General features: G+C 34.3%; 52 protein-coding genes (2 of these 52 running past the window's edge). 11 read left to right on the top strand and 41 right to left on the bottom strand.

All coding sequences use genetic code 11. From position 1 onward, the window contains the following. Positions 1-895: the 5' portion of an iron-hydroxamate ABC transporter substrate-binding protein gene (locus MKX66_RS01085; RefSeq protein WP_341085313.1), read on the bottom strand. 71 nt of this gene lie to the left of the window's left edge; only the first 895 of its 966 coding nucleotides appear in the window; it begins with the start codon at positions 893-895; the stop codon falls past the left edge of the window. A gap of 303 nt (positions 896-1,198) precedes the next feature. Further along, positions 1,199-1,957 (bottom strand): exodeoxyribonuclease III, encoded by a 759-nt coding sequence (locus tag MKX66_RS01080; protein WP_341085312.1) that lies wholly within the window; start codon positions 1,955-1,957, stop codon positions 1,199-1,201. 154 nt (positions 1,958-2,111) lie between these two features. Between MKX66_RS01080 and MKX66_RS01075 the strand changes: the two genes are divergently transcribed. Genes MKX66_RS01075 through MKX66_RS01065 form a run of 3 tightly spaced genes read left to right on the top strand, consistent with a single transcriptional unit; the run spans position 2,112 to position 4,127 of the window. Further along, on the top strand, positions 2,112-2,684 hold the full coding sequence (locus MKX66_RS01075) for a bifunctional transcriptional activator/DNA repair enzyme AdaA (protein ID WP_215590094.1): 573 nt from the start codon (positions 2,112-2,114) through the stop codon (positions 2,682-2,684). A 4-nt stretch (positions 2,685-2,688) separates the two neighbouring features. Further along, the gene (locus tag MKX66_RS01070; protein WP_215590095.1) at positions 2,689-3,213 is read left to right on the top strand and encodes a methylated-DNA--[protein]-cysteine S-methyltransferase; all 525 of its coding nucleotides are present in this window, start codon (positions 2,689-2,691) and stop codon (positions 3,211-3,213) included. A gap of 2 nt (positions 3,214-3,215) precedes the next feature. Continuing rightward, positions 3,216-4,127: a DNA-3-methyladenine glycosylase 2 gene (locus tag MKX66_RS01065; RefSeq protein WP_113769727.1), complete on the top strand. Its 912-nt coding sequence runs from the start codon at positions 3,216-3,218 to the stop codon at positions 4,125-4,127. A gap of 34 nt (positions 4,128-4,161) precedes the next feature. On the opposite strand, the gene MKX66_RS01060 is transcribed toward MKX66_RS01065, so the two are convergent. After that, positions 4,162-5,226, bottom strand: coding sequence for a lactonase family protein (locus MKX66_RS01060; protein ID WP_215590097.1), 1,065 nt, complete (start codon positions 5,224-5,226; stop codon positions 4,162-4,164). 101 nt (positions 5,227-5,327) lie between these two features. Next, positions 5,328-6,560, bottom strand: a complete 1,233-nt coding sequence (gene pepT / locus MKX66_RS01055; RefSeq protein ID WP_002128664.1) for a peptidase T — start codon at positions 6,558-6,560, stop codon at positions 5,328-5,330. 182 nt (positions 6,561-6,742) lie between these two features. Here pepT and MKX66_RS01050 point away from each other — a divergent pair, with 182 nt between their 5' ends. Then, positions 6,743-7,387 (top strand): YczE/YyaS/YitT family protein, encoded by a 645-nt coding sequence (locus tag MKX66_RS01050; RefSeq protein ID WP_002190457.1) that lies wholly within the window; start codon positions 6,743-6,745, stop codon positions 7,385-7,387. A 67-nt stretch (positions 7,388-7,454) separates the two neighbouring features. Here the strand turns inward: MKX66_RS01050 and MKX66_RS01045 are convergent, their stop codons facing one another. Together MKX66_RS01045 and MKX66_RS01040 are read right to left on the bottom strand one after the other, a co-directional pair. Continuing rightward, positions 7,455-8,030, bottom strand: a complete 576-nt coding sequence (locus MKX66_RS01045) for a histidine phosphatase family protein (protein WP_341085311.1) — start codon at positions 8,028-8,030, stop codon at positions 7,455-7,457. A 224-nt stretch (positions 8,031-8,254) separates the two neighbouring features. Continuing rightward, positions 8,255-8,644, bottom strand: coding sequence for a VOC family protein (locus MKX66_RS01040; RefSeq protein WP_341085310.1), 390 nt, complete (start codon positions 8,642-8,644; stop codon positions 8,255-8,257). A gap of 425 nt (positions 8,645-9,069) precedes the next feature. Between MKX66_RS01040 and MKX66_RS01035 the strand changes: the two genes are divergently transcribed. Beyond that, complete coding sequence (locus tag MKX66_RS01035) at positions 9,070-11,790, top strand: putative bifunctional diguanylate cyclase/phosphodiesterase (RefSeq protein WP_131246444.1); 2,721 nt, start codon at positions 9,070-9,072, stop codon at positions 11,788-11,790. 107 nt (positions 11,791-11,897) lie between these two features. On the opposite strand, the gene MKX66_RS01030 is transcribed toward MKX66_RS01035, so the two are convergent. From MKX66_RS01030 to MKX66_RS01015, 4 genes are read right to left on the bottom strand one after another with little or no spacing between them, the layout of a single operon-like run. Beyond that, entirely contained in the window at positions 11,898-12,962 is a 1,065-nt protein-coding gene (locus MKX66_RS01030; RefSeq protein ID WP_061674386.1) for an undecaprenyldiphospho-muramoylpentapeptide beta-N-acetylglucosaminyltransferase, read from the bottom strand. Positions 12,963-13,010: 48 nt separating this feature from the next. Then, entirely contained in the window at positions 13,011-13,325 is a 315-nt protein-coding gene (locus tag MKX66_RS01025) for a DUF6572 domain-containing protein (RefSeq protein WP_341085309.1), read from the bottom strand. A gap of 29 nt (positions 13,326-13,354) precedes the next feature. Beyond that, positions 13,355-14,263 (bottom strand): NAD-dependent epimerase/dehydratase family protein, encoded by a 909-nt coding sequence (locus tag MKX66_RS01020; protein WP_341085306.1) that lies wholly within the window; start codon positions 14,261-14,263, stop codon positions 13,355-13,357. After that, the gene (locus MKX66_RS01015) at positions 14,260-15,246 is read right to left on the bottom strand and encodes a UDP-N-acetylglucosamine 4,6-dehydratase family protein (RefSeq protein ID WP_088039991.1); all 987 of its coding nucleotides are present in this window, start codon (positions 15,244-15,246) and stop codon (positions 14,260-14,262) included. Before MKX66_RS01015 ends, MKX66_RS01020 begins: the two co-directional genes overlap by 4 nt. Before the next feature lie 467 nt (positions 15,247-15,713). On the opposite strand from MKX66_RS01015, the gene MKX66_RS01010 reads away from it, so the two are divergent. Together MKX66_RS01010 and MKX66_RS01005 are read left to right on the top strand one after the other, a co-directional pair. Continuing rightward, entirely contained in the window at positions 15,714-16,892 is a 1,179-nt protein-coding gene (locus MKX66_RS01010; RefSeq protein ID WP_215590101.1) for a DUF2515 domain-containing protein, read from the top strand. Beyond that, positions 16,867-17,268 carry a CBO0543 family protein gene (locus MKX66_RS01005; protein WP_044442960.1) on the top strand — a complete coding sequence of 134 codons (402 nt, stop codon included), beginning with the start codon at positions 16,867-16,869 and terminating at the stop codon, positions 17,266-17,268. The genes MKX66_RS01010 and MKX66_RS01005 overlap by 26 nt, the downstream gene beginning before the upstream one ends. Positions 17,269-17,295: 27 nt before the next feature. Here the strand turns inward: MKX66_RS01005 and MKX66_RS01000 are convergent, their stop codons facing one another. From MKX66_RS01000 to MKX66_RS00955, 10 genes are all read right to left on the bottom strand, one after another. Then, a complete protein-coding gene (locus MKX66_RS01000; protein ID WP_002088014.1) occupies positions 17,296-17,718 on the bottom strand; it encodes a YfmQ family protein in 423 nt (140 codons plus the stop codon). A gap of 65 nt (positions 17,719-17,783) precedes the next feature. Then, the gene (locus tag MKX66_RS00995) at positions 17,784-18,455 is read right to left on the bottom strand and encodes an LrgB family protein (protein ID WP_341085302.1); all 672 of its coding nucleotides are present in this window, start codon (positions 18,453-18,455) and stop codon (positions 17,784-17,786) included. A 23-nt stretch (positions 18,456-18,478) separates the two neighbouring features. After that, positions 18,479-18,835, bottom strand: a complete 357-nt coding sequence (locus MKX66_RS00990; RefSeq protein WP_002190466.1) for a CidA/LrgA family holin-like protein — start codon at positions 18,833-18,835, stop codon at positions 18,479-18,481. Between the two features lie 33 nt (positions 18,836-18,868). Next, complete coding sequence (gene pdxR / locus MKX66_RS00985) at positions 18,869-20,302, bottom strand: MocR-like pyridoxine biosynthesis transcription factor PdxR (protein ID WP_215590102.1); 1,434 nt, start codon at positions 20,300-20,302, stop codon at positions 18,869-18,871. Between the two features lie 67 nt (positions 20,303-20,369). Continuing rightward, a complete protein-coding gene (locus MKX66_RS00980) occupies positions 20,370-21,167 on the bottom strand; it encodes an alpha/beta fold hydrolase (protein WP_002142829.1) in 798 nt (265 codons plus the stop codon). Next, positions 21,167-21,847 carry a bacillithiol biosynthesis deacetylase BshB2 gene (gene bshB2 / locus MKX66_RS00975; RefSeq protein WP_002033712.1) on the bottom strand — a complete coding sequence of 227 codons (681 nt, stop codon included), beginning with the start codon at positions 21,845-21,847 and terminating at the stop codon, positions 21,167-21,169. Before bshB2 ends, MKX66_RS00980 begins: the two co-directional genes overlap by 1 nt. A 32-nt stretch (positions 21,848-21,879) precedes the next feature. Then, positions 21,880-22,074 (bottom strand): hypothetical protein, encoded by a 195-nt coding sequence (locus MKX66_RS00970; protein ID WP_002033711.1) that lies wholly within the window; start codon positions 22,072-22,074, stop codon positions 21,880-21,882. Positions 22,075-22,267: 193 nt separating this feature from the next. Beyond that, on the bottom strand, positions 22,268-22,975 hold the full coding sequence (locus MKX66_RS00965) for a GntR family transcriptional regulator (protein WP_113769736.1): 708 nt from the start codon (positions 22,973-22,975) through the stop codon (positions 22,268-22,270). A 30-nt stretch (positions 22,976-23,005) separates the two neighbouring features. Further along, positions 23,006-24,415, bottom strand: a complete 1,410-nt coding sequence (locus MKX66_RS00960; RefSeq protein WP_002142831.1) for a glycoside hydrolase family 1 protein — start codon at positions 24,413-24,415, stop codon at positions 23,006-23,008. 205 nt (positions 24,416-24,620) lie between these two features. Further along, positions 24,621-25,610 (bottom strand): phosphatidylinositol-specific phospholipase C, encoded by a 990-nt coding sequence (locus MKX66_RS00955; protein WP_113769738.1) that lies wholly within the window; start codon positions 25,608-25,610, stop codon positions 24,621-24,623. A 381-nt stretch (positions 25,611-25,991) separates the two neighbouring features. Between MKX66_RS00955 and MKX66_RS00950 the strand changes: the two genes are divergently transcribed. The 3 genes from MKX66_RS00950 (at position 25,992) to MKX66_RS00940 (ending at position 30,898) form a co-directional block, all read left to right on the top strand. Beyond that, positions 25,992-26,789 (top strand): cell wall hydrolase, encoded by a 798-nt coding sequence (locus MKX66_RS00950; protein WP_341085297.1) that lies wholly within the window; start codon positions 25,992-25,994, stop codon positions 26,787-26,789. A 301-nt stretch (positions 26,790-27,090) separates the two neighbouring features. Beyond that, the gene (locus MKX66_RS00945) at positions 27,091-28,428 is read left to right on the top strand and encodes an NAD(P)/FAD-dependent oxidoreductase (protein WP_215590104.1); all 1,338 of its coding nucleotides are present in this window, start codon (positions 27,091-27,093) and stop codon (positions 28,426-28,428) included. 550 nt (positions 28,429-28,978) lie between these two features. Next, positions 28,979-30,898 carry an LTA synthase family protein gene (locus MKX66_RS00940; RefSeq protein ID WP_113710417.1) on the top strand — a complete coding sequence of 640 codons (1,920 nt, stop codon included), beginning with the start codon at positions 28,979-28,981 and terminating at the stop codon, positions 30,896-30,898. Positions 30,899-30,997: 99 nt separating this feature from the next. Here MKX66_RS00940 and MKX66_RS00935 read toward each other — a convergent pair whose 3' ends face one another. Further along, positions 30,998-33,781: a dynamin family protein gene (locus MKX66_RS00935; protein WP_002142837.1), complete on the bottom strand. Its 2,784-nt coding sequence runs from the start codon at positions 33,779-33,781 to the stop codon at positions 30,998-31,000. A 485-nt stretch (positions 33,782-34,266) separates the two neighbouring features. Here MKX66_RS00935 and MKX66_RS00930 point away from each other — a divergent pair, with 485 nt between their 5' ends. After that, a complete protein-coding gene (locus MKX66_RS00930) occupies positions 34,267-34,452 on the top strand; it encodes a hypothetical protein (protein WP_000461142.1) in 186 nt (61 codons plus the stop codon). 492 nt (positions 34,453-34,944) lie between these two features. Here the strand turns inward: MKX66_RS00930 and MKX66_RS00925 are convergent, their stop codons facing one another. The 20 genes from MKX66_RS00925 to yfmH all read right to left on the bottom strand — a co-directional run. Then, the gene (locus tag MKX66_RS00925) at positions 34,945-35,931 is read right to left on the bottom strand and encodes a choloylglycine hydrolase family protein (RefSeq protein ID WP_002185086.1); all 987 of its coding nucleotides are present in this window, start codon (positions 35,929-35,931) and stop codon (positions 34,945-34,947) included. A gap of 342 nt (positions 35,932-36,273) precedes the next feature. Beyond that, the gene (gene mutL, locus MKX66_RS00920) at positions 36,274-38,208 is read right to left on the bottom strand and encodes a DNA mismatch repair endonuclease MutL (protein ID WP_340777249.1); all 1,935 of its coding nucleotides are present in this window, start codon (positions 38,206-38,208) and stop codon (positions 36,274-36,276) included. Positions 38,209-38,216: 8 nt separating this feature from the next. After that, a complete protein-coding gene (gene mutS / locus MKX66_RS00915) occupies positions 38,217-40,889 on the bottom strand; it encodes a DNA mismatch repair protein MutS (protein WP_016100771.1) in 2,673 nt (890 codons plus the stop codon). Positions 40,890-41,069: 180 nt separating this feature from the next. Continuing rightward, positions 41,070-41,612, bottom strand: coding sequence for an outer spore coat protein CotE (gene cotE / locus MKX66_RS00910; protein ID WP_002014610.1), 543 nt, complete (start codon positions 41,610-41,612; stop codon positions 41,070-41,072). A 128-nt stretch (positions 41,613-41,740) separates the two neighbouring features. Then, entirely contained in the window at positions 41,741-42,172 is a 432-nt protein-coding gene (locus tag MKX66_RS00905; protein WP_002033698.1) for a RicAFT regulatory complex protein RicA family protein, read from the bottom strand. A gap of 3 nt (positions 42,173-42,175) precedes the next feature. Further along, the gene (gene miaB / locus MKX66_RS00900; protein ID WP_002014605.1) at positions 42,176-43,705 is read right to left on the bottom strand and encodes a tRNA (N6-isopentenyl adenosine(37)-C2)-methylthiotransferase MiaB; all 1,530 of its coding nucleotides are present in this window, start codon (positions 43,703-43,705) and stop codon (positions 42,176-42,178) included. 432 nt (positions 43,706-44,137) lie between these two features. Beyond that, a complete protein-coding gene (locus MKX66_RS00895) occupies positions 44,138-45,004 on the bottom strand; it encodes a 2-oxoacid:ferredoxin oxidoreductase subunit beta (RefSeq protein ID WP_002088040.1) in 867 nt (288 codons plus the stop codon). Then, positions 44,991-46,748 carry a 2-oxoacid:acceptor oxidoreductase subunit alpha gene (locus MKX66_RS00890; protein WP_002014603.1) on the bottom strand — a complete coding sequence of 586 codons (1,758 nt, stop codon included), beginning with the start codon at positions 46,746-46,748 and terminating at the stop codon, positions 44,991-44,993. Before MKX66_RS00890 ends, MKX66_RS00895 begins: the two co-directional genes overlap by 14 nt. Positions 46,749-46,975: 227 nt before the next feature. Then, positions 46,976-47,899, bottom strand: a complete 924-nt coding sequence (locus tag MKX66_RS00885) for a dipeptidase (RefSeq protein WP_341085295.1) — start codon at positions 47,897-47,899, stop codon at positions 46,976-46,978. 59 nt (positions 47,900-47,958) lie between these two features. Then, positions 47,959-48,219, bottom strand: a complete 261-nt coding sequence (spoVS, locus tag MKX66_RS00880; RefSeq protein WP_000404341.1) for a stage V sporulation protein SpoVS — start codon at positions 48,217-48,219, stop codon at positions 47,959-47,961. Positions 48,220-48,368: 149 nt separating this feature from the next. After that, positions 48,369-49,163, bottom strand: a complete 795-nt coding sequence (locus tag MKX66_RS00875) for a TIGR00282 family metallophosphoesterase (protein WP_002014601.1) — start codon at positions 49,161-49,163, stop codon at positions 48,369-48,371. A gap of 179 nt (positions 49,164-49,342) precedes the next feature. Continuing rightward, positions 49,343-50,908 (bottom strand): ribonuclease Y, encoded by a 1,566-nt coding sequence (gene rny / locus MKX66_RS00870; RefSeq protein ID WP_002014600.1) that lies wholly within the window; start codon positions 50,906-50,908, stop codon positions 49,343-49,345. 483 nt (positions 50,909-51,391) lie between these two features. Next, positions 51,392-52,423 (bottom strand): recombinase RecA, encoded by a 1,032-nt coding sequence (gene recA / locus MKX66_RS00865; RefSeq protein WP_341085294.1) that lies wholly within the window; start codon positions 52,421-52,423, stop codon positions 51,392-51,394. A 143-nt stretch (positions 52,424-52,566) separates the two neighbouring features. Next, the gene (locus tag MKX66_RS00860; protein WP_002014598.1) at positions 52,567-53,805 is read right to left on the bottom strand and encodes a competence/damage-inducible protein A; all 1,239 of its coding nucleotides are present in this window, start codon (positions 53,803-53,805) and stop codon (positions 52,567-52,569) included. A gap of 20 nt (positions 53,806-53,825) precedes the next feature. Then, a complete protein-coding gene (pgsA, locus tag MKX66_RS00855; protein ID WP_002014596.1) occupies positions 53,826-54,404 on the bottom strand; it encodes a CDP-diacylglycerol--glycerol-3-phosphate 3-phosphatidyltransferase in 579 nt (192 codons plus the stop codon). A gap of 63 nt (positions 54,405-54,467) precedes the next feature. Further along, on the bottom strand, positions 54,468-55,379 hold the full coding sequence (locus MKX66_RS00850) for a helix-turn-helix domain-containing protein (RefSeq protein WP_002142844.1): 912 nt from the start codon (positions 55,377-55,379) through the stop codon (positions 54,468-54,470). Positions 55,380-55,400: 21 nt separating this feature from the next. Beyond that, positions 55,401-56,186, bottom strand: a complete 786-nt coding sequence (locus MKX66_RS00845; RefSeq protein ID WP_000574107.1) for a DUF3388 domain-containing protein — start codon at positions 56,184-56,186, stop codon at positions 55,401-55,403. A 139-nt stretch (positions 56,187-56,325) separates the two neighbouring features. Beyond that, positions 56,326-56,574, bottom strand: coding sequence for a DUF3243 domain-containing protein (locus MKX66_RS00840; RefSeq protein WP_000114449.1), 249 nt, complete (start codon positions 56,572-56,574; stop codon positions 56,326-56,328). Positions 56,575-56,650: 76 nt separating this feature from the next. After that, the gene (gene ymfI / locus MKX66_RS00835; RefSeq protein ID WP_341085292.1) at positions 56,651-57,364 is read right to left on the bottom strand and encodes an elongation factor P 5-aminopentanone reductase; all 714 of its coding nucleotides are present in this window, start codon (positions 57,362-57,364) and stop codon (positions 56,651-56,653) included. A gap of 117 nt (positions 57,365-57,481) precedes the next feature. After that, positions 57,482-57,671: the 3' portion of an EF-P 5-aminopentanol modification-associated protein YfmH gene (yfmH, locus tag MKX66_RS00830; RefSeq protein WP_002014592.1), read on the bottom strand. The gene runs 1,097 nt beyond the window's last position; 190 of the gene's 1,287 nt are visible here — the last part of the coding sequence; the start codon falls outside the window, past its right edge; the stop codon is at positions 57,482-57,484.

The raw sequence follows: 57,671 nt of genomic DNA, 5'->3' as shown, positions 1-57,671 counted from the left end.
TTGGATCTACAACGTTTACAAATACTTTCTTTTCTTTCGCAGCATTCATACTTTGCCAAATTGGATTGCTTTCAATTTCTTCTAGCACTTTCGGGTTTTTATTTTCACTTGCCTCATATTGTAAGAAAACATAATCTGGGTTAAGTTCAGCAAGTTTTTCAAATGAAATTTTCTCTTGTGCTTTTACAGTTTTAAGTTGTTCTGGAGCAGTTAGTCCAAGATCTTTATAAATTACAGGGTTGAAGTATACTCCTTCTGGATATAGGAATAATTCATTTGCTCTTAGTCTAATTACAAGTACTTTTTTGTCTTTTAACTTATCTCCTAATTTTGCTTTTGCTTTTTCAGCGTCCGCATTGTAATCTTTAATAATTTTTTCTGCTTTATCTTTTTTACCAGTTAATTCTCCCATTAACTTTAAGTTATCTTCCCAATCTGTTGAAACGTGTGATACCGGGAACGTCGGAGCTACTTTCGTAAACTTTTCAGCTGTTTCTGCTGGGAATTTCGTACTAGATGTAATAACATCCGGTTTTAATTGAAGTAATGTTTCAAAATTAGGTTGCATTTTTTCACCCACAGATTTTGCACCCTCTAATTCTTTTTCAAGATACTTTGGTAATTTACCACCTACAGTAATTGCACCGACTGGTTTAATTCCAAGTACTGCTGCATCTTCCATTGACTCTAAACTAGCTGTTGCAATTTTATCTACTTTTGCTGGTACTGTGTATTCTTTACCTACATATGTAATTTTTCGTTTTTCATCTTTTTTTGTTTCCGTAGCTTTTGTCTGTTGCTTTTGTTCCCCTGAAGTTTTATCCGTACTATTACATGCTGCTAAACCTACACTTAAAACTGTAACCATCCCTAATGTAAATAACTTCTTGTTCATCTTTATATATCTCCTCTCAAAACTTGTAAATAGATTATTTTTATATGAAAACTTAACTACATGAAACTTGTCCCAAACATATATTTCATTAGATTAATAATTTTATCCGGAACTCATTCTCATTCACTTCCCCTAAACTATAATTCTTTTACACTTCATCCATCGATAACCTTTTTCAGTGATAATGATTATCGTTACTAAGTATATATTTAATATGCAATTATTTCAAGAATGATTTGAAAAATTTTAACAAACTGAATTAAAAAGAAGTATCCGCCTATTATTAGCGAGATACTTCCTTTTTTAGAAATTTATATGTAATTCAACTGGACAATGGTCTGATCCCATTATTTCACTGTTAATTTTCGCCTCTGTTATTTTGTCTTTCATTCTTTCCGAGACAACAAAATAATCTAAACGCCATCCAATATTTTTTGCTCTCGCTCCCATACGATACGACCACCACGAATATGCTCCTTCCTGATCAGGATAAAGGTAGCGATACGTATCAACAAATCCTTCTTCTAAAGTACGTGTAAACTTCTCCCTCTCCTCATCAGAGAATCCAGGGTTTTTACGGTTACTTTTTGGATTTTTTAAATCTATTTCTTTATGTGCGACGTTTAAATCTCCGCAAAAAACAACTGGTTTCTTTTCATTTAATCGCTTAATATAGGCCCTGAAATCATCTTCCCATTCCATTCTGTAATCTAAACGTTCTAATCCTCGTTTAGAATTTGGTGTATACAGCGTTATCATATAAAAATCATCAAATTCTAACGTAATAACTCGTCCTTCTTGATCATGCTCTTCAATCCCTAAACCATATGTAACAGAAATCGGTTCTTTTTTCGTGAAAATAGCCGTTCCTGAGTAGCCTTTTTTCACAGCATAATTCCAATATGTATAATATCCCTCGGGATTTAAATCAATTTGTCCACTTTGTAATTTAATTTCCTGTAAACAAAATATATCTGCATTAGATTCTTCTAGATATTCTAGAAATCCACCTTTTGCAATAACTGCTCGCAAACCATTTACATTCCATGAAATCAACTTCATCTATGTTCCTCCTCTTGATGTGCATTTTCAATTTTCATGCTAACACAAAATAGATACCCTATCATAGTTTCATCTTTGTAATCTTGCTCTTACATTCGTAAATACGTACATACGTACTTTATTCAGGTTATACTAATGCCAGAGGTGATGTTCTGTGCATAATGAAGAGTTCACAGTAACAAATGAGTATTGGCAAGCAATTATTCATAATGACTCCACATATGATGACAAATTCTTTTACGCTGTAAAATCAACCGGTATTTTTTGCCGACCATCATGTAAATCGAGAATACCGAATAAAAACAATGTACGTATTTTTCTTAAGGCAGAGCAAGCATTACATGAAAATTTTCGTCCGTGTAAACGTTGTAAACCAAACGGGCTAACTTTACCTAATGAAGAATGGGTAGAGCAAATTAAAGAATATATCCAAAAACATTATTGTGACGTGCTAACCCTCGACTTACTCGCAGAAATATGCCATGGTAGCCCTTATCATCTACAACGCACTTTCAAGAAAATTGTAGGGATTAGTCCAATAGAATATATACAGCAATTCAGAATTAAAAAAGCGGCAGAATACCTTTCACATACAAATCAATCCATTATGGAAATTAGTACTGATGTCGGGATAGAAAATCCGGAGTATTTCGCGACTTTATTTAAAAAGAAGACAGGATTTACCCCTACTGAATATCGAAAAAAGAACGGAATAAAAGAGGTATGAAATAATGAAACCACATGAAAATAAAACTATATATTGGACATTGCTTATTCATAAACATTGGCGTATGCATACTGCAGCTACTTCAAATGGATTATGCTTCATCGGATCGCAAAATGAAACTTTTGAAGAACTAAATACGTGGGCTAGCAAAAAACTGCCACAACATACATTCATCCAAAATCCAGATTATCTGCAAACATATACAAAAGAACTTATCGAGTATTTGGAAACCAAACTAGAAACCTTTACAATTCCTATCGATGTTTACGGAACTGCATTTCAATTAGCTGTTTGGAATACGGTACGTGAAATTCCTTATGGGGAGACACATTCTTATTCAGAGATTGCGGAAAGAATTCAAAAACCTAACGCTGTACGTGCAGTTGGGACTGCCGTTGGGGCAAATCCTCTGCTTATCACTATTCCTTGTCACCGCGTTATTGGGAAAAATGGTAAACTTACCGGTTTTAGAGGTGGTTTAGAAATGAAAAAAGAATTGCTCAAATTAGAAGCGCTTCGGGAGGAGTAAATATGACAGAGGATTGTAATGAAATATTGTCTTTAGTCGTTCCAAAAGAATTTAGTTTTCAAGAAAACTTACGCTATCTATCGCGTTCTAAAAATGAATGTATGTTTCATATTGAAAATAATAAAATCTATAAAGTCATTCCTGTTCAAAACATAAATCCATTAGTTGAAATTGGTTTTAATGCCGATAGTAATATTCAAATACGTTTTTTAGGAGAATCATATGTCTCTGAAAAATGGGCACACGATGCCGTATCTAACTATGTAAAAGAGTGGTTTGATTTAACTACTGATTTAGCTCCCTTCTATAAATTAGCTAAACACGACCCACTCCTTCAAAAACCCATTAAAGAATTTTACGGTCTTCGTACTTTGGGAATTCCGGATTTATTTGAAGCACTATGCTGGGGGATTCTAGGTCAACAAATCAACCTCACATATGCCTATACTCTAAAAAGAAGATTAGTCGAAAATTTTGGCGATTATGTAGATTGGAACGGTAGAAAACATTGGATATTCCCATCACCTGAAGTAATAGCAAATTTAGATGTAGAAGATCTCGCAACATTAAAAATGACTACAAGAAAGTGCGAATACTTAATTGACGTCGCGCAGCTCATTACAGAAGGTAAATTATCAAAAGAATCTCTATTACAAATACAAGATGTGAAGCAAGCTGAAAAACAATTAACTAGCATTCGCGGTATAGGGCCATGGACAGCTCACTATGTTTTGATGCGTTGTTTACGATTCCCTTCAGCTTTTCCAATTGATGATGTTGGTTTGCATAATGCAATTAAATTTATAGCAGGTTCCGAAAAGAAACCGACTAAAAATGAAATAAAAGAATTTGCATCAAATTGGACAAATTGGGAGTCTTACGCGACTTTTTATTTGTGGCGGGTGCTATATTAAAATTTCCTAATAAAAAATAGATAGGGAAACCTATCTATTTTTTCACATGTAAAAACTTCACACATACTGGCTCTGGAACATTTACGTCCGTCTGTACAAGCGTTAGCTCCCCTGTCATTTCATCCCTAGCAAATAAAGTCAAAGTATTAGATCTTTCATTCGCTGCAATTAAAAATTTTTCATCAGGATCTAAAGAAAAATCACGTGGCCAATCACCTTCTGTCGATACTGTTTCAATAAAAGCGAGCTCTCCATTGTGCTCATTCACTCGGAAAACCGCGATACTATTATGTCCCCTATTTGCTGCGTAAACAAACTTGCCATCAGAAGAAATGTGAATTGCACTTCCGTAACTATCTTTTCTAAAATCTTCAGGTAATGTAGAAATGTATTGTTTTTCTTTAAAACTGCCACTCTTTGCATCATATTGAAGTACAATAATCTCTGAACTTAATTCTGTCATAACATATGCATACTGCGCACTTGGATGAAATATAAGATGCCTTGGACCACTACCATGTTTTACAGATAACCGTGTAACTTCTATTAGTTCTCCATCACTTTCTTTATATGTAATCACCTTGTCTATTCCTAAATCAACTGCTACTACATATTTTTCATCAGGAGTAAAATCTATATAATGAGCATGTGCCTTTTCTTGCCTTTCCTTATTTGGTCCTGACCCTTTATGTTCTACAATTACCGTAGCAGCATTTAAACTTCCATTATCCTTTTTCACTAAATAGGACTCTACTGTTCCTTTATGATAATTAGCTGCTACTACTATACTATTCTCCCGATTCACACTTACATAGCACGGCGATGCCCCTTCTAAAACTTGCATGCTAATCGAATTTAGATTACCGGATTTATTATGAATAGAAAAACTAGCAATTCCACCTAACCCATTATCTTTCGCAACAGAATAAAGGTACTCGTTGTTATGACTAATCGTTACATATGTCGGACTTCCTATATGAGTTGCTAATTCAATCCCTTTAAGTTCTCCGATGTTCGTATCAAGTATAAATTTATAAATCCCCTTACTCTCTGCTTTGGTATATGTCCCTATATAACCATGAAACTGATTTTCACTCATAACATTTCCCCCTTTTACAAACGTCTTGTAACAAGTTTCACTTTGTATTTTTTACTATAGAAAAGAACCAAGTAGCACTTCATTACTACTTGGTTCTCTTTTTAAGCTTGTTCTTCAAATCGTCTTGCGATTTCTACAATTACTTGAACAGCTTTTTCCATAGTATCTACCGAAACATACTCAAATTTACCGTGATAGTTTTCACCACCAGTGAAAATATTTGGCGTTGGTAATCCCATATATGATAATTGCGATCCATCTGTTCCACCGCGAATTGGATGAATATTCGGTTCAATATTTAAACTTTTCATTGCCTCATACGCAATATCAACAATTTCTCTCACCGGTTCAATTTTTTCAAGCATATTATAATACTGATCATTCATCTCTAAAACGATTGCATCTTCGCCGTACTTCTCTTGCATGTTTTTCACAATATCTTTAATGTTATTTTTACGCGCTTCAAAATGATTACGATCAAAATCTCGAATAATATAGTAAGCTTTACTTTGCTCGACATCACCATTTAAAGAGAGTAAATGATAAAAACCTTCATATCCCTCTGTATATTCTGGCGCCTCTTCTACTGGCAACTGTCTATCGAATTCCATAGCGAGTTTACTTGCGTTACGCATTTTGTTTTTCGCTGTTCCAGGATGGGTATTTGTCCCTCTAAAAGTTAATTTGGCACTTGCAGCGTTAAAACTCTCATATTCTAAACCACCTAATGGACCTCCGTCCATTGTATAAGCAAACGATGCACCAAACGCTTCTACATCAAAATGCGATGGTCCACGGCCAATTTCTTCATCCGGTGTGAACGCTACTCTTATTTTCCCATGCTTAATTTGCGGATTATGTATTAAATAATTCATTGCGACCATGATTTCTGTAAGACCAGCTTTATCATCTGCTCCAAGAAGTGTTGTACCATCAGTTGTAATAATTGTATGTCCTTTATATGATGGTAATTCCGGGAACTGTTCAGGTGTTAACACAACATTTAATTCTTCATTTAACGTAATCGCATTACCATCAAAATTTTCATGAATTTGTGGTTTTACGTTTTCCCCTGTAAAATCTGTTGCTGTGTCTAAATGAGCTAAAAAGCCGATTACAGGAACATCCTTATCTGTATTAGCAGGCAGTGTTGCCATTACGTAACCATTTTCATCCATCGTCACTTCTGATAACCCAATCTCTTTCAACTCTTCCACTAATAACTTACCAAACTCAATTTGCCCTGGTGTTGTAGGCACTGTATGACTTTCTTCATTTGATTGTGTATCAATCTTTACATATCTCGTAAATCTTTCAATAAGTTCTTGTTTCAAATTCGTTCACTCCTTTTATAGTTCTCTCTCTATTATAATCCTTATAACGAAATATTTTAACTTTTTTGACTGTGGAAATATATATCCATTTACATTTTTAATAAATCATAAAAAGACATAATATTTGTACATTGAAATTCAAACATGTAATATACATCATTATATATTGGGAGGTTTTAAAGATGAGGCTAACTCTCTTTCGCTATTTTCTTTTTTTCCTAGGATTAATTTTTTTTGGACTTGGAAATGCTCTCGCAGTCAAAGTTAAATTCCTCGGTTTACATCCTTGGGAAGTTTTAAATATGGCTCTCTACCAACGGTTTGGGTGGACAATTGGTACTTGGAGTGTCATATGTGGATTATGTCTCGTTCTTATCTCTTTACTAGTAGATCGAAAATATATAAACGTGGGCACATTTTTAAATGCACTACTTATCGGTCCTATTATGGACTTTTTCTTACAATCAAAAATCCTTCCAAACGCTAGTGATTATTTATGGATAAACTTACTCATTTTATTTTTTGGTATTGCAATTACAGGAATTGGGGGCGGCATGTACGTCGCGGCTGGCATTGGTGCTGGACCCCGCGATGGATTCATGCTTACCATTTCTGACAAAACTGGGTTATCTATTAGCCGTGCTCGAATCATTGTAGAATGCTTTGTACTAGTCATTGGATTCATGCTAGGAGGTCCTGTTTTTATCGTAACTTTTCTATACACTTTTATTCAAAGTCCAATATTCCAGCATTCATTTAAGGTATTTCAAAAACTCTTACATACTTTAAATAACAAAAACAAAGAACGTATTAGTGAAAATATTTAAAACTCAACTTAATGCAAAAGAGTGTGTTTTAAAAGTAATTTTTAAAACACACTCCATATATCCCATTTCATTCTTCTCTCCATAATCTCTCTACATTCATTAATTGCTCTTCTTTAAATTCTAGCTTATATATATCCGGTTTGGATATATTCATTAAAAATTCAAGTCCATATTGATTATCAAAATAGTTCATCATTAGTGTCATTACAAGCCCATGTGTACCAATTACAATTTTATGTCCTTGAAAATTCATTAATATTTCTTTTAACACTCTCACTACTCTTCGCTGACAATCCGCATATGACTCGCCATCTGTCAGTGCATATTCTGGATTAAAAAACATCTCCTTTACAAGTGGGTACACTTCCTTATCCGATATAATTTTATTTTCATTTGAAAACTTACACTCTTTAAGATCTTCATATACTAACATTTCTTTTTCATGGAGATTCGCTGACTCTTCTATCGTTAACATAGCTCTCTTATACGGACTTGAAATGAAAGTATTAATTCCCTCTGTTTCTAATATCTCAGTTATTCTTTGAGCATCTAAAATTCCCTTCTCAGTTAATCCACGTGTTCTTTCATTTCCTTCTAATTTTGGCGATTCACCATGCCTAACCATATAGATATATGTATTCATAATTCCTCCCTTTTCTATATCCCTCTTTAAAGACATGACTATCAACTCATAAGAATATACGTTCTTATTTCATATCTTTCCAGAACAAATTATCAAATGTTAATCTTCAGATAAATTCACAAAAAAGCTTCCCCTTGATTTTATCCCATTCAAGGAAGCTTATATATATTTTCTTTTACACTATCAAAACTCGAAACGTCTTTCTCCTCTAGTTTCGCCACACCTCATTCTTCTATTTTCATCAATACAATTCTCCAACCATCCGGATCTTCTATCGTTATCCCCTTTTCTTTCCAATACGGATTTTCTGGTTCTACTTCACCATACCCCATTGTATGCAGCCTTTTACTCACTTTTTTCATTTCACTATCTTCTCGCATGTAAAATACAAGTAAGTTATCTTTTGTTGGAGCTGAACATGGGCTCCCATCTATATATCTTGTAAATTCTAAATGATATTCTTCATCTGGTAGTCCAAACATGACGCCATCGTAACCTTCATGACCGTAAAATTCACCTATACGCTTTAAACCTAATCCTTTTTCATAGAATGCTATAACCTCTTCAAACTTATCTGTTGGACGTGCTATTCGAAACTTCACCCAATTTTTCATGCTTTTCCTCCCATACTAAAAACGTAATGAATGACTATATTTTATTGTATATACTTAAAACATTTTTGAAATCCCTCATTAGTATGAAAATAGATACATACAAAGGTGTTACTTACTAGCCTATAACAATCAAAAACTCACCTAGAAAGAAAATCCCATCATTTTATATGCAAATTTGCATCTCCACTTGCAAAGCACTAAAAAACCTTTAAAATATACTGGATGACTAAATATACAATTCCCATCTAAAATCTTGATACACTAAAAATCATTAAATGTAGTGTTTTTTCATTTTCAAGAATTATTGCACTCTTATTTTTTCCTTATAAGCATGCTTTTTATAAGGAAATCTGATACAATCCTTAAGTGATATTATTATGTACAGATATTACGAATATAGTACATACTTAAAGAAGGTGATTTTTTTGAAATTAAATAAAAATTTACAGCTATGTATATTAATCACAACATTAATATGCTATTCAATCTATTTTATGTTTTTCTTTCTGTTCCCTACTAATTTTTCAAATTTCAATGTACGCTTCGCTTCACTCATCGTTGAAGTCATTACATTTATATCGCTAATTTACTCTATATACTCTAAAAAAGTTAGTTCAAATCCTTTTTGGATATGTATTACAATTGCAATTGGTAGTTTTTTATTAGGAAAAGTAGTATATACGTATCAAGATACCTTTTTCGAACTTCCAATACATCATTTTACTATTTCTGATGTATTTTACATGTTTTTTCTATTCTTCTGCCTTATCGCTTTTTGCTATAAGATTTTAAAAGAATGCAATAAATGGGAAAAAGCTTTCTTTATTTGTGATATATGTATAGTACTTACTTCCATATTCACATTAGAATGGTATTTATTTAATCAGCCAAATTTAAATATATTTTCACTTTCACTCGGAGATATTTTCCTTTCATTTCTATATCCAATTGCAGATCTATTATTTCTTCTACTAGGTGTTAGTCTCTTTTTCCGCCCAACAATTTTTAAGTCCAAGCGGAAAATTTATATCTTTATTTTTGTATTGATTAGTTCTGCAACTTTTAACTATATTTATTTTTACTTAAATACCCATTTATCAACTGACACTATAACATTTTTACGTCTTTTATATAGAATACCTATATTGCTTATCGCAATAGCTGGGTCTATTTCAGAAGATGATAATAGCCATAAAAATTATTTCATTGTAAACCCTATACTAGGAAAAAAAGTATTAGTCGTATTTCCCTATCTTGCTGTTGCAATACTAATCGGGTTTACATTAAAAGAACAAACATCGTCTTCAACTCTCATTACAGGAAATTGTATCGCTTTTGTTTTCGTACTTATTCGCCATTCTATTGTGCGTATGCAAAACGACACCCTAACAAAACGTTTACAAGTATTTAATGCTCAACTAGAAGAAAAAGTTACTTTAAGAACTTCTGATTTAGTCCATAAATCAGAGGCCCTATCTCAGAAACAACAAAAATTCAAATCATTATATGAATATCATCCTGATCCCATTTTTACGATTGATTTAAATGGAATATTCTTAAATGTAAATAAAGCAGGAAGCATACTACTTGGAGCACCAACGAACGAGTTACTTGGTGAGACATGTTTTTCTATTATTTTAGATGCAGATAAACATAAACTGATATCTGCATTAGAAAAAGTTAAACAACAAGAATCAGCATCCTTACAACTTAGTTCTCAATATAAAGATGGCTTTACTTATTTTTTATACGTTACCATCGTTCCTATTATGATAGATGGACAAATTTCAGGAAGCTATATTATGGTAAAGGATATTACCGCACTAAAAAAACAACAAGAAGAAATAAAATATTTAGCATTCCACGATACTGTAACGAAAATTGGGAACCGATCCTTTTTCCATAGGAAGTTAAGAAAATTTATAAAAAATGCTCAAACAACACAAAGTGAGTTTGCATTATTATATTTAGATTTAGATCGCTTTAAAGTAATTAACGATACACTTGGACATTCGTCAGGTGATTACATACTAGAAGAAGTAGCAAAACGTTTCCAATCATGTCTTCCATCACATACTCATCTGTCAAGAATCGGTGGTGATGAGTTTACAATTTTAATTGAAAACTATACTGACGAAGATTCCTTATTCGAGTTATGTAACCAATTATTTGAAAGCATGGAAAAGCCGTTTGTCATACATGAGCATAAATTAACTTTATCACTGAGTATCGGTATCTCCATTTATCCACATTCCGGAATCGATACCGCTACACTTCTGAAAAACGCTAATGTTGCAATGTATGATGCAAAGGCAAAAGAGCTTAACTCTGTCTCTATTTATGACGATGTAATCGCTAAAAAAATCGAAAGACGATTACGATTAGAAAAAGATTTACCAAACGCAATACAAAATGAAGAATTGTTCCTTTTGTATCAACCTCAAGTTGATAGTGAATCTAATAAAATTATCGGTGCAGAAGCTTTAATCAGGTGGAATCATCCTGAATTAGGTGTTATTTCTCCATACGAGTTTATTCCGATTGCAGAAGAAACACTACAAATTATTCCAATAGGAAAATGGACATTACAGCAGGCTTGTGAGCAAATGAAACGTTGGCACGCACTCGGATATTCGCATTTAAAAATAGGGGTAAATTTATCTGCTAAAGAATTTGAACAAGAAGGCTTTGTAAAATCTATTTCTTCTACTTTAGCAACTACAGGCTTACCAGCAAGTTCCCTTGATCTAGAATTAACAGAACGAATTGCAATGATGGATGAGAGAGAAACATTGATAAAACTGCGTACACTAAAAAGTTTAGGGATTCACATTTCAATCGACGACTTTGGTACAGGCTATTCTTCCCTAGCCTACTTACCTTTATATCCAATCGATACGTTAAAAATCCCAAGAGAATTTATTACAATGTCTGAAACGTGTGAAGATGGAATGGAAATCATTAAAACAATCATCACATTAGCAAATACATTAGGAATGTCTGTCATTGCTGAAGGCGTAGAAACGAAAGAACACGTAAATTTCCTTCAAAAAAATAAATGTCAGTTTATTCAAGGTTACTATTACAGTAAACCTATTTATGCCAATGCATTTACTAAGCTGTTAGAAAACGGTATTCGTCCATAGTAAATCAAAATGCATATAACTCTATACGGAATGTAATCGTTATAGGTAATAATGAATTTGAACAACTATAGTAAAAAGGAAAGAAAATAATTTCTTTCCTTTTTTTATTATTTAACTACTTCATTTATTAAATCTATTAATTGATGAATTCCCTCCTCATTTGTTTTCTTAAATCCATTCATGTTTTGAATATATCTCTCCTTATTTACATACAACTTATTTACCACATCTGTAAATGTACTGGTGCTTATTCTATCTTGAAGTAATACTTCCGCATATCCTTGCCTAGAAAAATAGTCAGCATTTAAAACTTGATCCCCTCTACTGGAACCATTAGTTAACGGAATAAGCAACATCGGTTTCTTCAAAAATAACAATTCAGAAATAGCAGTAGAACCAGCCCTGGAAACTACAACACTTGCCATATTCAGTATATGTGGCAACTCTTCCCCTATATATTCAAATTGCATATAACCTTCCATTCCGATAGAAGGATCCACCTTCCCTTTACCACACATATGAACAATATTAAAACTTAATAATAATGTATCTAAACTTTTCCTTACCATATCATTTATCCACTTAGCACCTTGACTCCCACCCATTATTAACAATACCGGTTTATCTTGCTGAAATTCACAATACCTTCTTCCTCGTAATACGTTACCTCTCTCAATTTCTTCCCTTACAATTGGTCCTACATAAACCTTTTTCTCATTACTTACATTCTTCCCTGTATGAGGGAATGTTGTGCATAGTTTTGTAGCAAAAGGTAATGCTATTTTATTTGCAAGTCCTAAGGTGCTATCTGGTTCACGTATTACGATAGGTACACTATTTAACCATGCCCCTATTACTACAGGAACTGAAACAAATCCTCCTGCCGAAAAGATAACGTCAGGCTTTATTTTCTTAATTAATTTATAACTTTGTAAGCAGCCTTTTATAATTTTAAAAGGATCTTTAAAGTTCTCCCAATCCCAATATCTCCGGAGCTTCCCCGTTGAAATACTATTGTACTTAACATTTTGAACTAATAATTTTTCAATTCCATTTTGAGATCCAATATACTCAACTCCCCATCCTTTTTCCATAAATTTAGGAATCAATACCATATTAATCATTACGTGTCCGGCTGTACCGCCCCCAGTAAAGAGAATCTTTTTATTCATAACTTATATCCACCTTTATCATTTAAAGTCTAGCTTTATAGTAATCTTTCAAATGTACATTAACTTACTATGATTTATATAAATCTTTAACTCCAGACCTATGTCTTGCAAAAGATCTTTGATGAGTTCATAAAAATCATTTCCATACTCACTACATTCATACTGAGTAAAGACTTGGATTACAGGCCTAGTTCCTGTATATATTGTTTTGGGTTTTCGATTAACCTTTTCCACATATGCTCGACATGTATTTATCGCCTCATAGATGCGCAAAACATGTCCTTCTTCATCTTTCCAATCCAGCGTATCAACAATCGAAAGCGATAGCATATTTTGATTATTTATAGTCTCATAACAATTCATATATTTCTTACATCCTTTTATATTTTTCATTAAATGCAGATGTCACTACACTTCGCATACTCAAGTACATCTTTTAATGATTGCTGAAATGGGATTTCTGGAACCCAACCTAACTTTTTTATATCCTCTAATACTAAACTTTCATTTGAGCCGCTCTCACTATTCTCTGTTTCTTTTATAGTAAAATTCAACTGTGTTAATCCTTTATATTGTTCCAATACATCTAATAAAGAGCGTTTTACTCCTGATCCAATATTATATTGTTTTCCATTTATACCATCATGTAATAACACATGATACGCTTTAACTGCATCACGTACATCTAGAAAGTCTCTACTATCTTTCAAACTGTTTACTTCAATAATCGCTTTACTTCTACCCGATTCTATATCTATCATTTTTTTTGCGAGAATTGAACAAACACCATTCGATACTCCTGGACCAATTAAATTTGAGGGCTTTGCAATGATAATATTTGAATCCATTAATCCGCCCCAAGCCTCCGCAATAATGACTTGCATAGTTTTACTTAAACTATATGGATTTGAAACTTTTATGTTTTTCATACTATCTGCTTGCAATGCAGATCCTATAACTAATGTTTTACAATGCGAGGCTTCCTGCTTAATGGCTTCTAATAAATATAAAGTCCCTATTACGTTAATCTCTATATATTCCAAAGAAGCTGTCCAAGACTCATTAACTGAGTTTCTTCCTGCTAAATGCAATACATAGTCTGGTTTTATTTGTTTAATTACCTTCATTACTTCACTCTTATTTGTTAAATCACAAGTAATACCATTTTCGATTTTTTCTCTATGTGAACGATTTTGAAACATAGGAATTACATGAAAGCCCTGCTCTAAAAAATATTGGCAAGCATGACGTCCTGTGAAGCCATTTGCACCAGTTATTAAAAGGCTCGCATTTCTTTTCATCGTAAAAACCCTCCTTTTTCTAACATTTGTTTCACCTCATGTTTTGTAAGTAAGTCTTGTTGAGAACTAAAACTCTTCACATCCACAAGCGGATAACTAGCATAATATTCTTGAAGTCCTTCTATAGGAATAGTCGGTAGTACCACAAAATAATTTTGATCAAAACTAATACTTGTTTTACTCTCTACCTCAGATAAAAGCATTTCACTTAATTTTTCACCAGGTCTTATCCCTACCTCTTTTATCTTCACGCTTTCTTTTTTCGAATCTTCAATCAATATTCTTGCTAAATCCGTTATTTTACATGCTGGCATTTTCATAACAAAGATTTCTCCTCCTCTTCCTTCAGATGCTGCTTTAAATAACAATCCAACAGCATCTTCAATGGTTAAGAAAAATCTAGTCATATTTGCATCGGTAATCCCTACTTTTGAAGATTGCTTAATTTGCTTTTTAAAAAGCGGTACCACACTTCCACTCGTTCCTAGAACATTTCCGCCACGAACACAAATGAATTTTGTTTTCTTCGTTTGCACATTCGCATGAACCATTAATTTTTCACCAATTGCTTTTGTCATCCCATACGTATTTGATGGATCCGCCGCTTTATCAGTTGAAACATATATAACTTTCTCAACTTGATTCTGGATAGATGCTTCAATTACATTTTGCGTACCATGTATATTTGTTTTTATAGCTTCATAAGGATAATATTCACATACTGGAACATGCTTTAAAGCTGCAAGATGAAATACATAATGTACACCTTGGCAAGCATATACTAGTTGCTCTTTATCACGAATATCTCCAATAATAAATTTCAATCTCTCTTCATTTATAAACTGTTGCTGCATTTCAAACTGAACCGTTTCATTCCTTGAAAAAACTCTAATTTCTTTCGGTGATTTTTCTAATAGTTGTTTTATAAGTTCGTGTCCCCACGAACCTGTACCACCAGTAATTAAAATTATTTTATTAAGCATTCCTTTTCCTCCTACCATACATTTCAATTCAAATTGTATTTATTAAGGTTATTGAATTATTTTCAATTGATTCAAATCATAATCGTCGTTTGTTACATTTAATTGACAAAATAAAAAAACAGAAACTATTTTTTAATAGTTTCTGTTTTTCATTTCACTTCTTAGCAATTAGATTTTCTTTATACTGTTTGAATGATAACTATATTACTGGTTTAAAAAACACCGCTCATTTATTTCTTATACTCGTAATAAAATAAAGTGAAACTTTAATTAGTGGGGATTTTGTCCATCCCCCACTGATTATTAGTTGAATCAATCGGGCTTTTACGAGCAGCCCCACCCTCACCTAACTTCTTTGCTTTAGCCGACTTTTGAGATGGGAGTCTTACTGCTCGTTAATAGCGAGATAAATGGAATGATTCATAACCAATACCACATTTAAACTCATAGAAAAGGGAGGTAATGGAATGTACCAAAGCAATTCAAACAATACATCTAAAGAATTCTCAAAAGCACTCCCTCTCTCCCTATTCGACGTGAAAAACGAGTTACAACAAAAAAGCGATCTCATCTCTTCTGTTACCATATATAAATTAACGAAAGAAGAGCAACTTATCATCGATAAAATTAAAGCTCAGACAAAAGAACTAAATAAAAATAACGTCACAAGAACACGTGCATACTACCAATTTTACATTCAATATCCAGAAATACATTGGGCACTACTTGGGCATATCGTATCACGTAACGGTGGCTGGAATATGACAGATTTAAAGGGAGATTTATATACGAGGCTTTTATCCGAGAAAGATCAAATTACATTTTTCTCTTTTTTAGAAAGAGGAAATTGGCTCATTTTTCAAGATGTATATCCTCAATTTTTACTATATGAGCAAAGTGTAAAAAAATCAAAAAAGCTATTTCACCTTCTCACTCACTTAAATGTTTCTACATTTATGGAAACAATGTGGAACGATTTTTGGAAAACAGGTAACAAAAAAACATTAGCGATCGCAACTATTGTTAATGAACAAAACTACTTAGAAAAAAGAGTTATTCAAAATGCACACTTTAAAAAGACTGTATTAAATAGTATTGGATTTAAACTCTTTGATTTTTTTCAGTTTAATCATATCCTTTTCCCATTTTACGAAAATGATAAAAAGCAAAAAGTATTACTATTTGGTGATACAATGAAACATTTCACTTCTTTGCATGAACGAATTTCACTTGGAAAACGGTTGTATTCATTGTTATTTCGGGATACACATATTTTATCTCAAATAATAAACTGGGTCCATCACCATCCACATACAGGCTCAAGAAAAGATTACTGGCCTCATTTATTTTCTAGTGTAAATGAATCTTTTTCGCGTGAGTTTTATAAACGCCGAATAAAGAAATGCCAGCTACGTAGTGACGCGTATCGTATATACAGCCCTGCACTCATCTATGCATGGCGGGATATGAAACATGAAGAAGTTGAAAATGAAGATTGGTTTAACGATTGGCAAGTTGTAAATTATTTAGTTGATAAGGAGGAAAATATAAATGGACAAATTACAGAAGACTACTGCAAAACACTCGAAAAAATTGAACTCGCAATTCTCGCAAAGAAAAATGTCCTCCTTCGAGAAGAAGAATGATTTTTTAGCATTATTAGTTACAGTCTTACTTTCTTCTATTATTGGAACTTGCTTAGATGCTTTCTTTGTGCATACACAAATATATTCCTTTCCAGTTAGACCTTTCTCATCTATATTTTCAGTTAACATAGGCTTTACGTTGTTTGTGCTACCAATTTTAACAATCATTTTCATACAAATTTCAAAAACATTATCTGCAGTTTCTAGAACTCTATTTATTATTTTAATAGGGCTTTGTGCTAGTATTTTTGAACAAGTTGCTGAGAGGTTAGGTTTATTTGTACATAACGGGAATTGGCATCATGCTTATTCTTTATTTGGATATATCATTTTCTTTTCTCTTATTTGGAAATTATATACTTGGATGCAAAAATAAAGAGACCGTTATAATAACGGTCTCTCCTTAAGCATAATCTTCAGTCACTGCTACTGAACGACTTTGAAGGCTTTTTGATCGCAAACGATATGCAACTACTTTCTTCTTATATTGCTTTACTACATCAACGTGTTCCTCGTAGCTATATATAGAAAATCTAATCTCTCTTTTTCCTTTCTTCGTCTCCATGACTATCGGTGTACCATTCCCTTGCGGCGGAAAATAATGTTTATCTAAAAATAAAGCCTCGTTAAATTCATGAATAACTTGCAGTTTCATTTCTCCTTCTATACTTTCCCCATCTACCGTTACAGTAGTATTTTCCTCATCAAGTTTTTGGTGTAACTCAAATCTACTAATAATTGATTCTACAACAGAAGTTGGCATACTAGAAACTAGTACTTTAAGAGCACCAAAAATAAATAATGTAACTATAAACCATGTTGTCATTTTAATCATCTCCATTACGCTCTAAAATGAGTAGTGTTATGCTCCTTATTACGATTCATTAATTTTCAAAATAAAAATTTCACTCCATAAGGTACTAATATACTAATAAGTATCCCTGTTACAATCATCGTTACCGAACCGATAGTTGCCTCTTTCTCTCCTTCTTTCACTAGACGGCTCACACCAATAATATGTGATGCACAGCCCATCCCCACTCCTTTTCCAATCGTACTTGTTATTCGGAAAAACTTAAGTACTGTCGGTCCGATAATAGCACCTGTTATTCCTGCAACAACTACAAAACTAGAAGTCATAGATGGAATGCCACCAATTTGATCCGCTAATGAAATGGCAATAGGCATTGTCGCTAATTGTGGTAAAGTTGTTAATATAAGTTCCTTATCTATATTTAAAATTCCACCAATCACTATATTCATACTCGTTAAAGCCACTATACCTATCACTACGCCGATTAGTATCGCTAAAAAGTTTTTCATAAGTATCTTTCGCTCTTTAAATAGAGGTATGGCTAACGCTACAATTGCAGGACTCAAAAAACCTGAAAGAATGTCTCCCCCATTTTCCTTATACTCATGATGAGAAATACCAAATATCAAAAATAAGCAAATCATAATTGCTGTAACTGTTAATACCGGTAACGTAAATGGAAACGTAAATTTTTCATATAACTTTGTCGCCAATAAATAAATTACTACAGTAATAATAATTAAGACCATTTGAATCGTGCACCTTGTCGATTTTATTTTTTTGATGTTACTAATAATTGACTTACATACCCTGAAACAATCAATGTTACTACCGTACTTGCAATTACTAAAAGGAATATAACACTCCCCTTACTTAAAAGAAAAGATCCATATTCCATTAATCCTGTTGTCGAAGGAATTAGAAATAACGGTAAAAATACTATTAACTTTTCTGCCCCTACCTCAAACCACTTTAATGGAAAAATACGAGTAGAAAGGAGTAGAAACAATATTAACATCCCTATTAAACTTCCTGGCATCGACAGATGGAATACTCCTTGAATCCACGTACCAGCTAAGCTAAACACATATAGCACGCCTACTTGAAGTAAAAGCGTCACGTACTTCATTTCTTTCCCTCATTTCCATATTACGCTTCGCTATTATGAAATCTCATTTAATGTTTCCGCAAACCTTGTAACTCCAAGCTGAATTTGTTCTACATTCGCTCTGCCAAAAGTAAATCGGATATATTCACTTTTCGAACCTAGGACGCTTCCTGGGACAAATGCTACACCATTTTGTATAGATTCACCTAGTAAATGATATTCATCAAACGTTCCTTGCACTTTGCACCATAAATGTATTCCGCCCTCAGGAACAAAAAATTCAATCTGATCCCCTAATATTTCTTCAAGCTTTCTAATTAACTCATCTCTTCTTTGTTTCAGTTGTCCACGGAGCATCGTAATATGCGTATGAAAATCCTCAGATTCTAAAAATTGGTTCGCTACCCACTGTGTAAATACACTATGACCGAAATCAACTTGCTGCTTCGCATCTGCCAATCTCTCAATTACGCGCGTGGGGCCAATTACCCAACCAATACGTAATCCTGATGCAACAATTTTTGATAATGAGCTCACATAAAGAACATTCCCATTTTGATCCATCGATTTCAATGTTGGATTCACTTCTCCAGTAAAAGAAGTCAAACTATACGGATCATCTTCTACAATCGGTATACCAAATTCAGAAGATAGTTCTAAAACCTTTTTACGTCTTGCCAATGAAAGTACCGTTCCAGTTGGATTTTGATAATCCGGATTTAAAAACACCATACGAATGCGATGCTTTTTGTGCAAATCGATTAAGTCATCTGGATTCATACCATGCTGATCAACTGGTAAACGGAATATTTTTAAACCTGCTGATTTAAACATCGGAAGTGAATAACAATAGGAGGGATCCTCAATTGCAATCGCATCTCCAGGCTTTAACAAACATTGAACGATAAGATTAAGTGCTTGCTGAGCTCCAGATGTAATAAGAATAGAGCTTGAATCTGCTTCTATTTGTTTATATTGCTCGACATGTGCCGCAATGGTTTTTCGCAACATTTCATTTCCAAGCGGATGGTCATAACCGAGATTTCCCATAAATGTTTTCTCCGACAAAATTGTTCGAAATCTATCACTCGGAATTAAATCTGATGACAATTCACCACTCGCTAAATTGATTAAATCATCTTTTTGTGTTTCCGTTCGAATTTGTTGAACAAGTGGTACATTAGGTAAGAACGATCCATCCTCAACGTACCTACCCCAGTTCGGTATTCGTTTATGTGACACACCCCATATATCTGTATTCACCCGAGTGCCGCTTCCTTTTTTCCGTTCTACTACCCCAAGTGATTTCAATTCCTCATAAGCAGCTACGACCGTACTCCGGTTCACTTGTAAATTCTGTGCTAACATACGCTCGGAAGGTAATTTTCTATCAGAAGGGAATTCACCGGTAGAAATGCCTCTTTCAATGTAATCAGCAATTTGTTTATAAACTGGTATCTTATCTTCACGATTCGGTTGCCATTCCATTTAGTTCCCTCCTCTCCAAGCTGGTGTCCTGAACTCATTAATAACAGTATTCACTGCAAAAATGGTATTAATCAAGCGCATGATTTAAAAATGCCTCTACCGTCACATTAAAGCTAGTAGGCTGTTCTAAATAAGGCAAGTGCCCACTATTTTTCAACTCAACGAAAGTCACGTTTCTCAGGTGTTTTTCAAATTCTCTCACATACTTTTCCGGAACAAAATAATCATTCTCTCCTCGTATTATTAATGCAGGACATGCAATGTTAGAGAGGTATGGTCTTTGATCGTAATCAACTAATTCAGCGAATAGCCTTTGAATATGCGTCGGATGAATCGTTTGTAGGGATTGATGAAATCCTCGGACAATTGCATCATTATCTTCTACTCCCATTGCTCTCAATAACGTATCAGCCCAAGTTTTCCCTTTATCCTGCAAGCTAAGTAAATCATATACTTCAAGTCGTTCTTTACGATCTGCCGGTTCTAAATAGGGAAATGCATTTACAACAATTAAGCTAGAAACAAAACGTGGATATTGAATAGCAAAATCGATACCCACTCTAGCTCCTTTTGAAAGACCACAAATTGTTACTGATTTTAGCTTTAAATGATTACATAACTCATATAAAACATTTGAATATTCTTTAAAACTAATTTCCATCCCTTCGGATTTCCCATGCCCAGGTAAATCGAGTGAGATTACGGTCCATGTCTTCTTGAAGTATTTTCTTTGATATAACCAATTATTCGAATTTCCTCCAAGACCGTGTAAAAACAATATGACAGGACCCGATCCTTCTATATTGTAAAAAATCTTTCGATTCTTATATTCAAAATACATATTCATCACCTTCAGATGTAGCATCACATATTTTTATCTTTGAATGAATATATCCAAAACGGTTCTCTTTCTAACCACTCAACTGTGCCTGAAATACCGTCTTCATACTCCCTTTCCAGCTCATCCACTTTAGTTGTAAATTGTGATGCATGTGCTCGTAATGCTTCCAATTTTTTCGGAACATATTTTTTCACTTCATTTTTAAAATCTGGAGGTCCTATTTCGTCTTCATGATTTTTCGAAAAAGCTACAGCATAAAAGGCTGGTCGTTTACTTTCCGAAATATTAGCTAAGGCCTCTACTACTGCTTCCCCAGTTGCATCGTGATCCGGATGAACTGCATACCCAGGATAGAAAGAAATAACTACAGAAGGATCCAATTCTTCAATACAGTTTTGAATCAAGCTTCTTAATTTTCCAGGCTCTTCAAATTCAAGAGTTTTATCACGATATCCCATCATACGTAAATCTTCAATCCCTAAAATATTTGTAGCTCGCTTTAACTCTTTCTCTCTAATTGTATATAAAGATTCACGAGTTGCAAAAGGTGGATTCCCCATCGCTCTCCCCATTTCACCAAGTGTTAAGCAAACATAAGTAAGAGGGACTTTCTGCTCAGTATAAGCCAAAATTGTTCCAGCCACGCAATACGACTCATCATCCGGATGCGGGAAAACAACTAAAACGTGGCGCTCATTTTTCATCAATATATTAACTCCTTCATCATATACAAACTTTATAAAATAACGACCGCATACCAAGTAACTCCTACAAGAAGCACTAAAAGAAGAATGACATAGATAGCGGATAAGTTTTTCACATTCCTCTTTGTAGACTTACCGTAATTCTCCTCTACATTTCGTGCGACTAGTACGGTCCCAAACAGTGATACAACTACAATAATAACAACTAGTGAAATCGCAAAACTCATTGTCTTCCACCTCTCTAAGGCCAGTCTATTTTAAAGCATGAATAAAATACTACCTTTCTTCTCTTATCATAATAGAAGTTTGTAAAAAACGGACCAACCACTTTTGTGTTTTTTTGCTCATCCACTTTAAAAATAAAAAGCAACTGCTCACTTAGGACCAGTTGCTTTTTTACAAGGCTACTTATATTCATTTTCAATTAAAATTAATTCGATTTAAAAGTTTGGTCTTTTCATAATGAAACATTGATTGAGATAGCTCGAAAATTGTTCCATTTACAAGATAAACTGTATTTTCAATAAGAAGCGCTGGATCACCTACATTTAGTTCTAAAAGCTTTGCATTTTCTTTATTTATTTTTTCACAACTAATAACTTTATCGGCAAAGCCAATATTTAATCGTAAATCCTCAATGAAATAACTGTATACAGAACTTAATGCTATTTCTTCATTCAAATAAGGAATGATATCTTTTTTGAAATAACTTACTTCAATAGAGAATGGTTTACCGTCTACAATTCTTAAACGCTTCAAAAAATATAGTCTAGTTCCAATCTCACATTGCATCCGTTCTACTATCTCTTCATTTGCCTCTATTACTTCAATCTCTAGCACTTTCGTTTCAATATTTTGTGAAACGAGATTTTTCGTTAATCCACGTAAACTTCCTAAATTAATGTAATCTGTTACAGAAGTTTCACGTAAAAACATACCACTACCTTGCACTTGAAAAATATAACCTCTATTCACAAGTTGACTAATTACTTTACGTATCGTATTACGGCTTACTTCAAATCGATTCATCAACGCTTCTTCTGTAGGTAATTTTTTCGTTTCATTAAAAAGCCCATCTCGAATGTTTTGCTCTAACACATCTGCAATTTGTTTATACTTTGCACTCATACACTTTCTCCTAAAATACTCTTTTATCTGTTATAACTCTTCTCCTCTCGTTTCGATCACATGTTTATACCAATGAAACGAAAGTTTCTTCTTACGTTTTAAGTTATCATTATGATCGACAAAAATAAAGCCATATTGCTTTTTATATCCATTTAACCAACTTAACAAATCAATAACTGACCATGCATAATAACCTTTTAAATTAATTCCCTCTTGAATTGCACACTTCATTACTTTTAAATGCTCTTCAATAAATTTAATTCGCGGAACATCTACAATTTCTCCGTCAATGATTGGATCTTCATCACCAAGTCCATTTTCCGTTACATACATCTTTATGTCACCGTAACGCGCTTTCAACATATGCAATCCATCTAAGAAACCTTCGGGAGATATTTCCCAACCCCATTTGGTATATGTTTTATCATCCATTTTTACTGTTCGATAAAAACCATCAAAAGAAGGATTACCTGGAGCAAGTGTTGAGTTTTCTCGAGAATGCTCCTCGCTCTTTATATCCATATCATATCTTTCTACTCGTATTGGCTGATAATAATTCAAGCCGATAAAATCATTTTTTTCGGCATTTTGTTTAATGATTTCTAATTCTTCAACCGTCCAATTAGGAGTCCACCCATTTTCCTTTAATTGTTGTACAACATAAGACGGATACTCACCTTTTAAAACTGGATCGTAGTACCAATACGTTTCATATTCATTCGCATGATTTGCTGCTAGTATATTTTCTTTTTGATCATCCACACTATAAGCAGGTAAGAAAACATGTGTAATCCCTATCTCCCCATACTGTTTCAGCTGCTTGTACACCGCAACTGTTTTCGCATGCGCATAAAATACATAATGAGTCGCTTGAAAATACTTTGGAACATCATTTTGTATTCCTGGTGGATGTGCACCTTTTAAATAGCCTAATCCACAAAACATCACTGTTTCATTAAAAGTAATCCAATGTTTCACTCTATCACCAAATGCCTTAAAGCAAATTTCTGCATACTTTACAAAAGCCTCTGCTGTTCGTTTATTCGTCCACCCACCATCTTTTTCTAACGGTAATGGTAGATCCCAATGATATAAAGTGGCAAACGGTACAATCCCGTACTTTAAACATTCATCAATTAAATTATTATAAAATTCAATTCCTTTTTCATTTACCTCTCCATCTCCAGTCGGCAATATTCTCGCCCAAGAAATCGAAAAACGATACGATTCCAATCCCATCTCAGCCATTAAACGAACATCTTCCTTATATCGATGATAATGATCAACCGCTACATCACCATTTGTTCCATCGTATGTTTTGCCAGGAATTTTTGAAAACTCATCCCAATTCGTAACACCTTTTCCATCCTCATTCCATGCACCTTCTACTTGATAAGAAGCTGAAGCAGCTCCGAATAAAAAATCATGTGGAAACTTCATAATATATACCTCCGTTTCATTACAACAAATCAAATTCATTACTACATATAAAATTTATAGGTACAAATTTTATATGTAGTAATTATAGCTTAAGTTTCGATTTTTTTCTATCATGAACATACGATATGTAAAACTATATTTGATGTTAATTTTTAGAAAACAAAAAAGAAGCGACGTATTTCATCGCTTCTTACTATGACAATCTTTACTCTTTTACAAGTGACTTATTCGCTCTTATAACTTCTTGATAAAGTATTGGGGACCATTTTTCATTTATATAATCTTGAATTACCCAGCCCACTCTCGTAGGATTCTTTTGCTTCATATAGCTTGCAATTTCAGGATTTATGTAGGACGCATAATAATATGGACTATTCCATGCTGTACCACCAGAAGACAAGCTTGTAAAATTAATATATAGATGATTACACTCTTCACTGTTGTTAATCGTTTCATTTATAGTATCTTTAATAGATGTTACTTTCTCATCATAACTCACTTTATATTTATCTTGTACTGTTACATTTACATTTTGATTTACAGTTGTCGTAAACGTGTCATTATCTGCCCAATAAAAATTATTATATCCTCCAGATTCATTACTACCACTGTATCTTTTGAGTAGCACAATTTTCCCTCGAGCATCTCCAAGTCTTATATTCCCTTCTGTTTTTAAAAAGATAGGATCAAGAAAATAATTTTTTTCAAACGTACTACTAAATGAATCTTCTGCCCCTTTCATATCCTCATACTCTTTTTTTAAAGACATAATAATCGTTTCACTTGGATTATCTTTTAAAAATTGTTTCGCTTCATTTATAAATTCATGCAATGTTACATAAAGATATAATGGCCCATGATGAAGAACTATCGTATTATCATCTGTTAAACGCCCTCTAATATCAAAAATTCTAGCTCCGTGATCCATTTGGTAACGAAAATTATATTCTTGCGTCATTCCCCATACTTGCTTTATCGGATTTTGCAACTTGAACGTTCCACTATCATGTGTTCCTGGAATTGAAATTCGTGCTAACGGTACGTTATCGGGTATAGGTTGCATCCATTTTGACCAGTTTTCAAGCCCATTACCAGCGCTAGCAGCAACTGCTTGCTTATCATTGAAAGCAAATACAAATGTGCTAAGTATAGTACTACATATGAATAATTTCAAAATAAACTTCTTATTGCTCATTTTTATTCCTCTCTCTTTCCGTTTTATATCACACTTATTGAATATAACATAAGCTACTTAATAAATAACATTTCATAAATATGGAATATTGCATATAAGTAAAATTTAAAAACATCCACATATTCTCATCTCAATGCATTAAAAAAATTTAATATCCCTTTTCACTAGATAAATTATAGTAATCAACAACTCGGACTTCAATGGGCTTTCATATGCAATATTTCATATTTGGGTCCTACATGATATAAATAAAAAACTTATAATGATTATTTATTCCATACGTGCTAATATACTTATATTAAAATGTAAATACATACCTTATATACTCTGAACTACATTACTCAACAGTTAAAACTTAATTTTTTATTGGGAGGATTTACAATGAAATTATTAAAAATAAAACATATAATTCCTTTATCTGCGGCAGCAATTACATTCGTATGTAATCAAGGTGTAGCTGAGGCTTCCACCATTCATACAGTAAAAAAGAATGATACACTTTGGGGTATCAGTAAACAATATGGAGTTTCAATACAATCTATTAAACAAGCAAATAATAAAGGAAAAGATCAAACTTTTATTGGTGAACAGTTACATATTCCAGGATCCATGAAATCAAATGAGGTCACTGTTCATCAAAACGACAAACCTAAGAACATCTCTGGACAAATTATTTATCAAGTACAGCCGGGAGATTCATTAGAAATTATAGCAAAGCGTTACAATGTTACCGTTCAATCTATAAAACAAATTAACAATACAGTCGGAAACAAGCTTTATACAGGACAACATTTAAAAATCAATTCAAGTATTTCAGAAAAAGAAAAAGACTTAATGGCACGCTTAGTTACTGCTGAGGCAGGTGGCGAATCATATAAAGGAAAAGTAGCGGTGGCGAAAGTTATCTTGAATCGTGTAAATGCAAATAGTTTTCCAAATACAATAACAGGTGTTATTTATGAACCTATTAAACGCGGATATGCATTTACTCCTGTTACCGATGGTAGAATTAATCAGCCTGCAAGCGCAGAAGCAAAAATGGCAGTAGAAGAGGCTATCTCTACAAATGGAATACATTCTGATTGGCTTTATTTTTACAATCCAAAAACTTCAACAAACAAATGGATTACGACACGTCAAACAGTAGCGGTAATCGGTAACCACGTCTTCGCTAAATAAAACTATAATTCTCTTCAAATTTATGCACTTAACAACTATTTCAAATGATTAGCAGACCTCTTCACTTAAAAGGTCTGTTTTTTATATGTAAGATTTTATTAATCATATGACATAGTGATCATTTAAAACTATTTCTTCTTTCAAATAAAAACATTTGTATTTACTCCACCACTCGGAGAAATTAAAAAAGCATCAAGTTCAAAAACTCCCTCTTTATTAATAAAAGCTATTTCTTAACTTCATAAAAGTGTTATACACTAAGAAAATAAAAAACAAACTATTCGTTAGCAGGTGAAAGAATATGTATGATGTTACAATTATCGGAGCTGGAGTAAGTAGCATCTTTATGGCTTATTCATTAGCCCAAAGTAACAAAAAGATTTTAATTCTTGATAAAGGTAAAGCGCTAAAAGATCGCCATTGTCCTTTAGACCAAGGAAAAGTGTGTAATTGTACTACATGTGATAAATATTTCGGATTTGGTGGTTTAGGAAAATCCGAAGGGAAATTTAATTATACAAATGGATTTGGTGGGGAACTTGAGCAAAAAGTAGGTAAAAAAGCTTTTATACAACTCATGGCCGAAGTAGATGAAATTCTATGTCAGTTTGGTGGAAGTTCCGTTTCAAAATATTCTACAGAAAATCTAAATCTCACTAAGAGAGCTGAAGCGTGTGGTTTACAAATGCTCACAACAGAAGTAAGGCATCTTGGCACTACACTTTCAAGTAACATTTTTCAGCAGCTCTACGAATTTTTACTTACGAAAATAAATATCCGATTTCATATAGATGTAGAGCATATCATAAGGCAGAAAGATCATTTTAGAATAGCTACAAATCAAGGGATAGTTCAATCTAAGCAACTCGTATTTGCAACAGGACGTTCCGGGGCTGATTGGTTAAAAGAAATGTGCTCTTCCCTTGAAATTGCACAGGAACAAACCCGTATAGATTTAGGTATTAGGGTAGAGATGAAAGAACATCAATTACGTTCTATATTAAAAGATACATTTGAGACGAAACTTTCTTATCAGCATGAACATTTCACGGCTACTACTTACTGTATGAATCCAAAAGGACGCATTATTCGAAAGTACGAAGAAGGTTTAGTTATGCCTGACGGTCAAAATTTTCGAGAGCAAGGAACTGGCACTTCTAACTTAAATTTCACTTTATTTATCCCACTCTATTTTCCAACTCTCAAAGAAGCCAATGTATACGCAAGTTCAATTATTAAAAGCATTAACCAGGGACGAGATCGGATTGTTATACAGCGTTTAGAGGACTTAATAAAGAAACAACCTACAGCGGAGAACAACATGAAACATAATCGTATACAGCCTACACTACACGGAGATTATGGAGATTTGAATGAAGAAATTCCTCAATTATATATTGAAGGACTCAAAAAATTTTTATTACGTTTAGAACAATTTATCCAAGAACCTATCGATAAAGATACTTTATTATATGGAATTGATGGAAAGTTCTATGCTCCTACAATAAAAATCAATAACCACTTTGAAACAAGTATGAATGGGCTATTTTTAATTGGAGATTGTTCAGGCGTCACTCACTCATTATCTCAAGCAGCTGCAAGTGGTCTGTATGTTGGAAAATATTTATCAGGTATTTAAACTTTTTAATTAAGATGCCAGTCAAATGTTTTAAGTTTCACCAACACTTTATTTATCTAATAATAGCTTTAACGAAATTATTATCCCTCCCCCGCTGATGATTAAGCCACAAAGAATCAGGATTTTACGGGATATATTGAAAACACATGAAAAACTACATTCTATATAGAATGTAGTTTTCTACTAATTAATATAACCGTTTTCTTCAAGTTGACTTTTCTGAAAATTTAAACTGATTGAATGTCAATAGTTTAAAAATCATCTATTCATTTTCACTTTCATTTGTTCGATATTTTGTAACATCGCCGTAGTGTTTAATATGTTAGGATGTCTATAAGTATTTTTTACTACGACTATGATTTTTTCTGCTCTGTTTCAAAAAAAATTAGATGTATGTTACTTCGCTTTAAAATTCTCCATTGTATGTATATGAATACTTCAAATTATTACCTTTAGAAAAATATAATCTAAATGGTTCACCACACTCTAATAGTTATAAAAACATAATATATAACCTTAGTTAAATAAACTCTATAAAGAAGGTGTAAAAATGAAGAATAAAATAAATTTACAAATGCAAAATATAAGCTTTGTTTTAATAATTGCTTTAGCAGTATGGTTAAAAACATATCTTATTACGCGATTCAGTTTTGATTTGAAAATTGAGTCTTCCACACAAGAACTTATTTTGTTTATTAGCCCTCTAGCTGCATCATTAGCATTTGTTGGATTAGCATTATTTGCAACCGGTGAAAAGAGAAATTATATAGCGCTATGTATTAATTTCTTATTAACTATAGTTCTCGTTGGAAATGTAATGTTCTATGATTTTTATAGCGATTTTGTTACGTTACCAGTACTTGGACAAACATCTAACTTTACACAGTTAGGCGGCAGTATTAAAGAAATATTAAACTACAAAATTATACTCGCATTCGTAGACATTATTTTCTTCTTTATTTTGTTAAAGAAGAAATCGATAGTCTTTAAAACAGGACGTGTAACTCATTCTGCACGCTTGTTATATTTTCTCTTAACGATTGCTGTATTTTTTGCGAATCTACATCTTGCAGAAAAAGAGCGCCCTGAATTATTAACGAGATCCTTCGACCGAGTAATGCTTGTTAAAAATTTAGGACTATATACTCATCAAGTATATGATTTAACACTACAAGTAAAAGCTGGATCCCAAAAGGCACTCGCAGATAGTAGTAAATTACAAGAAACTGAAAACTACGTAAAGGCAAACCATAGCGAGCCGAATCCTAACATGTTTGGTGCAGCTAAAGGAAAAAACGTAATTGTCGTTACTCTTGAATCCTTGCAAACCTTTTTAATAGGTGCATCCGTCAATGGTCAAGAAGTTACGCCATTCTTGAATGAATTCATAAATGAAAGCTATTACTTTGATAACTTTTTCCACCAAACTGGTCAAGGAAAAACATCAGATTCTGAATTTCTAATAGATACATCGTTGTATCCATTAAATCGAGGAGCTGTATTTTTCACGCACGGTAACAACGATTATACTGCGACTCCAGAAATTTTACGTCAGCAAGGCTATTTCACTTCTGTATTCCATGCGAATAACGCAACATTTTGGAATCGTAATATTATGTACTCCGCTCTTGGTTATGATCGTTACTATAATGAACTTGATTACAAAATTACGCCAGAAACAAATTTAAATTGGGGATTAAAAGATATCGAATACTTTGATCAATCAGTAGATATATTAAAAACTGTTGATCAACCATTTTACGCTCGTTTCCTTACTTTAACAAACCATTATCCATTTACGTATGATGAAGATACAAAATTCATTGAACCATACAACTCTGGTAATGGCGTATTTGATCGTTACATCGTAACAGCACGTTACTTAGACGAATCAATTAAAAAATTTATTGAGCGTTTAAAAGCCGAGGGAATGTATGATGATTCTATTATTGTGTTATACGGTGATCATTACGGCATTTCTGAAAAACATAATCGCGCAATGGCACAGTTTTTAGAAAAAGATCAAATAACAGAATTTGATACTTTAAATTTACAACGCACACCTTTATATATTCATATCCCTGGCCAAACAGAAGGTCAAACTATCTCAAAGCCTACGGGACAAATCGATATGAAACCTACTATTCTAAATTTATTAGGGATTGATACTACTAACGATATCCGTTTTGGCCATGATATGTTTTCAGATGAATATACCGGTTTTGTTGTTTTACGTGATGGTAGCTTTATTACAGACAAGTATGCATATACAAATCATACTTTTTATAATCGAGAAACAGGTGAGGTTGTAGATTTACCAAAAAAAGAAGCTCAAGAAATGATTAACCGTGCACAAAATGAATTACGAATGTCTGACAAAATTATTGAAGGCGATTTATTACGTTTCTCAGAAAGTAATAAAATTAAAACTGGAGAAGTAAAAACTAAAATTAAAGAAACTGAAAAGTAATCTATATAAAGAAAGGGAGCAACTCATTACGGTTGCTCCCTTTTCCCCTCTTATAACACATGATGCAATTTCATATAAAAAACTTGATATGTTTTACTTTTATTCTACGCTTGTTTCTAAAGTTAAATCTGTATAGGCATTATCCTCACCTATATTTAAGATTACTTCACATTGACGTAATCTCAATTCAAAGAGCGTTATAGGATCATGATAAACTTCAGGGTTTGATTTCATTTTATGCAGTTTATCTTGTTTTTCTTTTATTTCTAAATGAGTGTTTTTTACAGCTTGTTCCAACGAGCCAAATGGATTTCTAAAGAACATATTAATATCCCGCTCTTGTGTGTTTTCAAATAGCTCAAACTGCAAGAAAAATTTCTTCATAATAGAAGCCGTTACATCGGTATAATCTTCATTTTCTAAATACTGTTTGTATTTGTTATATAGCATAGCTTTATTTTTAGGAAGAACTCCAAATAATTTACCGGCACTTTTCAGTAAAAATTGTGCTGGCGTAAATCGGCGTAAAATATTTACTTCTTCCATTTGTATTCTAGTTGTCATTCTATCAGTATCTCTTCGCCAGTCATCAATTACTTTAAAGTCACATTCTAACTGTATTCGATTTTCTCCAAATAAAGAATTAAGTCCTTCACTGGTTTCTGCTAAGTACAATTGACTTTGAAGGAGCTCGTTATTAGAAGTCGCAATCCAATTTTGCATCGAGCGAGCAAGATTAGGTAATACAGTTTGTTCTAGATATTGTTGCACCCTTTCATTCATCGCTGTATTTAGTTCAATATCAATGTGCCCAAAATCACTTTCTTCACTAATTAAATCGGAACAACTCTGCAATAATTTCGGAATATGTTCTGTAAGATCATTAGTAATTTCGTTTTTCATTGTACGATATGTTTCTGTAATTAAATGAATTTTTTCCTTCTCAAAAGCAGTAAGGTTATTAATACAAGCATTTAGTTTAACTAACATATCTTCATTCCAATTAATAGAATCCACTAGATTATTTTCCCTCTCGACGCGTTTATCCAAAAGATATGTAATTGTTTTTCGAATGAAAAACAATAGCTTTTCAGTACGTTCTGCATCGATATTTTTATGGTTAAAGTTAAAATGAATAAACTCAGTTAAATCGTTTAGTTGTTTACTATTTGTATATAACGAAGAATAAGGGAAAACTCTTGCATTAGGGAAATATGTATTTATTCTCACTTGCGTATCTTGTATAACTCTTTTTGCTTCTGCTTCATTGTAAATGTTATCGATTTTATTTAATAAGAAATGAACTTGTAGATTTGGTGTATGTTCTTGGATACTTAATAGAATGTCACGTTCTTTGTCAGTAAAAGGTGAATCCGTATTCAATACGAATAATAATTCATCTACAGAGTTTAAATATTCAAACACCTCATCTCTCGCGTCATTGTTCCTATTAAAGCTAGGTGTAACAACGAATGTAAGTTTATTTTTACTTAAAAACCTGCATGGTAATTTAAATTCAACACACGCTCTATCTCTATATGTTTGACGATGCACTGCCATCATGTTATGGAAATCAGAGAAATTCTCAGTTGTTGTAATTTCCGAATCTGTTATAGCGTTAATTTCTGTATAAGCGTCATTTTTAAAAACAACTACATTTGAGATTGAGTTTTCTAATATATTTTCTCCTAAAATAGAGTTAATAAATGAAGCTTTTCCGTTCCCTGAAGTTCCAGTTACTAATAGGCGATTTGTTCTTAAATCTGCAAGCTCACCAACTAACCAGCTAAATCGGTTACCCATTTCTAAATCATGTTCTTGTGCCCAGTGTGTAATAGATTCAAAAAGATGTAAACTATACTCTAAGCCATTCACATGATTAATAGAATATGACAGTAGGTCTTCTGCATCTTTTATATCCGCTGAATCTATTTTAGAAGGAAAAATCTCATCCCATGCCAATACTGCTGCAGATGGAAATACAGCATGAGATGGATTGACTACCTTTAACCAATTTGTTAACAGGTTTGGAATGATATCGTGTAATTGTCTAAGCATATATTGACCTTGAATTAATTCAAAGTATGTTTCTTCGTAAAGAGAAGAAATTTCGTCCCATATATCGGACGAATGTATTTCGATATGTATGAAAAATTCATTTATTGTGTTGAGCCATAATAAGTAATTTTGTTCATCTTTATAGCTGTGCCAAAGTGATGAAACAATTTGCGTAAATTGTACTTGATCTACATTATTTAATGTAACTAATACTTTATAAAAATAGTCTGGTGAAATATTTTTAGTAAATCCTTTATCGATATATTCTTTTAGAACCTCAAACCACGGATAAGATTCTGTTCGAATTAACTCGTTCACAGCAAGCTCTACTGCACTATCAAAATCTTGCTGTTCTTCATAAAAGGAACGGGCAATTGTTGTGACGTTTGGATAATCGGGATTTAAAGAAACCGCTTCTTTTATAACAGCGAAAGCTGAATCAAAATTATTTTGCTCGATGTAAAGAGACAGTAATTGCAGTACAATTTCAGTCATAAGTATTTTATTATCAGTAGTAATGGAAGTATACACGTTTTCAGCAACTGATAATTGGTTAAGTTCGAAGTAAGCATCCGCAATATTTTTTTGTGCCCATGGCGCTAATTCATTACTAACTTTCTCCCATTTAAAAATAGCTGCTTCAAAATCTTGATGGTGATAATAAAATTCACCTTGTGCAAAACGAATATAAGATCCATCAGAAATCTCATTTTTTTCTTCGTTTACATAAGCTTCTCCAAGTACTTGAAGAGGTGGGTGTGTTTCATTCTCCATTAGGAATGTTTCATAATACATCTTTTTTATTAATTGTTTTTCTAATCTCATCTTTTCCCCCACTATATCTCGAAAATACATTTTTGAGATATGTCAATACTTTTTTGTATGTATGCTTTTTATCTTAACAAAGAATTCCTTTTGAAAAATTTCATTTTCCTTTCATTTTTCAAGTAAGATTGAATTTTTATGAGAAAAGTTTCAGTTTTTTTTCAATTCCCTTTCAGTTGTGAAACAACATTAAATGTTCCTAATAACCTAATAACACTATAATATTCCACATTATATTATCAGGAAAACTATATATATATTACATTATAAAAACAATCTATAACGAATATATATGCAAGATTCCCTTCGCTAATAAATAAAAGAAATCATTATAATATATTTCTCACATTGTTTTCCTTTGAAATATTTCAGTAGTTACGTAATTAAATTCCATTAACCTATATAAATAACTAGTCCAAAAAAAATCTATATGCATATCATGTTATAGTAAAGAATTCAGGAAATCCTAAAAAGGAGGCATTTTCATGTTTGAAGATAAATCTAAAATAAATTACCCATATGAATTTACTGAAACTACAACAGTCCCTCTAAAAAACCCCATCAATAAAACTTTCAAAAACGGCTCTGGTACACATAACTTCCCAATTAAAAAGCATTATAAAGAGCAGGTTTTATATACTGAAAAAATTAATAATAATAAAAATAAATAAGAATCTATATTTGGCCATGCATAGTTATGTGTTTAATAATGTAGAAATCCTTATTATACAATTTACGTACCTTTAAAAAGTGCTGATATACGGCGCTTTTTTATACATAGATAATAGAAGCACAAAAAAGGTATGGATATTTTCCACACCTTTTTTGTGCTTTGCTATTTATAAATGGAGTAGTACGTCCATGTTTATTTTACCTAATAGCACTTTAATGGGCCTTCTAGAAGAAATAAAAGCTAGTTTAATGAAAAAATAAGTTTCTTAGCCAATGCCCCTGCCCCTACCAGCAGAATTTTACTGGTAGGAGTCATTGGATTGAATTTATATAATACCTTGAATATTTTGCGTCTATTTTTTCTTAAGGGGTATTTATTCGGGTTACTTATTAGATTATCAATTATATTCCTTCCGATTCCTACTTTTTATAGGTCATTATTGCTCTATTATATATATTTGAAAATTTACTAAGCGTTGTTTCAAAGCTACTTAGTTTTCATAAAATATTTTTTGTTTCCGTTGGAACGGATAGGCTTTAATCTCATCTGTATCTAAATTTTCATGAAATAAATGAATGGCTATAATTTGTCTACAATCGTAAGTATGATAATAATATGTTCCGGACTCCATACACATTACGCTTGTATAAATGGTATTATCTAATGCACCTTCTTCTGTTATTACTCCGCCTTTAGGAACCTCGCAATTTGATAAGATATGAAAAAGGGCCGATACTCCCTCTTCTTCACTATCTATACCTTGAATGTTTTGTTTGCCATATGCTGCTCGCACAAACCTTGATGGCGGGGTGAAATCCCCTGGAAGTCCCATTGAACCTGAGCCCTGACCAAAAGCACTTAATGGTACATTACTCCACTCTGTTGGCGCGAATGGCTGCGATTTAAGGCCAATATATTGTCTTAAATTTTGTAAATGCCAACTAAACTCCGGACTATTCGTCATCACTCCTAGTGGGTTGTCATACATTTTTAATCCTTCATTTGTTGGCTCCAGTACAATGCAATCTCCCCATTTATCCGCTAAAATCCAATGGAGTGGCGGCGTAAGTCCTAAATCCGGTAATGGTATATCCAAAAAGGTAATGCTATCTACAGATTTCTTTAACTCTTTGACAGAATTGAATTGTGTGAGACTCCAAGTCACAAAATCAAATGGAGCCAAATTCGTTTTGTTATTATCTATACTTTTACTATAAGTAGCGAATCCTGGAAAATAGAGTGTTGCACATGTCATACCTGCTTCATTTACTCCGTCCGCCATAATGACCCTTCCTTGATGATTAATCCCCATTCCGACCGTAGCATGTTTCGTATTAATGATTTCACCAGTTATATTATTCCACTGGTAATGTCGAGGAATGATTATTACTTCTTGATTCAAATCTAATGTAAAATCCATCGTTCTTGCAAAAAGGTGCTGACCGTTTTTTGTCTGTAATGTCAAACTAGTACACATAAAGAACACCCCATTTTATGGTTTTATATACACTTTACATAATTCTGATAAATCTGTAAATTAAAACCCCTTTCCTTACAAAAAAATGAGGAAGCACATATAAATTACAAATAGGTTATCTCTAGTTTATAAATGAATTTTTAAAATATAGTTGCAAAAGAATTATATTAAAAAGGAGCGACTTGTTACTATCGCTCCTTTTTATTTCTCTCAATATTTTATTAAAATAACTGTAGAGAACATTGCTATTACATATTTATTTTAACACATATAAATAATACTAGGCACTTTCAAACCGTTTCAAATAACTAGGAACGAACTTTTTCTCTTTGGACATTAATCCTACATAACCCTCTTAAACATCTTCTCCAACTCATAAGTAGAATGATGCACCAGAATCGGTCTTCCATGCGGACATGTGTATGGATTTGTTGTTGTACGTAGTTCTTCGAGTAAAGCGAATATTTGATCGTTCGTTAAATATTGATTTGCTTTAATTGAAGCTTTACAGCTCATCATAATCGCTGCTTCTTCGCGTAGTTTTTTTATGTCTACTTTTTTCAGTTTTACGACTTGCTCCATCATTTCATCAATGATTTCTGTTTCTTGTCCTTTTGGGAACCACGTTGGATGCGAACGGACAATAAAGGATTGATGGCCGAATTGCTCTAAAAATAGTCCGACTTTTTTTAGTTCTTCCAGCTGCTCTTCGACACGTAAAAATTCAGTAAGAGATAAGTCAATACGGTACGGTACAAGTAGTTCTTGTACTTCTTGCGCTACTCTTCCTACTTTATCACGGAAATATTCATAATTGATACGTTCCTGCGCTGCGTGCTGATCAATCATATATAACCCATTATCATTTTGAGCGAAAATATATGTTCCGTGCATCTGTCCAATTGGATAAAGCGGCGGTAAGTCATTACCGTTCATTTCAATCTCTTCTATCTCCCCGACTTCTTCTTCCAATTCCTCTAATTCAAAATCGTCATCGTTGCTAGTCCATTCCTTTTCCTCCCGAACCGTTTCCGGCTTAGAGGATGGCTGCCAGCTTTGCTCTTCTCTTACGAGTGACTGTGGTGGTTGCCATTCTTGCTTCGGCGGTTGCCACAGTTGTGCTGGTTGTTTTACAGTCGTTGTTTCTTCTTGTTTCTCATCCATTCCTGTTGGTAAAACGATGTTAGGCATAGATGATTCTCTCGGTTTTGTATGCTCAAACTTAAACTGTTCTTGCACACTTTCATCTTTTTCTTTTTTCTTCGTTGTTACACCAGCATCTGGAATGAGTTGTATTTTTTTGAATGCCGATTGCAATGTTTCTTCGATAAGCTTTAGCAATTCTTGTTCTTTACTAAAGCGTACTTCTAATTTTGCTGGATGTACGTTGACATCAACAAGCATTGGATCCATTTCAATTGATAAGAAGCCGATTGGGTATCTTCCGATTGGCAATAACGTATGATATCCTTGCTGAATTGCTTTCATTAATACAAAATTTCGAACGTAACGGCCATTTACAATCGTTGACATATAGTTACGCGACGCTCTCGTTACTTCTGGTAATGTTACATAACCTTTAATTGTAAAGTCTAGAGACTCAGCTTCAATCGGAATAAGCTTCTTCGCAACTTGAATGCTGTAAATCGATGCAAGTACTTGTCTTACATCACCGTTTCCTGATGTATGAAGCAATTTCTTTTCATTATGAAACAGTTTTAACGATACTTCTGGATGTGACATTGCAATACGATACACGATATCTGTAATGTTCCCAAGCTCTGTATGAATCGTTTTCATATATTTAAGGCGCGCTGGTGTATTAAAAAATAAGTTTTGTACAGTAATATCTGTTCCTTTTCGGCTTGCCGTTTTCTCTTGTTTTATAATGTCTCCACCTTTAATACTAAGGTGTGTACCAGGCGCATCACCTGTGCTCGTAATTAACTCTAATTCACTCACTGAGGCAATACTCGGCAGGGCCTCTCCGCGGAAACCGAGCGTTCTTATACGAAATAAATCATTTTCATCTTTAATTTTACTCGTTGCGTGTCGTTCAAATGCAACGATACAATCTTCTTCAGCAATACCATCTCCATTATCGATGATGCGAATCTTCGATAATCCAGCTTCTTCTAAGTGGATTTCAATAGATGTACTATTCGCATCGATGGAATTTTCCACGAGTTCTTTTACAACTGAGGCAGGGCGCTCTACTACTTCCCCTGCCGCAATTAAGTTAGAGAGTTGATCATCGAGTTTGCGAATTTTCCCCATCTACTTACTCATCCTTTCTTTAACTTTTTCTGTAAACGATACAGTTCATTCATCGCTTCTAAAGGCGTCATATCGAGTAAATCAATCTTTTTAATTTGTGCAAGTACTGCCGTTTCTTTTGCATCTAGAACTGACTTGTCTTGTTTTTTCGAAGACTGTTCTCCACCAAAGAATGATAATTGCGATTCTTCCTCAGTCTCTACTTTCGTCTCTTGTATTTCTGCTGGTTCTTCTTTTACAACAACTGGTTCTGGAGCGACTTCTGGCACTTTCACTTCTACTCGTTTCGGAATAACAATTTCTTCCTGTCCTTCTAGTTGTGCTAACACTTCTTTCGCGCGAGCGATTAAGCTCTCTGGAAGCTCGGCAAGTTGAGCAACGTGAATTCCGTAACTTTTATCAGCCGCTCCATCTTGAATTTTATGAAGGAAAACTACTTTTCCATTCTCTTCAATTGCTGAAACATGTACATTCTTTAGTTGGTCTAAACTTTCTTCTAACACTGTTAATTCATGATAATGTGTAGAGAATAATGTTTTCGCACCAATTTGGTCATGAATATGTTCAATGATTGCTTGCGCAAGTGCCATACCATCATACGTAGATGTACCGCGTCCAATTTCATCGAATAAAATTAAACTTCTCTCTGATGCATTTGCAATTGCATTTTTCGCTTCTAACATTTCAACCATAAATGTACTTTGACCTGAGATTAAATCATCCGCTGCACCAATTCTCGTAAAGATTTGATCGAAGACAGGTAATACTGCTTCTGTCGCTGGTACAAAACAACCAATTTGTGACATAACAGTAACAAGTGCTAATTGTCTCATATACGTACTTTTACCAGACATGTTCGGTCCTGTAATTAAAAAGACATCCATCTTCTCCGGCATAATACAATCATTCGGTACATACAATTTCCCGTTCAATACTTTTTCAACGACAGGATGACGACCATCTTTAATAAAGATTTCGCGCTTATTTGTTAAAACAGGTTTTACAAACTGCTCTTCTTCACTAACTGTCGCAAAGCTTTGCAGTACGTCTAGTTCACTAATTACTTTCGCTAAATGCTGTAATTTCGGAATGAATACTTTGACTTCTTCGCGAAGCGCTGTAAATAAATCGTATTCTAATTGTACAATTTTCTCTTCTGCTTCTAAGATTAATGTTTCTTTTTCTTTTAATTCATCTGTTATGAAACGTTCAGCATTAGCAAGCGTTTGTTTACGCTCATAGCGCCCTTCTGGAAGTGCTCCAAGATTCGCTTTCGTTACTTCAATGTAGTAACCGAAAATACGGTTGTACCCGATTTTTAACGATTTAACTCCTGTAATATCACGCTCTCGTTTTTCAAGCTCAGCGATCCACGTTTTCCCGTTTTTACTAACGTAACGATATTGATCAAGCTTGTCATTATAACCGTCTTTAATAATATCTCCATCTTTAATAGAAAGCGGTGGGTTTTCTTGAATACTTCTTCCTAGTAATTCAGTTAAGCTCTCACATGGATCCGCACCTTGAATTAACCTTGCAGCATAAGCATTATCTAACAGACTAATCGCTTCTAAAATAGCTGGTACTTGCAGTAAAGAACGTCTTAATTGTAATAAGTCCCGTGCATTTACATTACCAAATGCAACTTTCCCTGCTAAACGCTCTAAATCATATACTTCTTTTAATTTTTCTTTTAAATCTTCACGTAAGAAGTAATCATTTACAAATGTTTCAACCATTTCTAAACGCTCTTCTACTTTTTCTTTTTGGATTAGCGGACGTTCCATCCACTGTTTTAACATACGACCACCCATAGCCGTTTTTGTTTTGTCTAATAGCCATAATAATGATCCTGTTTTTTCTTTCGTTCGAAGTGTTTCTGTCAGCTCTAAATTTCGCTTTGAATGCACATCAATTTTCATAAATTGATTCGTGTAATAAATTTCTACTGGTTGCAAGTGATCTAACGAACGTTTTTGTGTTCTTATCACATAGTTAAATAAGCGTCCAATTGCTTTAATTAATTTTGCTTGGGAAACACTTTTCACAAGATGTTCTAATCCTTCTGGAATAGTTATTGTATCTTCATACGAAATCGTCATTTTTAATGTTTCAGTTAACTTATTTAATTCATCTTTTGAAAATGTAGAATCTACAACAATTTCTTTTGAACCAGTCGCATACACTTCTAATAAAATATCTTCTACTGAACCAGTTAATAACGTCACTGTATTTTGTCCAGTCGTTAAGTCATTACAAGCTAGCGCATAAGATCCATCTTCGAAATGTGTTAATGCTGCTAAGAAGTTATTCTCCTTCTCGTCTATTGTACGCCCTTCCATCATCGTTCCTGGCGTAATTAGTTGTACTACTTCACGACGTACTACACCTTTAGCTGTTTTTGGGTCTTCCACTTGCTCACAAACAGCTACTTTATATCCTTTTTCAACAAGTTGTTCAATATAATTTTTAGCTGCATGATGCGGTACACCACACATCGGTATACGTTCACTACTACCACCATCTCGGCTCGTTAATGTAATTTCAAGTTCATGAGCTGCTTTAACCGCATCTTCAAAGAACATTTCATAAAAATCACCTAATCGGAAAAATAAAAAGGCATCTTGATAGTCTGCCTTAACCTTTAAGTATTGCTGTATCATAGGCGTATATTGCGTCATGTCTTTCCTCCATAATTCTTACATAATAATCTATATTCATATATGTCACACTTCACGGACATCCATATCTCCTATTCCAGGAGTCTTTCCTCATTATAGCACATTTCATAAGGAATCATGTTCATGCAGAACCACTTATGTACTGTAAAAAGCTAGGAAGAACTTCTCCCTAGCTTTCTCTTACTCTTCTTCTGCATCGACGATAAAGTTCGGATCTAATTCTTCAAACTCATCATCATCGACTTGGAAATCCTCGTCTGATTCTACGCAACCTTCAGGATTTACACTTACACAAATTTTCGTTTCCCCAACTACTTCTGTTACAAATTCACGTTCTACCGTCACAACAATTTTATTACCATTTGGCGATACAAGAGCTTCTAAACAATTTGGCGGCTGAATTACACGAGCGATAATTTCTAAATCGTCACCAGAGAAGTTTTTATCACGATACCCAATACTTACTTCATCATTGTAGTTAACACGTTCTGTTACAACTTCAGTCTTTGTGTTTCCATCAAATGAATACCAAGTGTTTACATCATAGAAACCTTCAATTTCCACATGTTTTCCATTCTTTCTCGCTTCGTACGAATGGTTAATTACCCAGCACCCTAAAATACTTGTTGGCTCATTATTCGATTCACATGTATGCGTTGACTTTGTATACTTACGTCCTTTTCCAACCACTGCTTTTGTAATAATCTCTCTAAATTCGGACATTCGTAACCCTCCTCAATCACTATTCACTTAATCATATGCGTGACAATAGCGGAATGTGTCATTCTTTTTTTTGAGAAGAATTTCCGATATAACCCACTAAAAAAAAGAGATGTCAATAAGACATCTCTTTAACAACCACAATTTCCTTTTTTACTTTCTACTGCTGCACCAGTTTCACCCTTCAACACATCGCCGCCAGTTGAAACTAATATTTCATCTGTTACATTGTTAGAAATGGTACTAGCAACTAGCTGTAGTAAGTCATTTACATACGTTTGTGAAGATTTAAACTCCTGTACAACTGGGATATTATCTAACTTATCTTGAAGTGCATCAATTTCAGCTTCTACTTTTTTCAAAGCTTCCCATTTCCCATAATGTTGCAAGTTTACTGCTTGCTTTTGCAAAGCTTTTATTTCATCAATTGCTCGCTTTACATTTTCATTTTTATGAATTTGTGCTTCTGCTCGCTTAAAGAAATCGACTTCTTCTGTTTCAGAGATCATTTTCGCTAATTCTTTCGCTTGCTCAACAATTTCATCTTTCGTATATACTTTCATCTATTATTTCACCTCAATCGGCTCCTTAACCAATTCCCCGTTAAGAGACCAAGTTTTTGCTTCCGTTATTTTTACTTTCACAAGCTGACCAATTAAAGATTTTGAAGCAACAAAGTTTACAAGTTTATTCGTACGTGTATATCCCGCAAGTACTTCAGGATTATTCTTACTTTCTCCCTCAACTAATACTTCTACAATTTGACCTATATAACGCTTATTCTTATTAACTGCATATTCATTCACTAGTGTATTTAAGCGTTGCAATCGCTCTTTCTTCACTTCCATCGGAACATTATCTTGCATTTTTGCAGCTGGTGTACCTTCACGCGGAGAATAAATAAATGTAAATGCCGTATCAAATCCTACTTCACGATATAACGACATCGTCTCTTCAAACTGCTCATCCGTTTCATTTGGGAAACCAACGATAATATCAGTCGTTAGCACTGCATTCGGAATGGTTTCTTTAATTTTTCGTACAAGCTCTAAATAGTGTTCTCGCGAATATTTACGCGCCATAATTTTAAGCATATCTGTACTACCAGATTGAACCGGTAAGTGGATATGTTCTACTAGGTTACCACCTTTTCCAAGAACATCAATTAAATGATCATCAAAATCACGTGGATGACTCGTTGTAAAACGAATACGCGCGATATCGATTTTACGAAGTTCATCCATTAAATCGCCAAGACCATATTGTATATCTTCAAAGTCTTTACCGTATGCGTTTACGTTTTGTCCAAGTAACGTAATTTCTCTATAACCGTTCGCAGCTAGATGGCGAATTTCTTTAATAATATCTTCTGGACGTCTGCTACGCTCTTTTCCGCGTGTATACGGTACAATACAATATGTACAAAACTTATCACAGCCATACATAATATTTACCCAAGCTTTAATATCACCACGACGTACTTTCGGAAGGTTTTCAATTACATCCCCTTCTTTTGACCAAACTTCAACTACCGTCTCTTTTGAGAACATTGCGTCCTTTAAGATATACGGTAATCTATGAATATTGTGTGTACCAAACACCATATCTACATGCTGATTTTTTTGCATAATTTTATTTACAACAGATTCCTCTTGAGACATACAACCACATACACCAATTATAAGATCCGGATTTCTTCGCTTTAATGATTTTAAATGACCAAGTTCACCGAACACTTTATTTTCAGCATTTTCACGAATTGCACAAGTATTTAATAAAATCACATCTGCCTCTTCAGTTGAAAAGGTTGGCTCATATCCCAGTGTTGTAAAAATCCCAGCCATTACTTCTGTATCATGCTCATTCATTTGACAGCCATATGTACGAATGTAAAACTTTCTTCCTGCGCCAAAATCGCGAAACTCTTTAGGTAGGCCAAAATCTCTTTCAATTTTAACTTCTTCTTTCCCACGCTTTTTCGCCAATTTCAAGGAAGGTGGTTGGTATACACTTTCAAAGTATTTACTATAATCTTTCTCTTCTTTTTTCGTAGAGGAATTTGCTTGTCGACTTGCTAATCGTTGTTGCTCGTTCATCGGTAATCTCCTTTCACCCTTAACTATACACACACTCTGTAGTCCATTTTAATGCGCTTAGACCCATCTCAATGATGTTAGATAGCATGAGAGATAACTTGCCCTTTGAAACTTGAGTAATCGATCTAATCATCCGTAAGAATGAAGTCTTCCCCACACAAATAGACATTCCCTTTTTTTATTTCATCTTGTCCTACCCAAAAGTATATTGCTTTATCCCTATACACATTATCATAGTATAGAGCCTTTAGCCAACTTTAACGAAGAAGGCTTCTTATCCTATATTTCATTTCACAGTTATTGAACATGCTATTTTTATACAACGATTTATATATTATTTTATCATTCTGAATTTTCTAAGTAAACAAATCTATTAATTATTTTTATTCACTCAAAAAGAAGGTTACCAAGCGGCAACCTTCTCTCCGATTATTACATAAATTCAGCAACAAGCTCATCAAACATTTTCTGATCCATATTCAAATCAGCTTGCACTAAAGGTTTTTCACTATAGTCTTTTACAAGCTCTTGGTAAGAAGGCTGCTTTGTGTTTTGATAAATTAAACCTGTTACTAACCCGTTCTTTTCCATTAATGTTTGCATAGCCATCATGCGGTTAGATGGATCATATCCTTCTACTGTACTTAGTTTCGTTAAATTCTCTTTAAACCAATCATAAGTATTTACTTTATTATAAGTAACACATGGACTAAATACATTAATTAATGAAAAGCCTTTATGGTTAATACCAGCTTCAATAATTTGCGTTAATTCTTTTAAATCACTTGAAAAGCTTTGCGCCACAAATGTCGCACCAGCTGTTAAAGCCATTTCCATAACATTTAGTGATGGTTCAATTGAACCTTGTGGTGTACTTTTCGTTTTAAATCCAGCTTCACTACGTGGTGAAGTTTGCCCTTTTGTTAATCCGTAAATTTGGTTATCCATTACGATGTACGTAATATCAATGTTACGACGAATAGAATGGATTGTATGTCCCATACCAATCGCAAAACCATCACCGTCACCACCGGATGCAATAACTGTTAAATCACGATTTGCCATTTTCACACCTTGTGCAATTGGAAGAGCACGTCCATGAATACTATGCAAACCATATGAATTAATATACCCTGAAATACGACCGGAACAGCCGATACCAGAAATAACAGCTAGCTCATCTGGATTTAAACCAACGTTAGCTGCCGCACGCTGAATCGCAGCCTGCACCGAGAAGTCTCCGCAACCTGGGCACCAGTTTGGTTTTACACTGTTACGAAAGTCCTTAAATGTTGCCATTTAATACAACCCCTTTTTTACATTCGTTGTAAATCTCTTTCGGCAAGAATGGATTTCCATCGTATTTTAAAAGACTAGAAATTTTCTCGCCATTGCCAAGATTCATTTTCATAATGTTAGCAAGCTGACCAGTTGCATTGTTTTCTACTACTACAACACGCTTCGCTTTTTTCACAAGTGGATCGATTTCAGCTGTTGGGAACGGATGAATTAAACGTACATGGGCATGGTTTACTTTCATTCCTTCTTGTTCTAAACGCTGCATTGCCTCTTCGATTGCACCACGAGTTGAGTTAAAGCCTACTAACAATACGTCTGCGTCATCATGCTTAGCATTTTTGTAAATAGGGGTATTAAACTGTAAATTCGCCATTTTACGGAAACGTTTGTCCATTTGATCTTTACGATTTAACGCTGATTCAGATGGTTTACCCGTTTCATCATGTTCTACACCTGTAACATGGTGAATACCATTTTTCATACCAGGTAAAACACGTGGTGAAATTCCATCTTCTGTTACTTCATAACGCTTGAAGTATGCTTTATTTTCACGTTCTGGTAATTCTACTTCTAAATCAAGCTTACCACGACGAATTTCCACTTTATCTAACTTAAGTGGTTCTACTGTTTGCTTTCCTAAAGAAAGCTGTAAATCTGTTAAGAAAATAACAGGCACTTGATATTCTTCTGCTAAGTTAAACGCTTCTACAATATCATAGAAAGCTTCTTCAACTGTACTTGGCGCCATTACGATTTTTGGAATTTCACCATGTGTTCCGTAAATCATAGCCATTAAGTCAGACTGCTCTTGTTTTGTTGGTAAGCCCGTACTTGGACCACCGCGTTGTGTATCAATGATAACTAGCGGTGTTTCAGTAATACCTGCTAAACCAATTGCTTCCATCATTAAAGAAAGACCAGGACCAGCAGATGCTGTTAATGTACGAACACCAGCGTAGTTTGCACCGATCGCCATTGTACAAGCTGCGATTTCATCCTCAGTTTGGATTACTGTTCCGCCGACTTTCGGTAACTTTTTAATTAAATATTCCATAATTTCAGATGCAGGTGTGATTGGATATGCAGACATAAAGCGAGCGCCACCAGTTACCGCACCAAATGCGATTGCGTCGTTTCCAATCATAAACATGCGTTTCTTACCGTCAGCTTTTTCAAGCTGCATCATGTTTACTTTCTCACCAAGCAATTCTTTCATGTATTGAGAGCCGCGTTTAATTGCTTCCATATTCTTTTGAACGACTTGCTCTCCTTTACGACCAAAGATTTCTTCAACAACCTCTAAATAAGCTGTTTCGTCTAATCCTAATACCGCACTAGATGCCCCAACAGCAACCATATTTTTCATTAAAGATGTGCCTAATTCTGAAGCAATATCTGTAAACGGTATCACATATAGATTTACATCTGTATTATCAGGTATTGTCGGATTAAATTTCGCATCCGCAACTACAATTCCGCCCGGACGTAGTTCGTGGAAGTTAAAATCAATTGTTTCTTGATCAAAAGCAATTAAAATATCTAAATCATCTGAGATCGCGCGTACTTCTGTTGTACTTACACGAATTTTATTATTTGTATGGCCGCCTTTAATACGTGATGAGAAGTGGCGGTAACCGTATAGGTAATATCCTAATCGGTTTAATGCAATACAGAAGATTTCCCCTGTACTTTCAATTCCTTCACCTTGTTGGCCTCCAACTTTCCATGAAAGTTGACTAATCATCTCCTACACCCCTTTTGGCTGCATTCATTGTAGTGTATTTTTTTACAGTATTAGTTTAGCATTTTTTATGCAAATAAACTACAATGGACGCAAATTATGCCTCTTCTGTTTTCCCTGAATCTTTAGTATAATGCTATTTCGTTTACCATTCTAGTATTAGGTCTTAAAAAAATCAATAAATTCAAGTGAATTTATTTTAATTCTTCTGAATTTTTAAAACATATTCTTTAGAACGTTATACAGTCAACAAAATTTTTATACAAAAATCGTTCTACAGTTGATTCATTATACTTTTTACACAGTTGATTAATTATATTTTCATAATCCCTATATACTTCTACACCTACAACAGTTTCTAAAATCCCATCAAAATCAGAACCGAATCCTATATTTTTTTCTCCACCTAATGAACAAATATATTCCACATGCCTTAATATATCTGCTATATTCGCTTGTCTTTCATTCGTTAAAAACTGCGGTACGAAAGTAATACCAATAATGCTATTTTTCTTTATAAGGGCTCTTATTTGTTCATCGGTTAAATTGCGTGGATGCCCACAAAGTTGATAACAGTTTGAATGAGATGCAATTGGGTTTTTAGCAATTTCAATAACATCCCAAAAGCTTCTTTCATTTAAGTGAGACACATCGGTCCATAAATGTAACGTATTAAGTTCTTGTACAACTTGTCTACCAAATGTAGTTAAACCTGCTCCACGTTCCTCTAGCGCTCCATCAGCTAACAGATTGGCATAGTTCCATGTCAATCCAAAGGAACGTACACCTAAGCGATAAAACAAACGTAATTTCATCTCTTCTTTTCCAATTGCTTCGCATCCTTCTAATGTTAATAATGCTCCAATCTCGTCCTGTTTTAGCATGTTAATATCGTTTTTTGTCTGAATAAACTTCATTCCTGGTAGCGATAGAATTTCATTATGAAAAATATCTATCATTTGCAGCGCAACTTCAAAACGCTTTTCATACGCTACTGTTTCTGGTATATATATAGCAAAGCATTGTATACTTCCTTTTCTTTTCATTAATTGTTCAAATGTAATATGTAATTGTGAATCGTTTTGAAAGTCTTTTTTTCCCTTTGCACTCCATAACTGAAAGAGTACATCGCAATGTGCATCAAAAATTTTCATTTTCATTCCTCCATTACAAAAACAACCTGTTTGCATACATGCAAACAGGTTGTTTCAACTTAACGAGGTTCTACAATTAATTTTATCGCTGTACGCTCTTCACCATCAATCATAATATCTGTAAACGCTGGGATACAAATCAAGTCCAAACCGCTAGGCGCTACAAATCCTCTTGCAATTGCTACTGCCTTTACCGCTTGGTTCAATGCACCTGCACCAATAGCTTGAATTTCTGCTGTTCCGCGTTCGCGAATAACACCTGCAAGTGCACCAGCTACAGAATTAGGGACCGACGTTGCTTTAACTTTTAATATTTCCATTCCGCGTTTCCTCCTCGTTTCTATAAAAAGTAATAGCAATTATTTCACTTTAACTTATATTCACGAGGAATGGCACGTATTCCTGCTAAATTTCTGTAATTTTTCTAAAAAATTAAAATATAACGAATTCTCTAACTTTTCGTTAAAAATCAGTCAAAAAATGGCTGGTCATCATTAATTAAAATGCGCTCAATTTTCTTTGCTTTCCCTGTATTAGGATCCACATCAATTAACACTGCACTTAATTGTGTTCTACCATTCGTCACTTCAAAACGCACTGGTAAGTTCGTTAAAAACTTCTTCAATACCGCTTCGCGATCCATACCTAAAATCCCATCATATGGGCCTGTCATACCAACATCTGTAATATAAGCTGTTCCGCTTGGTAAAATACGATTATCAGCTGTAGGAACGTGTGTATGTGTACCTACTACCGCTGTAGCACGACCGTCTACATACCAACCTAACGCCTGCTTCTCACTTGTTGTTTCAGCATGAAAATCAACAAAGATAATGTTTGTACGTTTTTTTGCAATACTGATTAACTCATCCACTTTACGGAATGGACAATCAATTGGAGGAAGGAAAGTACGTCCTTGTAAGTTAATAACTGCAACTTCTGTTCCATTACAATTTACAAAGATAAGCCCTTTTCCCGGCGTTCCTTCTGGGAAGTTAGCTGGTCTTGCAAGATATTTTGCATCATCGATAAATTCAAATACTTCACGGTTATCCCAAGCGTGGTTTCCAAGCGTAACCGCTTGTGCCCCGCACTCTAAAAAGTTTCGATATATTTTTTCCGTAATTCCACGTCCACCCGCAGCATTTTCTCCATTAATAATTGTTACTGTCGGTGTATATTTCTTCTTTAATGCCGGTACGTACTGTTGAATCATGTCTCTACCAGGAGATCCTACTACATCCCCAACAAATAATATTCTCATATGTCTTACCCTTTCTATGTACTACATTTTTTATTACCATACTATAACCTTAAAGCTATTTCCTTACAACAGTTACAATTTATCTATTATAAGTTTCTTTCACTTGCATACTGCTCATAAATAATTTTCTTTATTTTACCCAATTCCAACACAAAAAAATAAAGTGGTGTTTCACCACTTTATTTTGCGTATTCCACTGCACGTGTTTCACGAATAACAGTTACTTTAATATGTCCTGGATAATCCAGTTCATTTTCAATACGTTTTCGAATATCACGAGCTAAACGATGAGCTTCTAAATCATCAATTGTATCTGGTTTTACCAGAATACGAACTTCACGTCCTGCTTGAATTGCGAAAGATTTTTCTACGCCTTCATAAGACTCTGAAATTTCTTCTAACTTTTCAAGACGACGAATGTAATTCTCAAGCGTTTCACTACGAGCTCCCGGTCTTGCAGCTGATAATGCATCTGCTGCAGCAACTAGAACTGCAATGATAGAAGTTGGTTCTGTGTCACCATGGTGAGATGCGATACTGTTTATTACAACAGGATGCTCTTTATATTTCGTTGCGAGTTCAACACCAATTTCAACGTGGCTACCTTCTACTTCATGATCGATTGCTTTTCCGATATCATGTAATAGACCAGCACGTCTTGCTAGTTTTTCATCCTCACCAAGCTCCGCTGCCATAAGTCCAGTTAAGTATGCAACTTCCATAGAGTGTTTTAAGACGTTTTGTCCGTAACTTGTACGGTATTTTAAACGACCTAAAATTTTAATTAAATCTGGATGTAAGCCATGAACACCCACTTCAAACGTTGTTTGCTCTCCGACTTCACGAATATACTCGTCCACTTCACGTCTTGATTTTTCGACCATCTCTTCAATACGCGCTGGGTGAATACGTCCGTCCTGTACTAGTTTATCAAGAGCGATACGAGCTGTTTCACGACGAATCGGGTCAAATCCAGATAGAATTACAGCTTCTGGTGTATCATCGATAATAAGGTCAATACCTGTTAACGTTTCTAACGTACGAATGTTACGACCTTCACGTCCGATAATACGTCCCTTCATTTCGTCATTTGGAAGATTTACAACCGAAACGGTTGTTTCAGCAACATGATCAGCTGCACATCTTTGCATTGCAAGAGATAAAATCTCTTTTGCCTTCTTATCCGCTTCTTCTTTCGCGCGAACTTCACTTTCTTTTACCATAACGGCAATTTCATGAGAAACTTCACTTTCCACTTTACCAAGAATAATTGCTTTCGCTTGTTCGCGGGTCAGATTGGAAATGCGCTCTAATTCTGTTTGTTGCTTTTGAACTAACTCTCCCACTTTGCTTTCCAACTCTTCAATCTGTTGTTGTTTCGCTACAAGAGATTCCTCTTTCTTTTCTAACTGTCGCTCGCGGTTATCGAGCGTTTCGTCTTTACGATCAAGGTTCTCTTCTTTTTGCATTAAACGATTTTCTTGTTTTTGTAATTCGCTTCTACGGTCACGAATTTCTAATTCAGCTTCTGTACGAAGTGTATGAATTTCATCCTTTGCTTCTAAAAGCGCTTCTTTCTTAAGTGCTTCAGCATCACGATTCGCTTCGTCTAGAATACGTTTTGCTTCATTAGCTGCACCATTAATCTTCGCTTCAGCAATAGACTTTCGAACAAAAAAGCCAACAACTGCACCGACTGTTGCAAGCAAAATGGAGATGAGTATCCAAACTGTACTACTACTCATGATTTCACCTCCCCTTGCTATGAATGAAAAAAGACTGTCGGCATGTACATTGAATTACAACGTACAGCAAAGACCGTCGTCCCGCTTTTTTAAGGGACTTTCTTCATTTCACAATTAAAATGTCATATTATTATTTCGGCAAGATTTAAGTCTTACTCCGAATATTACTTCTCTTCTTGAGAAGAGTATATCGTATATAAGAAAAAATATACATTCTCATTGTATCTATCGCAATTTTCATTGTCAAGCGTTGTCTACTTTTACTTTCTTTACCTTAAGCCCTGAATCTTATATGGATTTAAAAAACAGACAGCATATTATCCTGGAAAACCTTAGAAAATCCCAATTCATTCACTTAAAATATATGAATATTCCCCTTTACACATAGCCTTTTGGATAGAATAAATATTTTATCTCCAGCTATATATAACGCTTTCATAGTGGATTAAAAAATAAAAGACACGGGACCGTGTCTTTTATTTTTTAATCTTGACGAGTTGACTCTTCCGTGTCTTCAACACCAGAGTTTTCACCAATTCCGTGATGTTCACGAACAAAGAAGGCAATTTCTTCTCTTAAATCCGTATTCTCTTTTAAGAATTGCTTCGAATTTTCACGACCTTGTCCTAAGCGTTCTTCATTATAAGAGTACCAAGCACCGCTCTTTTGAACGATATCAAGTTCAGAAGCCATATCTAAGATTTCACCTTCTCTTGAAATACCTTCTCCGTACATAATATCAACTTCAGCAACACGGAATGGCGGTGCTACTTTATTTTTAACTACTTTTACTTTCGTTTTATTACCAACAATATCGTTACCTTGCTTTAACTGCTCAGCACGACGTACTTCAAGACGGACAGTTGAATAGAATTTCAACGCACGACCACCTGGAGTTGTTTCTGGGTTCCCGAACATAACCCCAACTTTTTCACGAATTTGGTTGATAAAGATTGCGATTGTTTTTGATTTGTTGATTGCACCTGAAAGTTTACGAAGTGCTTGTGACATTAAACGTGCTTGTAAACCAACGTGAGAGTCACCCATGTCCCCTTCGATCTCAGCTTTCGGTACAAGAGCTGCCACAGAGTCAATTACGATAATATCAACCGCTCCACTTCGTACAAGTGCTTCTGCGATTTCTAGTCCTTGCTCCCCTGTATCAGGCTGTGATAATAGTAATTCATCTATGTTAACACCTAATTTTTGTGCATATACAGGATCCATTGCATGCTCCGCATCAATGAACGCTGCTTGTCCACCTTGACGCTGTACTTCCGCGATTGCGTGTAATGAAACTGTTGTTTTACCTGAACTTTCAGGTCCATAAATTTCAATAACACGGCCACGTGGGTATCCGCCTACCCCTAGTGCCACATCAAGTGCTAAAGAACCACTTGAAATTGTAGAAATTCTACGCTCCGCTTGTTCTCCTAATTTCATAATTGAACCTTTACCGAATTGCTTCTCTATTTGTTTTAACGCCATATCTAATGCCGCTTGACGATCGCTCATTCAAAATTCCTCCTTAACTAAATTGCTAATCTTATTATACCTATTTTCAATTCAATTTGCCAACAAAAATCGAACATTTATTCGATTTTTTTATTTTATATCGAATAAAACTAGGTTTTCCAACAAAAAAAACTAGAAGAAATTTATATCTCTTCTAGTTTTTTAAATAAATGATAAAATCCATATTTTGTAGAGCGTTCTCTAATTTGTTGACGACTTCCACTTAAATTAAGCGAGAAGACTACAGCTGGTTCATCTTTAATCACCAATCCAATAAATACTGTTCCTGGTTCTTTATGCTCTGAAGCATCCGGTCCTGCCACCCCAGTGAAACTAATTCCGATATCTGCTTTTAACAGTTCCTTTACATTTTCAGCAAGATAGCGAGCACACTGTTTACTAACCGCGCCATCAGTACGTAACACTTCTTCAGGTACATGTAAAATTTGTTGCTTCACATCATTTTGATAACAAATGACACCGCCTTTAAATACAGACGAAACACCAGCATTTTCTGTTACTTGATTTCCAAAAAGACCACCTGTTAAACTTTCTGCACACGCTAAAGTTAACCCTTTTTCCTTCAATAGCCTTATTGCCTTGTAATGAAGGAAATCTTGGTCATATCCGTAGAAAAATTCTCCTACTCTTTCTAAAATCAAATCTTCCACATGCTGAATCAGTTTCTCCGCCTCATCAGCATCATGATGTTTGGCAGTTAAACGTAATGTCACTTCTCCATCATTTGCAAGTGGTGCAATGGTTGGGTTCGTTTGTCCATCAATTAAATCTTGAACTTTCACCTCTAATTGAGATTCCCCAATACCAAAAAAACGAAGAACACGAGAATAAATATTTTCCCCCGTTGTAAACTTACATAAAAAAGGCTCTACGTAACTTATATACATCGGCTTCATTTCTTTTGGTGGTCCTGGTAATAAAATATACACTTTTCCATTCGTATTTAATCCCATACCAGGCGCCATACCGTGATCATTCGCAAATACAGTCGATCCATTTAAAACGAGCGCCTGCTTTTTATTATTCTCCGTAAATTCACGGCCTGTACGCTTAAAATAATCGCTTATCGATGTTAATGCCTTTTCATCATACACAAGCTCTTCATCTAAACTAGACGCTATTGTTTCTTTCGTTAAATCATCTTTTGTCGGTCCTAATCCACCTGTAAAAATGAGCATATCAGCTCGTTCTTCAGCCAATTCAATTGCCTTCTGTAATCGCTTGTTATTATCCCCAACAACAGTATGGTAGTACACGTTAATTCCGATTGAAGCTAACTTTTCAGATAAAAACTGGGCATTTGTATTTGCAATTTGTCCAAGTAATAATTCCGTTCCAACCGCAATAATTTCAGCATTCATCCCAATTCCCCCATAAACTTCTATTTTGAGTTTACAAAAGCATCTTTATTTTTCCAGAAATAATCCCATCCTGAAATAACGGTAAAGAATAATGCAATCCATATGAAAATATCTGCAACTGGAATATGAAGTAGATTTAACGGTACATCATGTAATAAGTATGCTGCAATTGCAATAATTTGTGTCCATGTCTTAATTTTCCCTAGCTGATTTGCTGCAACTACTTCCCCTGTCCCAGCAAGTACAAGGCGTAAACCTGTTACTGCAAACTCACGGCTTATAATTACAATAACGATCCAAGCAGGTACATATTGCATTTCTACCAATGTGATAAGTGCTGCCGAAACAAGTAATTTATCTGCTAACGGGTCAAGGAATTTCCCTAAATTCGTTACAAGATTATACTTTCTTGCATAATGTCCATCAATCCAATCTGTAGCCGAAGCAATAATAAAGATAAGTGCCCCTACTAAATGTTGAATTGGTAACTCTACATCACCAATTATAAATGAGCCCCACTCAAAGGGCGCTAACATAATTACCATAAAAATTGGAATTAAGAAGATTCTAGATATTGTAATTTTATTTGGTAAATTCACAGCTATTCCTCCATCATGTCAAAAACATTTGTTCATTGAAAAAAGTCATCGAAGCGATGACTGTTATTGCGCAGCTTGCCCTATCCCTTGGTTTTTTATCACCAATCTTTGGTGATATTCTTTTGCTGGATCTAATGGGAAAGTAACCACTTGGCCATTCAGTTTAATTTCAACATTCGGTGCACTTCCAATATTAAGCCGCACTTCTTTTACTGTTGATAAATCACGTTTTTCTGTTTGACCACTTTGTACTGTAGTGTTTAGAATTTCGTTACCCGCATCATCTTTAACATCTACATAGCTTGCACCCTTCGCTGAAATTTCCAGTTCTAATGTTTTATTATTATGAATTTCCAAAGTAGATACCTTACCACTCGTTCCAACTACCTTCACTTCTTGTTGTCCAGTTGGTTGCGCTGGTTGCTCTTCTTTCTTTGGTTCTTCTTTTTTTGGTTCTTCTTTTTTTGGTTCTTCCGCTTTCGCTTCATCTTTCTTCGTATCTAACGGAGAATTTTTTGCTTTTTGAACCTCAATTTTCTCACTTTGAGCATTTTGAACTTGCCTATCATCTTTTCCAGTTAACGCTTGAATAACAAACCAGACTACCACTCCAAATGCGATTACTAACAACGCAATCAAAATTTTGGGCATATGATCCGCAATTGGCCATGATGAAGATTTTTGCATTGTTTCTTGTGTTTTTTGTCCAGTTGATACTTGTGGAACTTCACGTTTTTCAGACTGTGGTATCGTACTCTGATATTCCACAAGCAGTTCCTCTCCATTTAATCCAACAGCATCTGCATATTGTTTAATGAATGCACGCGCATAAAAAGCTCCTGGCAACACATCATAATTGCCTTCTTCAATCGCTACTAAATGGCGTTTTTGAATTTTTGTAATCTCATGCAGCTGATCAATAGATAAGCCTTTCGCTTCTCTTGCTTCTGTCAGCTTTTGTCCTAATTCCGTCACTACTAACACCTCAATATTTCTTTAAAAGTCGAACATAGAGAAATTGTTTTGCGTACCTTGCTCAATTTCATCTACTAAATTATATTGAATTTCTTCATCATAATCGTTACGCAATTCGATAATATAATCAAAATCATCCAATGTGTATTCTGACTGACTCACAAACACATCCGGATGTTCCACAACTTTCGTTGCAGGCAATCTCATGATTTCACGAACGAGCTGCCAGTGTCTTTCATTTGCACGCTTTGTCGACACAATTCCATCTAGTATGAAAATATTATCGTCGCTATACTCATCTTCAATCAATTGGCTACGAACAGTTTGCTTAATGAGAGTAGATGATACGAATAACCATCTCTTATTTGCACAAACACTTGCGGCAACAATAGATTCTGTTTTTCCGACACGAGGCATTCCTCGTATCCCAATTAATTTATGACCTTCTTTTTTCATTATCTCCGCCATAAAGTCTACAAGCAATCCTAATTCATCACGCACAAATCGAAATGTTTTCTTATCATCTGCATCTCGTTGTATGTACCTACCATGTCTAACTGCTAGCTTATCTCTAAGCTTTGGCGGACGATATTTCGTTACCGTTATATTATCCATCGTATTTAAAATTGATTCAAGTCTAGAGATTTGCTCTTGATTATCACACATAAGCAAAAGTCCACGTCGTGCATTATCTACACCATTAATTGTGACAATATTGATGCCAAGCATACCGATTAACGAAGAAACGTCACCAAGTAAGCCAGGTCGGTTTTTATGTATTTCATATTCAAAATACCATTCAATCATCCAAGATCACTCCCCTACGCTTACTTTACACCTACGTACTATATTATATGATTTCACCTTAATAGGGAAGCTAAATGTATAATCTATTCCTCCTAATTACTATACAAAAAAAGTAGAGAGGAGAAGCTCCTCTCTACTTTTACTTATGTTGTACAAACTTCACCATTAAATTTGCAATTGTATGTTGCTCTTGTTCATCAGCAACTTTCCAAAGCTCAGACAATAATTTTTCTTGATCGTTGCGCGCTTCTACTTCATTTGCTAAATAATCACCAACACGAAATGCCATATCTGATACGGCACCACCATCAAGCCCTTTTCCCCCCGCTTGTTCTAAACGTTCTCCTAAAAAGCTCTTCCACTGATCAAAATTATCTAACACTGACATGTTTAAGCACCTCACTATTTTAGTAATAGAATCATGCTTAATTTGTACAATTTCTTGTTTTTTATGTAAGAATTTTTTAGCAATGCCAACCGCCATTCACTCCGATAATTTGCCCCGTAATATAAGAAGCTCCTGGCGAAACGAGGAATGATACTGTTTTTGCTACCTCTTCGGGTAGTCCTATTCTACCTAATGGAATATCTTCAGCAATTTCATTTTTATCATCTTCTGAAAATACATTTAACATTTCTGTTTCGATCGCACCTGGCGCTACCGCATTAACACGCAATCCACTTAGAGAAACTTCTTTCGCTAAAGCCTTCACATATGAATTTTGTGCACCTTTCACCATTGAGTACAGCACCTCACAAGACGCTCCTATTTGCCCCCAAATGGATGAAATAACAACAACATTACCACTTCTCCGCCCGATCATCGGTGGAAGCGCCATCGATAAAAGTCTATATACACTCTTCACTTGAAGCTCCACCATATAATCTAATTCTTCATTCGTAACATCCGTTACTAATCCAAATATACTCTTTCCAGCTGCGTATACAATAACATCAATAGGATGTTCGATTTGTCCCCACAATTTCTCTGCTCCTTCGATAGAAGCTAAATTTGCTTGCACAGGAATCACTGCATCAAACTCCTTTTGTAACCCCCTTATCTTCTCTTCGCTTTTATTGTAATGAATATAGACTGTATAACCATCCTCGATTAACTGCTTCGAAATAGCAGAGCCAATCCCTCCGCTTCCTCCAGTTACTAATGCATACTTTTTCATAAATTCCCTCTCTTATCTTTTTATATATAAATAAATAATACCCTCATCTTACCATTTGGCAATAACCAAACGTTAGATGAGGGATATAGATACTGCGTTTTTTATTCACATATTACTTCATTTTTTTGGTAACACTTGGCAGACACTCATTTTCTCTTCAATTAATAATGTTTTTGCTGCTTGTTGTAGGTCTTGAACAGTTAATCCTTCTAACACTGTAAGAGCATCAAATAAACTAGATTCATTAAACGCATATCGTGTAAACTGATTTGCAATATATTCAGGTGAATTCAACGATCGTAAAAAT

It is taken from the genome of Bacillus sp. FSL R9-9530 (assembly GCF_038008145.1).
Classification (GTDB): domain Bacteria; phylum Bacillota; class Bacilli; order Bacillales; family Bacillaceae_G; genus Bacillus_A; species Bacillus_A mycoides.
This window is presented reverse-complemented; position numbering and strand designations above follow the sequence as displayed.

What these genes read in the sequence shown, in the direction of transcription:
- MKX66_RS01080 (WP_341085312.1), bottom strand. Translation starts at nt 1,957, where the DNA reads ATGAAGTTGATTTCATGGAATGTAAATGGTTTGCGAGCAGTTATTGCA.
- MKX66_RS01070 (WP_215590095.1), top strand. Translation starts at nt 2,689, where the DNA reads ATGAAACCACATGAAAATAAAACTATATATTGGACATTGCTTATTCAT.
- MKX66_RS01065 (WP_113769727.1), top strand. Translation starts at nt 3,216, where the DNA reads ATGACAGAGGATTGTAATGAAATATTGTCTTTAGTCGTTCCAAAAGAA.
- MKX66_RS01060 (WP_215590097.1), bottom strand. Translation starts at nt 5,226, where the DNA reads ATGAGTGAAAATCAGTTTCATGGTTATATAGGGACATATACCAAAGCA.
- MKX66_RS01050 (WP_002190457.1), top strand. Translation starts at nt 6,743, where the DNA reads ATGAGGCTAACTCTCTTTCGCTATTTTCTTTTTTTCCTAGGATTAATT.
- MKX66_RS01045 (WP_341085311.1), bottom strand. Translation starts at nt 8,030, where the DNA reads ATGAATACATATATCTATATGGTTAGGCATGGTGAATCGCCAAAATTA.
- MKX66_RS01040 (WP_341085310.1), bottom strand. Translation starts at nt 8,644, where the DNA reads ATGAAAAATTGGGTGAAGTTTCGAATAGCACGTCCAACAGATAAGTTT.
- MKX66_RS01030 (WP_061674386.1), bottom strand. Translation starts at nt 12,962, where the DNA reads ATGAATAAAAAGATTCTCTTTACTGGGGGCGGTACAGCCGGACACGTA.
- MKX66_RS01025 (WP_341085309.1), bottom strand. Translation starts at nt 13,325, where the DNA reads ATGAATTGTTATGAGACTATAAATAATCAAAATATGCTATCGCTTTCG.
- MKX66_RS01020 (WP_341085306.1), bottom strand. Translation starts at nt 14,263, where the DNA reads ATGAAAAGAAATGCGAGCCTTTTAATAACTGGTGCAAATGGCTTCACA.
- MKX66_RS01015 (WP_088039991.1), bottom strand. Translation starts at nt 15,246, where the DNA reads ATGCTTAATAAAATAATTTTAATTACTGGTGGTACAGGTTCGTGGGGA.
- MKX66_RS01010 (WP_215590101.1), top strand. Translation starts at nt 15,714, where the DNA reads ATGTACCAAAGCAATTCAAACAATACATCTAAAGAATTCTCAAAAGCA.
- MKX66_RS01005 (WP_044442960.1), top strand. Translation starts at nt 16,867, where the DNA reads ATGTCCTCCTTCGAGAAGAAGAATGATTTTTTAGCATTATTAGTTACA.
- MKX66_RS01000 (WP_002088014.1), bottom strand. Translation starts at nt 17,718, where the DNA reads ATGACAACATGGTTTATAGTTACATTATTTATTTTTGGTGCTCTTAAA.
- MKX66_RS00995 (WP_341085302.1), bottom strand. Translation starts at nt 18,455, where the DNA reads ATGGTCTTAATTATTATTACTGTAGTAATTTATTTATTGGCGACAAAG.
- MKX66_RS00990 (WP_002190466.1), bottom strand. Translation starts at nt 18,835, where the DNA reads ATGAAGTACGTGACGCTTTTACTTCAAGTAGGCGTGCTATATGTGTTT.
- pdxR (WP_215590102.1), bottom strand. Translation starts at nt 20,302, where the DNA reads ATGGAATGGCAACCGAATCGTGAAGATAAGATACCAGTTTATAAACAA.
- MKX66_RS00980 (WP_002142829.1), bottom strand. Translation starts at nt 21,167, where the DNA reads ATGCTACATCTGAAGGTGATGAATATGTATTTTGAATATAAGAATCGA.
- bshB2 (WP_002033712.1), bottom strand. Translation starts at nt 21,847, where the DNA reads ATGAAAAATGAGCGCCACGTTTTAGTTGTTTTCCCGCATCCGGATGAT.
- MKX66_RS00970 (WP_002033711.1), bottom strand. Translation starts at nt 22,074, where the DNA reads ATGAGTTTTGCGATTTCACTAGTTGTTATTATTGTAGTTGTATCACTG.
- MKX66_RS00965 (WP_113769736.1), bottom strand. Translation starts at nt 22,975, where the DNA reads ATGAGTGCAAAGTATAAACAAATTGCAGATGTGTTAGAGCAAAACATT.
- MKX66_RS00960 (WP_002142831.1), bottom strand. Translation starts at nt 24,415, where the DNA reads ATGAAGTTTCCACATGATTTTTTATTCGGAGCTGCTTCAGCTTCTTAT.
- MKX66_RS00955 (WP_113769738.1), bottom strand. Translation starts at nt 25,610, where the DNA reads ATGAGCAATAAGAAGTTTATTTTGAAATTATTCATATGTAGTACTATA.
- MKX66_RS00950 (WP_341085297.1), top strand. Translation starts at nt 25,992, where the DNA reads ATGAAATTATTAAAAATAAAACATATAATTCCTTTATCTGCGGCAGCA.
- MKX66_RS00945 (WP_215590104.1), top strand. Translation starts at nt 27,091, where the DNA reads ATGTATGATGTTACAATTATCGGAGCTGGAGTAAGTAGCATCTTTATG.
- MKX66_RS00940 (WP_113710417.1), top strand. Translation starts at nt 28,979, where the DNA reads ATGAAGAATAAAATAAATTTACAAATGCAAAATATAAGCTTTGTTTTA.
- MKX66_RS00935 (WP_002142837.1), bottom strand. Translation starts at nt 33,781, where the DNA reads ATGAGATTAGAAAAACAATTAATAAAAAAGATGTATTATGAAACATTC.
- MKX66_RS00930 (WP_000461142.1), top strand. Translation starts at nt 34,267, where the DNA reads ATGTTTGAAGATAAATCTAAAATAAATTACCCATATGAATTTACTGAA.
- MKX66_RS00925 (WP_002185086.1), bottom strand. Translation starts at nt 35,931, where the DNA reads ATGTGTACTAGTTTGACATTACAGACAAAAAACGGTCAGCACCTTTTT.
- mutL (WP_340777249.1), bottom strand. Translation starts at nt 38,208, where the DNA reads ATGGGGAAAATTCGCAAACTCGATGATCAACTCTCTAACTTAATTGCG.
- mutS (WP_016100771.1), bottom strand. Translation starts at nt 40,889, where the DNA reads ATGACGCAATATACGCCTATGATACAGCAATACTTAAAGGTTAAGGCA.
- cotE (WP_002014610.1), bottom strand. Translation starts at nt 41,612, where the DNA reads ATGTCCGAATTTAGAGAGATTATTACAAAAGCAGTGGTTGGAAAAGGA.
- MKX66_RS00905 (WP_002033698.1), bottom strand. Translation starts at nt 42,172, where the DNA reads ATGAAAGTATATACGAAAGATGAAATTGTTGAGCAAGCGAAAGAATTA.
- miaB (WP_002014605.1), bottom strand. Translation starts at nt 43,705, where the DNA reads ATGAACGAGCAACAACGATTAGCAAGTCGACAAGCAAATTCCTCTACG.
- MKX66_RS00895 (WP_002088040.1), bottom strand. Translation starts at nt 45,004, where the DNA reads ATGGCAACATTTAAGGACTTTCGTAACAGTGTAAAACCAAACTGGTGC.
- MKX66_RS00890 (WP_002014603.1), bottom strand. Translation starts at nt 46,748, where the DNA reads ATGATTAGTCAACTTTCATGGAAAGTTGGAGGCCAACAAGGTGAAGGA.
- MKX66_RS00885 (WP_341085295.1), bottom strand. Translation starts at nt 47,899, where the DNA reads ATGAAAATTTTTGATGCACATTGCGATGTACTCTTTCAGTTATGGAGT.
- spoVS (WP_000404341.1), bottom strand. Translation starts at nt 48,219, where the DNA reads ATGGAAATATTAAAAGTTAAAGCAACGTCGGTCCCTAATTCTGTAGCT.
- MKX66_RS00875 (WP_002014601.1), bottom strand. Translation starts at nt 49,163, where the DNA reads ATGAGAATATTATTTGTTGGGGATGTAGTAGGATCTCCTGGTAGAGAC.
- rny (WP_002014600.1), bottom strand. Translation starts at nt 50,908, where the DNA reads ATGAGTAGTAGTACAGTTTGGATACTCATCTCCATTTTGCTTGCAACA.
- recA (WP_341085294.1), bottom strand. Translation starts at nt 52,423, where the DNA reads ATGAGCGATCGTCAAGCGGCATTAGATATGGCGTTAAAACAAATAGAG.
- MKX66_RS00860 (WP_002014598.1), bottom strand. Translation starts at nt 53,805, where the DNA reads ATGAATGCTGAAATTATTGCGGTTGGAACGGAATTATTACTTGGACAA.
- MKX66_RS00845 (WP_000574107.1), bottom strand. Translation starts at nt 56,186, where the DNA reads ATGATTGAATGGTATTTTGAATATGAAATACATAAAAACCGACCTGGC.
- MKX66_RS00840 (WP_000114449.1), bottom strand. Translation starts at nt 56,574, where the DNA reads ATGTCAGTGTTAGATAATTTTGATCAGTGGAAGAGCTTTTTAGGAGAA.
- ymfI (WP_341085292.1), bottom strand. Translation starts at nt 57,364, where the DNA reads ATGAAAAAGTATGCATTAGTAACTGGAGGAAGCGGAGGGATTGGCTCT.